The organism is Acinetobacter sp. S40, from assembly GCF_016624705.1.
In the GTDB taxonomy this organism is placed as follows: Bacteria; Pseudomonadota; Gammaproteobacteria; order Pseudomonadales; family Moraxellaceae; genus Acinetobacter.
The window spans coordinates 115344-166213 of the sequence record NZ_JACVTU010000007.1 but is presented as its reverse complement, the minus strand read 5'-3'; the positions used below and the strand labels follow the sequence as shown (position 1 = coordinate 166213).

Here is a 50870-nt window from a genome sequence, read left to right as displayed (position 1 = left end):
TCAAAAGAATTTTTTTGCTAATCGAAATGTGGACTACGCCAAAGCCACTGTTGTTGTCACAGAACGAAGTAGTGGAGCTAAACAGAAGATCAGCAATATCCGCTATGAAAATATCGGTGTTCCCAACCATATCCAGTTTAACTTTGACGATTTGAAATTGAACGTGATCTACGATGTCAAACTCAGCAATGTTCTGGTGAATGGTCAGCCTAAAGAATATTCCTACTGGTTTAAAGTCGATAACAAATAAAGGATAAGAATCAGATGAAAAAATTAATACTTCACCTTGTTGTAGCCATTGGTATTGTCGGGATCAGTTCAACGGTATGTGCTGAAACTAAGAAAGTGAACTTGTCGGTAGGACTGAACTATATACTGTCAGAAGTCACAACCAAAGGAGATAATAATCAAAGTAACCATAATATGGGGATGCTTTACTACTTAGGAAAGAAGGGGGTACCTGTAGATCATAAAAAAGCGGCTGAATGGTTTTCTAAGGCAGCAGCGAATGATTTTGCTCCTTCACAGTACGCATTAGCAGTCATGTATCTTAATGGGGATGGTGTACCACAGGATGCAGAAAAAGGTATAGCCTTATTGCAAAGTGCCGCACGGCAGGGACAACCTGAAGCGATCAAGTTATACAATACATTGCAGGCTAAAGCACAGCAGCTCAACGCTATTCAAACGCCATCAGTACAAACAGCCACAACAGCCATTAAATACTATGATACATCCACACTTGAACCTAAGAACTTTAAGCAAGTTGTACTCCCTAACCTAAGTACAGATACCGTTGCTCGAAGTTTTTATAAAGTGACATCATCCAGAGAAAGAGAAAAAGATGATTACTGGGGAGGTGGTAAATACTACTATGTTAATAAGCCTAGCAACTTGGACGATCTCACAGACGCTGTGATCAGTATCGCCCCTATTTTTACTTACCAGAATATGCAGGGGGAAGTCCGTTATTTAGTCCCTGTGGAAGTGACTTTAGCAATCAAAGGCAGGATAGAAACTTCACATGTTACACGAGGTACTTTGGAATTATATCTTTTTAAAAAATTGGACAATGGACAATTCCAAATGATTTCAAAAACAGCCCAAGGGGGGATTGAAAGTATTGAAGGATATGGTCGAACCTCATGGAACGCCCAAGAATTTAAAAAGAACTTACAAGCTTTTGGAAACAATACACTAGGAAGCTATACCATTGATGGTTATTACGGCAATGGTTATGGGGAAAGCGTATGGTCACTTCTTCTGTTAAATGAAAAAGGCTATATTGTTGAACAAATTTTTGAAGAAGGAAAAGTTTCAGAACAACCAGAGTATGGCTATTCTTCAGCAATCAAAGTTAACAAAAATGGACAACCATTTTATCCATTCCAGATTCATTATCAGGGAACGGATATGAAGGACAATAATCGGATGGTTAAAGTAAATAAAATTGTACTTTATCAGTATGATAGTAAGAGTAGGTTTTATTCGAAGCTGAAATAATACTCTTAAATTAAAGAAACTATATTGATGTCTATCCTCCTGTTTCTGGGTATTAGTAATTGGAGGATAATATGAGAATGAGGAAATATCAGTGACTATTAAACCAATTAAAAATGATGTTGATCTTACTAACGCTTTTATTCGTTTAGAAAGCATCTTTCAAGCAGATAAAGGTACGCCTGAAGCTGAGGAAATGGAAATTTTAGTCACACTCATTGAAGTTTATGAAGACAAATACTACCCAATCAAATGTAGATTCTGACGTGGTACTGACAAAAGAATTACTGAATGCTGCTGATCAGGTTGGTCTAACCGTAACAGGTACCACCAGCTTTGATGGAACCAAAGACCTGAATGTCACCGCAGGAATAGAACATAACAGCCAAAGTAGTCATAGCAAAACCAATAGCCAAAGTATGAGTTACACCTATGGCGGTGATGGAAGTGCATAGATAGGCAAACAAACTAGTGTAATGGTCAAGTAGAATCAGACACCATGATAGAGAGATTGGTGTTTTTTTGTTCAAAGTTGTGGGGCGATAAATACCCCAGTGTTGAATGCAAACGAACCTGATTATAAAACACTGTGATGTAATGGCTCACATCTTTAATGGCCTCTTCATGATTTGCATAATGATTTTGCCAAACACGTTCCATTTTCAGATTTAAGAAGAACCGCTCCATCACGGCATTATCGTAGCAAAGTCCCTTGTGGCGCATGCTACAGATAATCCCATGTAGGCTCAGCAAGTCTTGATACTGCTGTGAACAATATTGTGAACCTCTGTCCGTGTGCATCATCAACCCTTTGGGTGGCTGTCGAGTATGAATCGCGATCTGTAACGCTGTACAGACCAGATCTGCTGTCATACGACTGGATAGGCTATAGCCCACGATTTTTCGTGAATATAAGTCCATCACAGCAGCCAAATATAACCAACCGCTTGCTGTCCAAATATAGGTAATGTCTGCAACCCATACTTTGTTGGCTGCATCAATATTAAACTGTTGATCAAGCACATTATCAGCAACTTTCATTTTATGCTTTGAATCTGTAGTCCGTGTAAATGCTCGCGTCCATGTCGTTTTTAAACCTTGTTGCCGCATGATTTTACGCACCTTATATCGACCAATCATTATATTTTCAGCGTGCAAAGCACGCTGAATCCTACGACTGCCATAGTTTTGACCCCTCATTTTAAAGATGGCACAAATTCGATCAGTGGTGAACTGTGTCCGTTGACAGTTGAATAGCCACTAATTTTGTAGACACCTTTTAGTTAGATAAAATGGCTAATAAACGAGGTGCTTATGAGCAGTAGCAAACGATACCCTGAAGAATTCAAAATTGAAGCAGTAAAACAAGTGACTGAGAAAGGTCATAGTGTGGCTGAAGTTGCCTCACGTTTAGGTACAACCACGCATATCGTAAACCTAGAGTTCATGCAGGTACTCCATCTGTCATTACTGCAAATACGTTAGATCGACAGTTTAATCCAGCTCATCCCAATCGTTTATGGGTTACTGATATTACTTATATTCGTACTCATGAGGGATGGTTATATCTTGCGGTAGTGATTGATTTATTATCACGCCTTGTAGTTGGCTGGTCTATGAAATCAAGAATGACTACAGATCTAGTTTTAGATGCATTATTGATGGCTTTGTGGCGAAGAAAACCAAAGAACAAAGTCCTGATTCATTCTGATCAAGGTAGCCAATACACCAGCTATGAATGGCAGACATTTCTCGAGCATCATAATCTTGAAACCAGTATGAGCAGACGAGGAAATTGTCATGATAATGCTGTTGCCGAGAGCTTCTTTCAACTACTAAAGCGAGAGAAGATCAAGAAGAAAATTTATTCATCTAGAGCTGAAGCACGATCCGATATCTTTGAATATATTGAGATGTTCTATAATTCAAAACGAAGACATGGTTCTAATGGTCAACGTTCTCCATTAGATTATGAAAAGACTCATCAAAAGATGGCTATATGTGTCTAGAATTTTGATGGCTATTCAACCAAGGAAAGTTGTTCTAGCATTCTCTGGAAAGTTTTTAATTTTAACCATTTATTATACCTATATGTAAAAAATATTAAGTTACTGTTTCAAAAAAGTGAATTTTAGCCTGAAAAGATCATCATTTTTTAACTGAAATGAATACACTATTTTTGTGTAATTTATTATTGGCCCCGTGTTGATCATGAGCAGGGAATTGGATTGTGCAATCAATTAAAGTTTGTTCTGTAACATCATTCACACAGATTTTTAGATTCAGTGCTAGTTGGAATTGATTTTAATAGATAAATTAATTCAAGTAGTTATGGGTAAAGACCATAGGTATCTCTAAAGATACTTATGATCTTACAAGCTTTGAATTTTTTTGAAGTTCTTTGGCTAAAATCTATTCTTCATTAGGTGTGTTCGGAGTATTCAGAGTTAGTTGATAAAATGCTAAATCTAACCAACGACCAAATTTGTATCCCACTTCAGGAAGAGTCCCAACATGTTGAAATCCATGTTTTTCATGTAGTGCTATACTTCCTTTATTGGTTGCATCTATTCCACCTATCATTACATGATAATTATTACTTTGAGCAGATTTTATTAAAGACTCAAGTAATATATGTCCTAAGCCATGACCTCTATAATCTTTATGAATATATATTGAGTGTTCTACAGAATATTTGTAGGCTGGCCAGTTTCTAAATGCACCATAACTGCCAAAAGCAATTAACTCACCGTTTGATTTTTCCAAACCGATTATTGGATAGTTATTTGATTGTTTTTGTTCAAACCAATTAATCATGCTTGATAATGAGCGTTTTTTATAATCATATAGTGCTGTAGAATTTTCAATAGCATCATTTAATATTTCAAGAATGCTTTTTGCATGTTTTTCATAATTGCAATTAATAATATTATATTCCATTTTGATCTCCTTCTTTAAGGGGCTGGTTTGAAAGTGCGATTAAATATCTAGCTTGTTTGTTAGATTGGTTGGAAAAAGTTAATAGATCGTTTAACTGAACTTCAATACAATCTCCTTCCTTTAATAAAATCTTTGTCGTGTTATCTGAAATCTCCATTTCTCCAGATAAAACCCAAATTTGTTGCGTAATAAGAATATCGTTAAATAGATTTTCGAAACTGACACTCTGTTTTGGGGGAAATATTATTTCGGTCAATTTTATATTTGAGTTTGATCCTTGAGGTGTTAATTGCCTACGTGTGTAACCAGACTCAGGATCTTTCCAAAGTTTTTGTTTTTCAAATTTAGAGATCATCATACTAGAATTAGTTTCTTGAATAAAATTCTCTGAAAGCAAATCAGGTAGTGGAACTCCCAATGCATCAGCAAGTTTATTTAACACCACTGCCGTAGGGTTAGCTTCTCCTCTTTCAATCAATGAAATCATTGCCCTGCTGATTCCACTTCTATCAGCTAAAGTATCTAATGTATATTTGTGTTCTTTACGTAAAGACTTAACTCTAGCTGCTATCAAAGAATCAATATTCATGAATCAAAACCATATTTCCAATATATTAGAAATATATTGTATAAATTCAACTTTTGTCTAGTTTTTTCTACTATTGCGGAAAATTTTAACAACTTATTATTGACGGAGATTATTTATTATATTAAAACTAATCTACCAACTAGTAGGTTGTATTTGTGATATATGGAGTTAAAAATTATGGAATTGGAATGGGTTAATAAACTGAATACTTTAATTAAAGGGGTTGGAAAGCTTGCAAAATATAACCCGAAAGTGACAGAGGCGTTTCAAAAACTTGATTTAGCGACACGAACGAATAAAGTTTTAGATGATAAAACTCATGAACTTATTGCATTAGCCGTTGCTGTAACAACACGTTGTGATGGATGTATTTCAGCTCATGTGTCAGCAGCAAAAAAAGTTGGTGCAACGAAAGAGGAAATTGCAGATGCTCTAGGAACAGCGATTGCTTTAAATGCTGGAGCTGCTTTTGTGTATTCCACAAGGGTACTAGATGCGTATGATGAGTTTTAGATTTTTATAAGGGGGGTAAATCTTATAACTCCTTATTTATTTTAAAGTATTGTTGAGCAAAATTTATGAACCAATAAGAAATTCTATCTGTCTTAAAGATTTTTGAAAGATATCTTGTTGTGGCAAAACACGTCCAACAATACTAGTTCCCTCAAACAGTTTTATAATTGTTAAAGCTAGATCATTTATATTCGCATCAGCCTTTATTTCACCATTGTCTTGAGCTGTTTGAAGAATGGTTTTTAACCAATTTATTTGTAGTTGAAAATATTCTTGTGTTCGTATCTGTATTGTGTCGGGAAGAAGAGGAAACTCAGAAGATAGGGAACAACATAATGGAATTTGAGAAAGTTCGGAATGTTGAGAGAACAAATGCATGTATTGCTCTAAACGAGACATCAAAGAAGTAAAATTTAAGCTTATTGCTTGTAATTTTTGATGAGTTTCTTCATATGCTGCACAAATCACTTCTTCGCCAAGGTTTTCTTTAGTTGGAAAGTGATGGTGAATACTTGCTTTGGAAATGCCTATTTTTTTGGCTAGATCAGCATAACTGAATGATGAGTATCCATTTGAGCACATCAAGGAATAAGCTTCATTTAGTAATTTCAGCCGTGTTTGATTTGCCATATCAATAATCCTTAATAATTTGATGTGGTGCCTAATTTTAACATTGATTTTTCATTTATGTTTATAGGTTTTTCTTCATCTTAAAGAGTGGTTCTTAAAAAATAACGTAAATATATTGTTTTTAAACAATGTCTTAGTTTGAAATGGAATTTATAAGAATGCTTAAATATTTAAAAGCTAACCCTATTCTGGTTGTCAGTATAGCCCAACTATTTGGTACCTCATTATGGTTCAGCGCTAACAGTGCTGCATTTGATTTAATCCGTGAATGGAAAATTAGTATTTCAGGTATTGGATTTTTAACTAATGCAGTACAAATGGGTTTTATCCTTGGAACATTTTTAATTGCTTTTATAGGCATTGCAGATAGATATAAAGCAAGTTTAATTTTTGCATGCTCTGCTGTTTTCGGAGCCATATTCAACTTATGTTTTGCTTGGCTATCCCAAAACATTTATGAGGCGCTTTTTTTTAGATTTCTTGTTGGTATAAGTTTGGCTGGGATTTATCCGATAGGGATGAAGTTAATAATTGAGTGGGCCCCACAAAAAGCTAGTCTAGCACTATCTCAGTTGGTTGCCATGCTTACACTAGGAACAGCTTTACCATATGCATTAAATGGTATCTCGACTGAGTTACCATGGAGAAATATTATTTCTATATCTTCAATACTGGCTTTTATCGCAAGTATTCTAGTTTATTTCTTAGGTGACGGAAAACAAGAAAAACGAGATCACAAACAACCAAGTAATAGATCACAATCTCATATTTCGGCATTCCAAATCCCTAATTTTAAGGCTGCTGCTGTTGGATATTTTGGACATATGTGGGAGCTGTATACCTTTTGGACTTTAGTACCATTGCTTATTGTTCAAACTAAAATAAATGATAGTTTTACATATTTTAATGTTTCTTTTCTGACATTTACTGTTATTTCCGTAGGAGCACTTGGCTGTATTTTTGGAGGAGTATTAAGTAGATATATTCAAAGCAAGACGATCGCTTTAGCTTCTTTGGCATTATCAGGTTTATGTTGCTTCCTTTTCGTACTTAGTTGGAAAATTATACCCGCTTGGGGCTTGATTATCATACTAATCATCTGGGGGGTTACAGTTATTGCTGATTCACCTCAATTTTCTGCACTGTCTGCACAAGCATGCCCACCAGAAAAACTAGGAAGTGCATTGGCTATACAAAACTCGATAGGCTATTTTTTGACGGTTATTTCTATTGGAATTACAACTTTAGCCTTCGATAAGTTTGGAGTTGATTCGATTTGGATTATCTTAATAGGACCATTTTTGGGCTTTTGGGGTTATATAAATTATTGTAAGGTTGATCATTAATAAATTTATTAGATATTAACTGATGTTGTATATATAACGTAGAAACTATAGTAATTCAATGTATTAGAAGAGGTCTATTTGACCTATATACTGATTAGCTAATCTGTTACTACTAAGTAAACAACAGAAAAACAACTATCACGGATGCTTGATGGTGATGTTAGTTATGATTAAGTGACATGTGCTGGATAAAAGAGTATTGGACATAGTAGGGTTTTGTCGTCCAATGTTTAAAAGTTGGTTTATCAGTCCTGCTATTATCTTGATTATGTCTAATGACATTAGAAAAAGGAGCAGTACTTTTGGATATGTTGCACATACGCCTGATAAGATTAAAGAAAGTATTGAAAAATTGGCAGTGCAGATTCAGATATAAACAAATAGCTTAAGGTACGAGTGAATTTAAAAAAGAACTCGCTTCCTCTTTAAGTCTTTCCTCACTTAAACCTGCTGATCTTAATACATGCCATCGATGGTTATTTTTATGTTCAAGTTGTAGTTTAATCAGTGTTCTACTAATACGCCGAATTTGATAGAAACCAATACTTTCATTATATTTTCTTAGAAATAGCTCTGTTAATGGTAATAGAGAAAGGTTTTTTTCAATACTTGAGCTATGCAAGATTTGTTTCATCCACCATTTTGCTGAACGTCTTGGACTATCCAAGTCCCAGAGTAAATCATTGTTAAGTTTAATCAACTGTTTTACGAAACCTAGATCACGGCTATGCCAATCTACTTTAGTACCTTGAGGGATATATTTCTGATGAAACGCCTGATTAGTCTCTAATAACCATTGTTTATCATTACGATATAGCCATGCATATAAAGCAGAATTTAAAAGTCGGGCAGGCTTTATGCCATTTTTGTTGATCAAGTTCAGCCATTTTTTTCGTTGTTTTATAGTGAGATCAGTAATATGGCTGTTAGGAAAATCTACATGATTATTTTGATTTATTTTACGGAAAGAGCGGACTTGGTTGAGAATTTCGGCAAAAGACCATTCTCTATTGGTTAAAGCTTCAATCGTAACGATATGCTCAAGATAACTAAAACTTTTACGATGTTTTCTGAAAATGTGGTGTAGCCAAGAGGTCTCGGAAGTTAAATCGGCTAAACAATACTGAGCTAAAAATTTCTTTGACCAACGAATCGTTATTCTTTCTAGAATACGCTCATGCAAAATTTGGTTTTGTCCCCGAATACAGTCATTCTGCCAAGCCAGTTCATAATAAAACATGGTCCATTGTTCATAGCTGGGTGATTCAGAGGGAGGCAAGGTTAATAACTCTAACAATTTAGACGTAATAAAAATATCGTCAGGATTAGCAATGGTTTGTTCTGTGTTAGGACATGATTGATGAGATGGAACCAAAAAATCATGTCGATGTAATGATCTTAAATCTAGCTCTGAGTCAATGAGTTGACCATGCTGGGGACAGCAAGCTCCCTGTATTTGCCATAAGCGAAACCAATAATATTCGCCATATTTCTCTAATTGTTGTGTTAAACATTGTGGACAATAACGTAACTTATGAATAGGTGGGATACGTGAGGCATTAATGCCTAAAGCCAGATGAATCGAACCTTGAGAAATATCAGCCATCCACTTTAAGCATTGTTGTCGTCTTTTTTCAGGGACAAAAGGTGCATAGATCGGAAACAACGTTTGCTGATAAGCGATATCCTGAACGGTAAACTGATGGTTTGGAAATTGGTAAATAATCGCGTTTAAGTGACAAGGCAAATCTACAGTTGCAATTACCTTACGGTTTTTAAAGACTTCATCCAGTAATTGTTTTGGACTATCCAAAGCCAAACGAGTCCCGGCCCGAGCCACAGTACTGTAAATCAGCTCGTGTTGGTAAGGCATGGGAAAGTTTAGCATAGCTAAGCAAATCCTTCTGAACTTCAACATCACTTCCACAAATCCCATTTCATCAAAAAAGCGCAAAACAGCCCCCGTCGTCAGCAAGTACAGTGAAGTACTTACTGATGACTAAATGGACTGTTCTGCGCTGAGTTTATGCATTTAAAAAATGTTTGCTTCTTACACATATCAAAGGGGCAATCGTCAAAAATTACCGCAGAGGAAAACAACATGATTAAAGGTTTAGCAATCACACCACCTGTATTAGGTCGTATCAGTATCGGTAAGATCGTCGAGAAAAATGGAAAACGTATTCCTGAAAAGGATGATCAATTTACTATTACGAGTCAAATCCAGAATAAAGACGGTTGGGTGAAACACCACTCGATGAACAACTCCGAGCCAAGGCACAAAACCAGAAACTCAGAACCATACCTGTACGGATGATCTTTAATGATCCTGAACTCAACTTGCGAGCTGAGTACACCTTATTTGACCGACAAACGGGCAGGCCAATCTGCACAGGAAATGGAGATACATGTCAGCGACTTGGACAGAATGGAGTTGAGCAGTATCCATGTCCATCACCTGATTTATGTCCTTTAGCTCAGAGTGGGCAGTGCAAGCCTTATGGCAGACTGTATGTCAACTTAGATGAGTCAGATGAGTTGGGTACTTTCATCTTTAGAACTACAGGCTTTAATAGTATCCGGACTTTGGCAGCACGGCTTCGTTATTACCATGCTGCATCGGGCGATTTACTGTCATGTCTGCCATTGCAACTGACCTTACGAGGAAAAAGCACTACGCAAAGTTACCGTATACCCATTTACTACGTGGACCTGACACTACGGGATGGCATTAATTTGCAAGAAGCAATTGTCTCAGCGAAACAAATTGATGAGCAAAGCAAGACAGCAGGTTTTTATCAGGAGGCTTTGGATCATGTTGCTCGGCAGGGTTATGGTAATTGCAGTTTTGAGGTTGGAGGTGAGGAAGGATTGGATATTGTTGAGGAGTTTTATACGGATGAAGCGAATTCAGAGAAGGGGCGGCAACCTAATGATTTAACTCATGTTCAGGACATTCAGAAAGGATTACAGCAGTCGGTTCAATCACTGAATTGATCGGATGAAAGCAGAAAGTTTTTTCTTACGGCGAACTCTATTATTTGAGCGAAATTGCGCTCGCATTGCTGATAGGGAGAAAAACATCATGAATGCGTTCACAGGTCAAGCTTTTCAGATGAATCAAATGATTAATATACATCAAGTTGTATTATTTGTTGGTGTTCGCCGTTCAACAATATATGAAATGATGGATGAAAAGTCAGCTTTGAGATGAACTCTGAAGAGGGCTTAGATTTAGTTAAAGAATTTTATACGGATGAGGTTACTAAAACTGAGAAGATACAATCTGATTCGAAAACTAAACTTAAATTCAATCTAAGCTGAGGCCGTGCAAAAGAGATTTAGCAGGGGTGCAATTTAGTGTCAGGGCGGTAAATTAAAAAGAGAGTTGTTTTCTCTTTTTTTTACTTTCTAGTAGAAACCCATAAAAATTAAGAACAGTACGATTCCACTTAGGAATCCTAGAGGAAATTTCTCATAAGAAAAGAGCATAAGCATTACAGCTATGCTTATTCCTAAAATTAAGTAGTGGTTTACCTTAGTATAAATTAAAAAAGCTACCAATATGCTAGCTAAACCAGTATGTCGAATGAGCATTTTCACTGTGGGTCTAATGTTAACTGCATTTCAAACCACTGTTCACTGCCGTGAGAAGATTCAGAAACTTGAGTAAATTTGAAGCCAAACTTTTCGTATAACTTGATATATTCTTCTTTACACATTAAGTATATAGAGCGTTTATTCAATGATTTAGCTCGTTCGATGAAAGTATTCATAAGCTTGGCTGCATAGCCTTGACCCTGAAATTTAGGATCAATAACAACAGACATAATCACTAAATGAGATCCTGATGATGTATGTCCAACGAGTTCTTTGAAATTATCATCAGACATTACAACATGATCGGTAGAGCCACTATTCACAAAACCAATGATTTGATTTTGGTTTTCTAAAACTATAAAACCTTCAGGATATTGTTCAGCCCGAATTCTGATTTTCTCTTTAGTCGCTGCTTCATCAGCAGGGTATGCTAGTGATTCAATTTCATAACAACGCTCAACATCTGCAAGTTGAACTTGTCTTATTTGATCATTCATTGGATTTACCTAAAGATAATTGACGAGTTATTTTAAATCAAAAATAAAATGTATATACTGCATTTTTTACAGATAAAGAATTAATTTGATGCATTTTATTCCGCATGGTTTTGATCTAAATTTACTCTTAGTATTTGATGCTTTATATCGGCATAGAAGTGTATCAAAGGCCGCGGAAGCAATTTATCTTAGCCCGTCCGCGTTTAGCCATGCATTGAATCGATTGAGAAGTGTATTTGACGACCCATTGTTTGTACGTATGGGGGGGGAAATGGTAGCAACAAAAAGAGCAGAAAATATTGCACCAGTTGTTTCAGAAAGCTTAAAGAGTTTATCACTTCACCTTTTTAAGCAACATGAATTTGACCCCTCAATGAGTGATGATGAATTGATAATCGCGACCACTGATTACACTTCTTTTTGTGTACTGCCTTCACTTATGAAAAAACTAAAGAGTAGTGCCCCCAATATCAAATTAAAGGTGATTTTTCAAAGCATGGAAACATCTATTCAAAATCTGATTCTTGGTAAAATTGATCTGATTGTGGGCTATTCAGAACAAGAAGAGATGAAATCATCATCAATTGATGTATCACCATGTTTTACAGACAAGTATATTGTTGTTGTATCAAAGGGGCTATATCGTGAAATGACGTTAACGAATTATGTTGAGGCAGATCATATAAAAATAAGTGCTTGGAACGAACATGATGGAGTCATTGATGACTCACTGAAAGCACAGGGTGTTTATCGCAAAATCACTTTGGAATTGCCTAATATGTTAATTGCACCATATATGATGCAATCTACCAACTTGATTATCACTCTTCCAAGCAGAGCTGTTGAAATTTTTAAAGACATACATGAACTCGATACTTTTGATCTTCCTATAACGGTGCCTGAATACAGTGTCAACGTCTATTCATTAGAACAGAGTAAGTTAAAGGCTCCTCAAACATGGTTAAAGGGCCAAATTCTTTCAATCTTTTAGGAAGATGAACTATTGATTATGCCTAATCAGTTTATCTCTACATTCTTATATTTTTTTTGCTGAAGCCAAATGAGAGAAAGACCTGTTAATACTAGCCACGGTATTAATATAAGGTTTAAAGTCTTCCAATCAACCAAATCCAGCAATGCACCAGCACCGAATGAACAGATTAACCCCACCATAAAAACGGTCATATCATTAATGGCTTGTGCCTTGGCTTTTTCTTCATGAGTATAAGTGCCAGTCAATAACGAAGTGCTACCAATAAACAGGAAATTCCAACCCACGCCTAATAAGATTAGGGAAATTGCAAACGAATGAAATTGCAGGCCTGATAAGGCAAAAGCGATATAACAGATAAATAGTACAAGCCCTGCAAACATGATTTTTAACACGCCAAAACGGGCAATTAAATTACCTGTAAAGAATGAGGGCAGGAACATACCCAATACATGCAATTGAATCACAGTGGTGATTGCACCTAATTCATGATGGGCATGACGCATAGCGATTGGGGTTGCGGTCATACCTAAAATCATGATGCCATAGCCCGTTGCTGCTCCTAGTAATGCAACAAAATAAGTGGGTTGAAATACAATTTGATACCATTGTCGTCCAGCACTAAAACAGGTTTTGGCTTCTACCTGATCAGGAATATGGAGTCTAGATAGAATTCCGATTGCAATCAGGGAAACGATGGTAATAATCAGGAAAGAACCCACATATTCCAGATGATTGAACAATGGTCCACCAAATCGAGCCAAAGCAGGTCCGATCAATGCGGCAACTACACCACCAGCCATGACAAAGGAAATGGCACGAGAACGAAAGGCATCATCTGCCACTTCGCTAGCAGCAAAACGATAAAACTGGGCAAAGGATTGATAAGCACCGACACAGAATGTTCCTAATGCCAGTAAGTAAAGCGAGCTATATACAATCCCAATCGCTGCAATAATACCGCCCAGAATCCCCAATAAAGCGCCATATAAGAAGCCATTACGTCTCCCCACCTTTGCCATCCACATGGATGCAGGGAACATCATCATGGCAGTACCTAGGAACATGGAGGCAATTGGTAATGTGGCAAGGGTTGGTGTATTTGCAATATTTGCACCAGCTAAACCACCAATGGTCATGACCATCACTGAAACGGTTTGGAATAAAGATTGTGAACTCGCCAGAATGAAAACCTGACGGCGCATGGCATTTTGCAGCATAAGAGCGAAAACCTAAATTTTGTGAATTAAGTGACTAATGAGAATTTGGGGATACAGTCAATACAACCCGAAACTGTGCTTGACCTGACTTCATTCGTAGATAAGCCTGCTGTGCCTGTTCCAGTGGGAACGTTTCAATCATGGCTCGTACATCGGTCAATACGCTAAAGTCCAGTGTCTTTTCAATCTCGTAAGGTGTACCCGTAATTGAACCCTGAACACTTCGTTCACCACTCACCAATAAGGGGGATGGAATGACTAAAGGTTCTTTGCCCACACCAACCACCATTAACTTGCCACGAGGAGCAAGCCCTGCAAATAATGTTGATGGGACTTCACCATTGGTAATCGTGGTTAAAATGACTTGAGCTTTACCGAGCTGTTGCAGCCTCTCAATGGCATTTTCCTGCTCTGTATCAATATAAATATGTGTGCCTAACGTTTTGACCTGTTCTGTAATGTCCTGTCCACGACCTATGGCGACTACTTTAAAACCCATGCGTTTGGCATATTGAATTGCCAGATGACCTAAACCACCGATTCCCAGAATTGCAACCAAGTCGCCAGCTTGTGCCCCTGATTTTTTTAGGGCATTAAAAGTGGCAATCCCAGCACACAATAAGGGTGCAGCTTCAACTGAACTTAGTTCAACAGGAATAGCCACTAAACCTGTTTCTTTGGCAAGCATCATTTCTGCATAACCACCATCATGGTTACTTCCCATAACTGGCTGGTTATTGCAGAGATTAAATAAGCCCTGACGACATTCATCACAGTGATTACAATGCCCACCTAGGCGACTGACTCCAACTCGCTGACCAATTTCCCAATAGGATAAGGAATCTGCAATAGCAATAATCCGCCCAACCACTTCATGACCTGGCACACGGGGATATTGAAAATCAGGATTGCTACTTTCGACTGTGGTGGCATCTGCACCACAGATGCCACAGGCTTCCACCGCAATCAGAACCTCACCTACCTGTGGTGTGGGAATATTTCGTTCAACCATTTCCAGTTTACCAAACTGGCTTACCTGTACGGCTTTATAAGTCTTTTGCATAAATGTGCCTATCTGATTTATAAGAGTTGTTGAATACGCTGAACACCCTCTTGGGCAGCATCAATTGCCCCTGCTAAATAGCCTGAATAGTGCTGTGACCATTCGCTGGCAATCCCGATAATACGGTTATGCCAAATTCGGTCATTCGGGGTGATTGCTGGTGCTACTCCATGAGAGGTAGCAGGGTTTTTCCGGTCTTCTTCGGTGGCGGTAAAATTGTCTGCTGACCAGTCTTTGATATATTCATATTCGGGTGTTGCAGCTTCTGAACCAAACAGGCGAACCAGTTGTGCCCGACAATGTGCCATCAAGTTTGCTTCACTGACTTTTTGACGAACGCTTGCATGAATACCCAGAAAACCGAATAAGGCAGCATGACCATTGGATGTAGATGCATCATGGATTTCACCCATAGGGCCAACGTGGCTACTGGCTTGACCAGACAAGCCCTGTTTTCTCCAAAAGGCTTCTGGATAAACTGCCACATACTTGGCATGCGGAGCCATCCATGTCGCAGTGTGTTTCCACTGGTTCAATAGTGCAGTGGGCAAGGCTGGAGAGAATAAAATGTGTTGGGCAGTTAGGCGAGGTGCTAGTGCAATAAGGACATAATCTGCTTCAATAACTGTTTCATCACCTGCATAATTCTGTATGGTTAAATGAAGAGGTGCTTGTTCTTGTTGAGTAATATGAGTGACCTGTTGTTGAGTCAGAATTTTTTGTGCAGGAATTTGTTGGGCTAAGCCATGAATCAGGCTGCTCATCCCACCATCAAGGCGAATCGAGGGTGTCGATGCCCAAGGACTTGATAACTGTACAGGGGGTATTCCTCTTTGCTTTTCAAAGATCAACTTTCCTTTTTCAAACTGTTCGGAAAACGGCAATCCCAGTTGATGTACCAGTTGCATCAGATCAGGATTGAGTTCAGGCCAGATCCATGTTGCGCCCAAATCAAATCCTTGCTCTGAATAGACACGGCCACCTAAACGATCTCTTGCTTCAAGCACAACATAGTCTGTGATTTTGGCTTGTTCCAGTAAATAGGCAGCATATAAACCACTTAAACCTGCACCAATAATGGCAATCTTGGCCTGTTTCATGACTGTTGTTCCATAAATTTTTGGGCAGAGGAAAGATGGCCTGTTTTTACATACAGCGTTGCACCTGCTGCACTCGCATAAAAGTTATGACTACTTTGAATCGGTAAACGAATCCATGCACCTGCGGGATAACTTTCTTCATCCGCAATCAATTCACCCTGTACAATCAAAAGCTCCATCCCATTTAAACTGTGTTCATCAAAGCTTTGATGGGGGTTAAGTTTTTCGAGATAGGTATGTTCATCAGGCGAGAGGTATAAGGGGCAGATAAGACGTTGATCAAGTGTTTGCCAGTTTTCAGGATCATGAGTATTAATACGCACAGTCTCAGTATTAGTCTTGGACATTTGCATGAGTTTGACAAAAATCAGTGTGCCATCTTCACTGGATGGGATATGTTCTGAACCATCTGGATTGCGTAAATACCAGCCTGCTGGATAATGCTGATCACCATTTTCAGTGAAAATTCCCGAAAGCACTAAAATTTCTTCACCCAATGGATGCTGATGCTCTGGAAAAATGGTGTGTGGTGCATAACGAACCAGACTTGTGGCACGGGCAGTTTCGTCTCCAACCCGATCCAGCATAATTCGTTCAACTTCACCACGAGGGGACTTGACCCATTGATAATCGTTAGGTTTGACCACAGCCATTTGGGAAAAATCAGCGTTAATCAACATGCTTTGTCTCATCCATTCAAAAAGGCAAATATCCTATTGACCTGATGCAGATCAATAAGAGGAAGAATTTAAAAATATTATTGCTGGCTTACGCTATCTACTGCTTCTAAAACACAGGCTGAATAAGTCAGGGCAGCACCAGCATTTAATGCAATTGCCACAGATAGAGCTTCTGCAATTTCCTCACGGCTAACGCCTAGTTCAATCGCTTTTTTAGAATGAACGGCAATACATCCATCACAGCGTGTTGTCACAGCAACTGCCAGAGCAATCAATTCATGGGTTTTGGCATCCAGTTTGCCAATTTTGCTCGTACCAGCTTCCATTGAGGAGAGGCCACGCATGGTGTCTGGTGCTAATTTTGCATAATCAGCCACATGTTTAAGCAGAGAATCACGGTCGTTATTCCAGTCTTGCATATTAAAATCTCTTTTTTGCTTAATGAAGTTAAACAATTGTGCTACCCCTTAATAAGTTCATGCTGGTAGCACTTGTTTTAGCCGTGTTGGAGAGACACCTTAATGTCCTGCCATGACTCCACCATCAACAGGTAGAATTGTTCCTGTAATCCATGCTGCATTGGTTGAGGCAAGGAATAAAATCGCTTCTGCAACATCGGCAGGCTGACCGTTACGACCTAATGGATGGAACGAGTTAAAAGATGGAAGTGCTTCTTTCACTTGATCATCTGTCATAAAGGTGTTGTACACAGGTGTTTCAACTACAGCAGGAGCAACGGTATTAATACGGATATTCGCCTCTGCAAGTTCAATTGCTAAGTTATGAGTTAATGCATGTACACCAGCATTCGCAGCAGAATAGGCAGAAGATGGAGTTGCTTTAACTGCCTGTAATGCCCATAAAGAACCTGTTTGAACAATTGCACCGCCACCACGTAATTGCATGGCTTTTGCGGCAGCCTGAGCCATGAAAAACTTGCCTTTTAATATGATGTCCAGAAACCCGTCATATTCAGATTCGGTGACTTCCAAAAATGGTTTAGGCGCAAAAATGCCAGCATTATTAATCAGGATATCAACCCCACCAAATTCTGCTGTGGTGAAATCAACAAGTTGCTGTGAAGTTGCTGGGGATGCAATGTCCGCAGCAAAATAACGGATATGCTCACCTGTGGCATCAATATCCTGAGCAGCCTGTTTTAACTTATCTTCATTACGTCCAGTAATGACAACATTTGCACCCTCTTTCACCAAGCGAGTCGCAACCTCTTTACCAATACCTGAACCACCACCTGTTACAATCGCTACTTTCAAAGAAAATCTATTCATGACTATACCATCCTCTATCAATTATGAGTTTTGCCCTGACACATCTATTCTGTATGTCATTTGCATGGATTGATTTTATGATTCATATCCTATATAAACAAATGAGATAATCTTGTGATGATTGATAGAAAATCTTTAGAATGAAAACTCCTGTATATCTCAACGCATTAAGAGCCTTTGAGGCTAGTGCCAGACATCAAAGTTTTTCGGCTGCTGCTGATGAACTCAATGTTACCCCTGCGGCCGTAGGACAACTGGTTAAAAGTCTGGAGGACTATCTGGGCATGACCTTGTTTCAGCGGAGTACAGGAGGTAAAGCTAGACTGGTGGCAACTGAAGCTGCATTGTTGGCATTACCTGATATTCGTGCAGGATTCGACAGGCTGATACTTGGATTGGAAAAATTACAGGCTCAAACCTCAACAGGAGTTTTAACTGTTGCCATCAGTCCTGCCTTTGCAGCGAAATGGCTGTTACCAAGAATTGATAGCTTTCAGCAAGCTTATCCTGAGATTGATATTCGACTGGACACCAATTTGAAGCCTGTTGATTTTGGTCGTCATGGTATTGATATTGCGGTGCGATATGGACAAGGGGAGTGGCTGGGATTGGTTGCAGAGAAGTTAATGGATGAGGAGGTTTTTCCTGTTTGTTCGCCTGCGTTTTATAAGAAATATGAGCAACAGTTACAAGACTCAAAGAGTTTATTAAATCTACCATTAATCCATGATTTAACAATGGATTCTCATTCAGGCTTTACCACTTGGGATACATGGTTACAGTACAACCAGATTAGTGATGAACCGACCCAACGAGGTTTAAAAATCAATAATTCGGCTGCGGTTTTACAGGCAGCCATAGACGGACATGGCGTGGCATTGGCCAGAAGTGTCATGGCAGCAGATGATTTAAAAACGGGGCGTTTACTTCGTTTATATCCAGAAATGAAATGCTCTTCCACTTTGGCTTATTACGTTGTCTATCGTGAAGAGTGTAAAAACTTACTTAAGTTGATTACATTTAGAAACTGGTTAATAAATGAAGCGCAGATGACCTGAACCATCTACAGGATATTCAGGCAAAAATTGGCATGAGTTTTGACTTGAAATAGAGTTAGGGATTACCCATATGAGTAATCCTTAAGTCTTTAATAATATTTTTTATTTTTCGATTACCTTATAAGGATATTGATATACAAACCTGAGAAGTTTGGCAGAGTATCAAAAATCAATATTATGATGATAGCTACTTAAGCATTAAAAAAATCAGTTAGTTTAGAAAGAGGATAAACCCCCAAATCCTGCCCATCTAGAGAACGTATGCGAACAGCAGATTTTTGCATTTCCTGTTCCCCAATAATGATGAGATAAGGGATTTTTTGCAGTGTGTTTTGCCGAATTTTATAACCGAGTTTTTCTTGGGTTAAATCCAGTGTTGCCCGTAAACCCTGCTGTTTTAGTGATTGATAAAGGTCTTGTGCATAATCATGTTGAGCATCAGTGATTGGTAAAATCACCATCTGCACAGGAGCTAACCAGAATGGAAAACGTCCCATATAATGTTCAATTAGAATCCCAATAAAGCGTTCCAGCGAACCAAACAAGGCACGATGCAACATTACTGGTCGTTGTTTCTGATTGTTTTCATCAACATATCCTAGATCAAAGCGTTCAGGTAAATTTAAATCAACCTGAATCGTGCCACACTGCCATTCCCGACCGATGGCATCTTTTAAGGGTAAACTCCAGTTTAGGACCATAAAATGCACCCTCACCAATATTTAAGCTATAGGCAATATCAAGTCGTTGTAATGCGTGTTTTAATGTGTCTTCGAGAAAATCCCACGTCTGTTCCAAACCAATGCGATTTTCAGGCGGGTGGATAATTTGATTGAAATATCATGAAAACCAAATTGCTTATAAATTTTATAAATCAGGGCAATAGTATCCACACACTCCGATAAAAGCTGTGCCTGTGTACAGAAAATATGCGCATCATCCTGAGTGAAATGACGTACACGCATTAAGCCATGTAATGCCCCAGATGGTTCATAACGATGGACTTTCCCAAATTCCGCCATGCGTAATGGTAAGTCCCGATAGCTTTTTAAACCATGAGCATAGAGGCAAACTGCACCAGGGCAGCTCATCGGTTTTAAAGCATAAATCCGACCGTCTTCGGTTTGTGTACTAAACATATTCTGGCGATAATTCTGCCAATGTCCCGAAATTTCCCACAGCTCACGATCCATGACATCGGGGGTATTGACCTCGATATAGCCTGCCTCATCTTGTTGTTGGCGTAGGTAATCAGTTAAAAGCTGAAATAATTTCCAGCCTTTGGCGTGCCAGAATACGGCCCCAGGTGCTTTATCATCAAAATGTAGTAGGTCAAGTTGTTGTGCCAGTTTACGATGATCCCGTTTAGCAGCTTCTTTCTGCTGTTTAAGGTAGTGTTTTAATTGTTTTTGTTCTGCCCAGCAGGTGAGATAAATTCGCTGTAACATCGGTTGATTGGCATCGCCTTGCCAATAAGCACCTGAGACATGGGTAATTTTAAAATGTTCCAGTAATGCAGAATTGCTAACGAGTGGATAAAAATAAATATCAGCAAAATCCTGTTGTTTCTTAAGGTACAAAGATGTGGTATCAGGGACACTCTGTAAAAATCGCAATTTAAAATCTTGTTGTTGGAAGTGTTTAATCGCTTGTTCTTTATCGATGGCTTGGGTAGTTATCTCGACATGTTGTTGTATCCACTCATTCATTTTTAGTTCGATTTGTAGGACATCTTCGGGATTAAAAGGTGGCGTATCAGCAAAATCATAATACAGCCCATGTTCATTAATCTGATATTCTACCGCCTGAGCCAATGGATATAGTTTTTGTACCGCCTGTGCCAGTAAATAGGCATAGGAATGACGTAAAATATTGAGTGAATGTCCATCATTTACATGAAGCAGTTCGATATGGCAATCATCTTGAACCAGATGATGCAAATCAACATGGTGCTGGTCAACTTTAGCTAGAAAGACTTTTTTATAGTCTTGGGGTTTATGCTGCGCTAAAATTTCGGCAATAGACAGTGGCTGTGGCAATTCAAGCTGGTGTGATGTGCCAAGTAAAGAAAGTTGAATATTCATAAAAAATCGTCTAAATCAAAATCAATCAATTAAAAAGCTAGCGGTCAATCTCTAATGCCTGTCCTCGACAATTTAGAAAAAGCTGTTGCCGATGCCATGCCAGTTGCCCAGAAATAATGGTGCTATCGATCAGATAACGGAAAGTTTTATCCTGAAAAGGTGTCCAGTTACATCGCATAAAATTCAGTTGTTCTGAAACAGCCTGTTGATTCCGATTTTCCCCAATTAAGACCAAGTCTGCCCAATAACCCTCACGGATATACCCCCGTTCTTTTATACGAAATAAATCAGCAACCTGATGTGAGGTTTTCTGTACTAGTGTTTCAATCGAAAGCTTTTGGTCTGCGACCAGTTCCATTAAGGCAGGTAAGGCATGTTGTACCAAAGGTAAGCCTGATGGGGCTTTAAAATATGATTGCTGTTTTTCCTGCCATGTGTGCGGTGCATGGTCTGTACCGATAATATCCAGGCGATTGCTATTGGCAACAGCATCAATCAACGCCTGTTTATCCTGTGTGGTTTTAATGGCAGGGTTGCATTTTATCAGGTGCCCTAAATTGGCATAATCACTATCATCAAAACTGAGATGATGAATACAAACTTCAGCGGTAATATTTTTTTTATCCAAAGGTAGATTCTTAAATAGACACAACTCCTTGGCTGTGGTGATATGTAGAACGTGTAATTGCGTGCTATATTTTTCTGCCAAGGAAACGGCTAAACGTGAACTCTCAAAACAGGCCTGTTTATCCCGAATTTTTGGATGAAAAACCGCAGGGATATCCTCACCATATTTTTGACGAAATTGTTGTTCAAGCTGTTTGATGTGTGGGGTATATTCACAATGTGTCAACAAAATGGTGGGAACATTGGCAAATAAGCGTTCCAAAATTTGTGGATCATCCACCAGCATATTGCCTGTTGAGGCTCCCATAAAAACCTTTACCCCACTGACTAATTTAGGGTCGAGCTGCTCAATAATCGCTAAATTATCGGCTCTTACTCCAAAGTGGAAAGCATAGTTGGTCATGCTATGTCTGGTGGCAATTTCTTTTTTCTGCTGTAGAGTGTTTAGATCAAGTGTAGGTGGATTGGTATTTGGCATATCCATTATACTGGTAATGCCTCCTACAGCCGCTGCCATAGATTCTGAAGCAAAACTCCCCTTATGTGGTGAACCTGGATCACGAAAATGCACCTGGTCGTCAATCATGCCGGGGATAAGCCATGCACCATTTGCCTCTATAGATTTGGTATTGTGGATTCCTGTAATGCTAGGCTGGATTTTACTGATCCGTCCTTGCTGAATAAGAACGTCTCGAATCTGGCAATGTCCCTCATTCACTATATTGGCATTGCGAATAATGAGATCGGGTAACTGTTTAAAATTCATTTTGCAATGCCTTATAACCCTGTACCAACTCAATATTGGTACTAACTACACTTTCCGAAAATTCACTGATGGAAATATCAATCGGTGGAAATTGGCTTAAATCAGTTTTCGCATGAATATAACTCATGGCAGGAACATAAAAATGTGCAGGTAAATCTCGGCCATCAACTACAGCATTATGACGCACAGCATTATGGTCACCGACTTTGCAATTAAACAGTACGCTGTTAAAGCCAACAAAAACATGATGACCGATTTCGCAAGGTCCATGAATAATCGAACGATGCGCAATAGATGAGTTACGTCCAATCGTGACTTTTGCCCCTGCTTTGGAATGAATTACCACACCATCTTGAATATTGGAGTTTGCCCCGATGATAATCGGTTGCATCTCACCTTGTTCATCGACTTCATCGGCACGAATCACCGCATAAGGCCCAACAAAAACATTGGCTTCAATCATGACTTTGCCACAAATAATGGCGGTGTGGTCGATATAAGCGGATTGGTCAATTACAGGAAGATTACCAGAAGGATTTTTACGAATCATAGCATCACTTGGTTGAATATAAATTAAAGCATCGGTTCAGTTAAAATGGTGACCTGTTTATTTGCTAAGCCAATATAGAAACAGGTAGGGCGATAGGTGTGACATGCAGCTCCTGTCTGTTCGACTAAAAACAAAATACTGTCGCCATCACAATCTAGTCTGGCCTCAATTAATTGCTGTCTGTGTCCAGAACTTTCACCTTTTCTCCATAAACGTTGATGAGAGCGTGACCAATAACAGACTTGTTTTGTTGTTAAGGTTTCTACTAAAGCATCACGATTGACCCATGCCAGCATCAGCACATCTTTAGTATGGATATCTTGGGCAATCGCTGTGATTAAACCATTCTGATTCCAAGGGATTGCCTCAATCACTGTGGCAAAGTCATAAGACTGTCCTAGTTTTCCCTGTTCCATTTGTAGGAAGATGGATGGACTCACCATTGCCATGAGCCTTGTGCAACCGCATCATGCGCATGCAGGCTTTCCGCATGAATGACTTTGAAATGAAAACCTGAGATATAGGGATAACCCTCAAAGGCGGAAAACAAACGACGTAAGGCATCTTCACAAAACATCAGATTTTGTCCATTCGCCAAGGCAAATGCCTGTTCATCAATACGTTTTACAGCTGTTTGCACAGGTGTGGCCAGAGCTTGTTCAGCATGGTTGATTAATGCCATAAATGGGATTGTGTCTAAGTTTTTTGGCAGCTTAAATTTTAGTTGGGCAAAACTTCTTTGGCTGTGAGGGGTGGCAACAATCGCATCAGTTTTACCAAGCCATGCGATAATGTCATCCAATTTTGTGATATCTAATTGCTGAGAATGAACAACTTTCTGAAAACTTTTTTGGATCAGGTCACGTGCCAATGCAGCAGAACACGGGCAAGTAGAAGAATAAGGAATTTCCAGTGTCAACTCTGCCTGAAAAGATTGTTGTTTTAATTCACATGACAAACTAAATGGATAGCTTTTCCATCCTGATAATTGACTAATTAAAGCGGGTCGTTCTATCTGAAGTTCACTTTGAATAACAATACGTGCGTGTTTAGAAAGCTGCTGATGACTATGCAGAAAATCTTGTAAAGCATGTTGTAACTGCTTTAAGGTCAAATCCCGTGTTGCAGCTAAATCCAGCAGGCGGGTATATAGTCGAGACATGTGAATGCCTTTGGCATTTGGATCATCTAGGCTTACATAGGCATTCACTTTACATGCGCACGGGGTATTATGTAGATATAGAGGAAGGGCAATATTTTCCATACCTACCCAATCCAAACAGTAGGGATGGGATAAGGCCGAATGTTCAGTGGAGATGTCTGGAAGCTTTGAAGTCATATTACAACAATCAAGTTAATAAGTGTTATGTTATAACATAACACTTAATTTTTAAAATAACTAGCTTGTAATACTATTATTAGGTTAAAACTATAAATTTAAATGATTGAAATTATTGTTTTAGTTAACTTTTATTTCGACAATAACCAAAAAGGATCAGAGAATGTCCTGTAAGAACGAAATCATGTTGTTCAGCAATTTCATGTATTTTTTGTTCAACGTCCTCATTTCTAAATTCAATGATTTGATTAGTACGTTGACAGACTAAATGATCATGAGAGGTTTCCTGTTTGATTTCAAATAGAGAATGAGTCGTATCAAAATTATGCCGTTGGACAATGCCTGCCATTTCAAACTGGGTTAGAACTCTATATACAGTTGCTAAACCCACATCTTCTCCTTGTTCGAGTAATTTCTTATAAATATCTTCAGCACTAAGATGATGAGGAATTGCATTTTCCAATAATTCTAAAATTTTAATACGGGGCAAGGTAACCTTAAGGCCTGCTTTTCTTAAATCTTGGTTGGTAATAGCCATTTACAATTTACTCTCTTGTACAATCTAAAATATATTATTGTTATGTTATATCATATCAATTTATAAAACTGATCATGAATTTGAAAGAGTGTGTTTCAATTATGTATTTTAGCCGATGGTTATACAGCTTCATGCTTGCTGATTTACTTAAACGTAGAGTTTTGCAAAGTCAATAACGATTTGAACACCCATTCTTATTCTAGCTGGTCACTTTTTAAGATCAATCAAAAAACTATGCTGTATATAACATGGACATCATTTTAAAATTATTCATATTTTAAACTGAAAATAATTCTGCATTTAAAAATGCACTCTTTAAGTTAGAATAATGTATTCCAAATTTAAGAGTGCTATGTAATAAACTACACAGTTAAATTTAGTGCTAAATAAGCTTTTAATGATAGATTCGTGCAACATACCATAATAATACTAAAACATAATTATCTATAACAAACAATAGATACTATTCATGTTTTACCTACCTTTGAATTATTTAAATTTTTTTGCGACCTGAAAGTCTCAGCCATTACAACTCCAATAATTGCAATCCCCCCACCAACTAATACACTTGTTGTTATTTTCTCAGACAAGAAAAATACTGCAAGAATAGCTGTAACGACAGGTACCAAATTAAAAAACAGAGAGGCTCTAGCAGCACCAATTTTTGCAATACCATGCATCCAGACCATGGGTGCCAATATTGAGGCGGCGATACCAGCAAACCCTATATAAAATGAAACTTCTAAGCTAAGATGACTTTTAGGCGTTATTAAAAATAATGGGAAAAGTATAATGGTTGCAGCAACTGATTGAATATAAACGGAATGTAGTAAAGGGATGTCTAAATTCCACTTATGCACAAAAGATCCATACAAGGCAAAAGCTAGTGTCGCTAATAACATAAGCATGTCCCCAAAGTTAATGCCATGTTCAATCAATAAGGTTAAATCTCCATGGGATACAACGACAACAACGCCCATAGCAGATACAACGACTCCTAGTATGCTACCCCAATTAGTAATGTAACCAAGAAAAGTAATTGCAAGAATGATAGCCATAATAGGCATCAGGGATTGAATAATTCCCATATTTGTGGCGGTTGTGTAATGAGCAGCGTAATATGCTAAACTTTGAAAAATCACACCTCCCAAGAATCCCAGTAATACCAATTTAGGAATTAATGGCCTTAACTTAACTACATCAGCACTAACCGTTTTAATAACAAACGGTGTTAATATGATGGTAGCAACTAACCAACGGTAAAACCCAATTTCCATAGGATTTATTACTGTTGAGCAAAGCTTTGTAACTATTGTATTGCCTCCCCATAATAAGGCAGCCAATAGCGGAAATATATAGTTCACATCATTTATCCATCACAGAATTTCATGTTATTATTAACTTAAAAGCAATGAACGAAAATCATTTTATTGAGACAATTGATCACGGTAATACGACATGATAGTGAGAAGTGATGGTATCCCAACATTTTCCATGTTTGATGGGGATATATATTTTCGTCACCAAAACTTAGAAGTAGCTGAATGGGTTGAACATGCTCACCCATGGGGACAGTTTAATTTTGTTGCCCAAGGTTTGATGCATGTAGAAGTAGCTGGAAAGAAATTTTTATCACCACCACACTACGCAGTATGGATACCCCCTCGACTACAACACAAATCTTTTAATATGGTTGAGTCTGTTTACCGTAGTATTTATCTTTCAGAAAAATTTTCTATGAAACTTCAATCATTGCCCTGTGCAATGTCTATAAGTGAATTACTCAAGGCTATTCTAAATGAGTTTGCTAGGATTAAAGTTCGCTTACCGACTACAAGACAAGAATTAGCTATGGCTCAAGTTGCACTTGATCAAATAGAAGGTGCAGAAGTTATTGATTCCTATCTTCCATACCCTAACTCAGAAATTCTTGGTGGGATTCTTAATGAGGTACAACGAAATTTAAGGGACAAACGTTCTACACAGGCAGTTGCAGAACAATTTCATATGACTGCCAAAACGCTCGAAAGAAAATGCCTTGCGGAACTAGGGATTGGCTTTGGTGAATGGCAAAAAAGAGTCAGGCACATGCGAGCATTTGAAGGGTTAAATGAAGGACTAACTGTACAACAAATTTCATGGGAATTAGGCTATTCATCCCCATCAGTCTTTATAAATATGTTTAGACGACTAACAGGAATGACACCAGATCAGTACAGGAAAAATAAATAATCAAAATTTCTATTGAAAGGTTTTAGTCATTGTAATGCTCTAATGAAATCAGACTGTGATATAGAGATATAATTTCACTGCAATCAGGATTTCAACATGATCCAAACCAAACGTACATTTGATGCAAATTACAAACTGCATATTTGTGGGTTAATTCGTTGACAAGGCTTACCATTACCCAATTTTGTACTGATAACAGTTTAAGGTTGTTTCATCAAGCCAACATGCATTAAGAGCCATAAATGACTTTGTTGCGGCAATACTGTCATGAGAGGCGATTCTTCTTAAATCTGAAAATGGAACGTGTATTGGCATTGCTGGTTTAAAAGCAAATTTTAGAACTAATTTCCGAATTATAAATATATAAATCTGGGCTCCTGTTTCCTAGAAAATCCAGGCAATAAATAAAATTCAATATCATTCAATGTATTGGAAATGTATCAGAAGAAAATCATGACATCATTGTGAGAATGACTTTTAAATATTGTTGTTATGTTATAACATAACAACAATTAAGGCGAGAGAACATTATGCCTTTATGAATGTTCTGGGCAGTGATGGGTTATGATAAAACGAGTATTTTTTTCCTGTTTGGTTTTATTTCTTTCTGCATGTAATCAGCAGAAAATAGGACAGCATACATCGCATATTTCTTTGCCCCTAATCACTAAATCCTCAGCTGCCAAAGAAAGCACAAATGTGCCACAAAAACAGGTTATTCCATCTATAAAAGTATCAGAGAAAACGATTCCAACAAATTATCTGGATTGGCTTTATCAATCTAATAACCAACAGGAGGTAAAAGCCTATAAATCATTCTTATGGCAACACCACTTAGATAATATCGCCCCAGACTTTGAGCTATTTCAAACCGCTAGAGATTGGCAAAAGTGTAATGCCCAAGAGTTTGAGATACCACCAAGAGAAGTATGGACAAACATCGTTCCAACACTACAGATTTTAAAACAGTTGGTTGATCACAAAATATTAGATGACTTTACAGTGACCTCGGTCTATCGAAATTTTAATTTAAACCGTTGTGCAGGTGGAGCGGATTCTTCCAGGCATGTCTTTAATGCAGCTCTGGATTTCCGTATTGGTTCAGCCCACCCCCTGGCAGATGAACAGGTCATTATTCAACAGACTAAAAATAAACTTTGTCAGTTTTGGCAAGAACAGGGAATGAATCTCCAGATGGGGTTAGGTGTTTATGCATCGGGTCAAATCCATATTGACAGTGCTGGCTATCGTACCTGGGGTGTTGATCATCACAGTACCTCTTCTCCCTGTCTTATAAATATGTCCACCAATATTAAATAAAGGAAAAGTGTATGACTAATATCGGACTTAGCTCTGCACAACAGACCATATTAAAGATACTACAAACTGAAAATAAGGCCATGAGTGCCTACGCCCTGTTGGATCAGGCAAAACCCTTTGGTTTTCATGCTCCAATGCAGATTTATCGTATTCTGAAAAAACTCATGGATTATGGACTGATCGTTAAAATCGATGCGCTCAATATGTATCTGGCACATGAATGCCAACATCCTCAGCCTACTTATCAGCTACTAAAGATTTGCACTGAATGTCAAAAAGTACAGTGTGTTGATTTACCTCAACTTGGACCTGTCATTGAACAATCTATTCAACCTCAACATTTTAACGTTAAACAGCAGCATTTAGAGCTGTTGGGGCAATGTGCTTTATGTTGTTCCAGACATAAAGATGAAATCAACATGAAAAAGTGAGAAAGCCAATGGATACACCTTTAGCCACTCCCGCAAAATTACCAGTGACAGTATTGTCAGGTTTCTTGGGCGCGGGAAAAACCACATTACTCAATCATATTCTCAATAACCGTGAGGGTCGACGTATTGCCGTCATCGTCAATGACATGTCGGAAGTGAATATTGATGCAGCCTTAGTAAGAGATGGTGGTGCGGAATTATCACGTACAGATGAAAAACTAGTTGAAATGAGTAATGGCTGTATCTGCTGTACTTTACGTGAAGATTTACTGGTTGAAGTTCGTCGTCTGGCTCAGGAATGTCGTTTTGATCAACTGGTCATTGAATCCACAGGTATTTCTGAACCTTTGCCTGTAGCAGAAACTTTTACTTTTGAAGATGAACAGGGTATTTCACTCAATGAGTTTGCGCGCTTAGATACCATGGTGACAGTGGTAGATGCTTTTAATTTCCTCAAAGATTATAGTTCCCGAGATTATTTACAGGAACGGGGCGAATCTTTAGGTGAACAAGATGAACGGACCGTAGTTGATCTATTGATTGAGCAAATCGAGTTTTGTGATGTCATTGTACTCAATAAAGTTGACTTGATTACTGCTATGGAAAAACAGCAACTCTTTGCTATTTTGCATAAACTCAATCCTAGAGCAAAAATTGAAGTTGCTGAATTTGGTAAAATCGATTTAGACAAGGTACTTAATACTAACCTTTTTGATTTTAATGCAGCCTCTCAGGCACCCGGCTGGTTAAAAGAGTTACGTGGTGAGCATACGCCAGAAACAGAGGAATATGGGATTCGTAGTTTTGTTTATCGGGCAAGACGACCATTTCACCCACAACGCTTTTATGACTTTGTCCATTCTGAGTGGAAAGGTGTAGTACGCTCCAAAGGTTTTTTTTGGTTGGCCTCTGATCCTACACTGGCGGGCACATGGTCTCAGGCAGGTGCTATGGCAAGACATAGTGTAGCAGGATATTGGTGGGCAGCTGTACCGCAGGAAGACTGGCCCCAAGATTCTCAAAGCATAGCAGCGATTGAAAGCAACTGGCATCCGAGTACAGGCGATGCACGACAGGAAATTGTGATGATTGGTATGGAAATGGATGAACAAGGACTTATCCAGCAATTTGAGCAATGTTTATTAACTGATGCAGAAATGGCACAGGGTCCTGAACAATGGCAAAAATTTGATAATCCTTTTCCAAATTGGGGCTAGTGTTATTCATTTGCCATATCACCTGATTCTTTAAAACTCACTAATGTTATGTTATAACATATATTTTAGGGGTTTTAAATTAATTTTATGTGTAATCGATATTGGGTATATGTTTTAGGGACATTGTGTGCTCCTGCTTTTGCTGAAGAAAATGTTCAGAAAAATACGCGACTGCATCAATTGGACACAATCATCGTCACTGCAACAGCGAATAACGAAAGCTTGCATGATGTAGCGGTCAGTGCCGATGTGGTGAACGGGCAGTTATTGCGGGAGCGTTATGTCAATGATCTGGCCGATGTGCTAGATGACCGTGTTGGTTTGCAGCAGGTTGGGGTTGGTCTAAACCGAAAAGGTATTTCGATACGGGGTATGAATACTGAACATACCCTGTTTCTGGTGGATGGTCAGCGTATTAATTCATCGGCTTCAGCGATTGCCCATTCTGATGCAGAATTGAATTGGGTGCCTGCCGAAGCGATTGAACAGATTGAAGTGGTACGTGGGCCATTGTCTTCACTGTATGGTTCAGAAGCATTGGGTGGTGTAGTCAATGTGATTACCCGCAAGCCGACCAATGCATGGACAGGTTCATTTTCAACACAGGGCATGTGGAATGAAGCTGATTTGGGCGGTGGCCAATATAAAAGTAGTGCCTATCTGGCGGGACCACTGATTCAAGATAAACTGGGCATCAATTTATGGACAGAATATCGGCATCGGGATTTACTCAAAAATGCCTTTGACCAAAATCTGGCGGATCAGGATCAACAAAAAAATATCAAGGGACATATTGGGCTGTATTGGCAACCAACCAGTCAACAGGCGATTGACCTGATTCTGGAACATGGTCGGGAAGATCGGCAAGACTTTCGTGGTACCTCAAAGGGCTATTATCAGGCCAATGATGAACTCGAACGCACTCGCTACGGCATCAAGCATCAGGGCAACTGGGACTGGGGCAAAAGTACAGTACAATTATATCGCTCTGAGTTATATCGTGAAACTGAACGCACTGATGGCGGAGAGGTGGTGACACCGATCAGGATGCTGGACGATATTGCTTCTACCCAGTTACAGTTTGATACGGGCGCACATCGATGGACGATGGGTAATGAACTTCGTCGTGAAGAATTGCATGATCCGACAGTGAATAAAAAACATAAGGCGCGGCAAAATCACTATGGTGTATATCTACAGGATCAATGGAAACTGAATGATAGAACCCAGTTTGTACTGGGGACACGGGGCGATTTTCATGATGATTTTGGCTGGGAAATGAGTCCAAAATTTAATGCCCAGTTTGAATTTAATGATTATATACGCTTACGTGGCGGTATTGCCAAAGGCTTTAAGGCCCCCTCATTAAAACAGTTGTCACCTGACTATGAATCCAATGCTGCGATGGGCGGACGTGGCATTATTTATGGCAATCCAGATTTACAACCAGAAACCAATACGGCCTATGAGCTTGGTCTGCATTTCCATTATGGTGATTTTGAAAGCTCTGTAGGCTGGTTTCAGAATGATGTAGATGACCTGATTGATACCGTGCGTCGTTCAACCTGTGGTGTTAGGGGCAAGGTCTGTCTGGATTATGTCAATATTACCAAGGCAAAAATTCAGGGTGTGGAATGGACGGGTGATTACCAGATCAACCCTGCATGGGCACTCAATGTCAATTATACCTATCTGGATGCAAAGGATGAAACGACAGGGGAAGCACTGGAGGGGCGATCACGCCATCAGTTCAATACCTCACTGGCCTGGCAGATCAATGATAAATTCAAGACCAAAATTAGACATCAATACCTGAGCAAGCAATATCAAGGCAGTGCAGTACCTGATCAACCTGCGTATAGCTTGTGGCATCTCTATGCAGATTATCAAATCAATTCAGTCTGGGCATTGAATGCAGGTATTGAAAATATTGGGGATGAGCATCTGGCTCGGGAGGAAGCTGGAAGCTATAGCTTTGCTGATGCAGGGCGTCGTTATTTTGTCGGATTTAATATGAGATTCTAGCGGTATGTTCATGCATTTTTTGAATAGGGGCAGCCTAGTTAGCCTGTTGCTACTGTGTTTTATCCAGATGGCATACGCCACACAGGTGGTGGTCTTGCATAATGATTTTGTCGAAGATCACAAGTTTGAAAAGTTGGCAGTGCTTGCAGCCAAGGAAAATGTCAGGCTGCTTGACTGGAATGTCAGCCAGAACGAACAGGGCTTGATGTCTGTACTTGAGCAAAGTGATCTGGTGTTGCTGGATGTACCTCGGCCATCTGACCGTCAGGAGGTGGAAGGCAAAGTGCTGCAGCAACTGGATACCTTTCAGAAACCCTACCTAATCACAGGTGGCGGTTCACCTAAAATTGCAGGACTGCCGCAGGATTTTGGCCATCATTTGCAACAATTGTATGGCAATGGCGGTCTCCTGAATTTCAATCATTTTTTTAAGGCAGTGCAGCTTTGGCATAGTGAACGCAAGGTCAGCCTTACCGAGGTGCAACAGTTGCCTGCTATTGCAGTCTATCATCCTCAGGCTGAACAATATTTTGCTCATGCCAGCGAATATATGGAATGGTATAACAATAACTATCGTTCTAAACAAAGGCCTATGGCACAAGCTGTTTTTATCATTTCTCCCAGTACAGTTACTGACCTGACCACTGAAAAAATAGATCAGTTGATCGCCTTTGCCGAGCAGAAACAGATTGTGCCGATGGTACTGCTATGGAAACAGTCGCAGGCCAAGATGCCATTGTCCAGTTATCTGAAAGATATTCAGGTCGATGCACTGGTCAATATGACCCATGTTCAACAAGGGCAAAAACTGGTGAATGAACTTAGCCAAATCAATGCCCCGATGATTCAGACCTTGACCTTTCAAGGTGATACCGAACAATGGCAAAAGACCCATTCGGGCATTCCAGCCCAACTGGCGGCTATTTTTCTGTCCGTGCCTGAAACATGGGGCTTTAGTGATCCTTTGGTATTGTCCAGCAAGCAAAACGGCAAGGACGTTTGGTTAAAACCACAAGTCAATCTACTACTGGATAAAATTCTAACGTTATCCAGACTGAAACATCTCAATAATGCGGACAAAAAAGTGGCACTCATGTACTGGAACTATCCAGTGGGTGCCAAAAACCTGTCTGCTTCAAATCTGAATGTGCCAGCCAGTATTCTCAATATCCAGCAAGCCATGATTCAGCAGGGCTATCAAGTCCCTGAAATGAATGAAAAGCAGATTATTCAGCAAGCACAGGCATTATTGTCGGTCTATTATGATCATCAACAACTGGACAAATTACAACAGCAACATCTGGTGGCTTATTTTCCTGTACAGGGCTATTTGGATTGGCTAAAAACTTTACCTACGGAACGGCAGAAACAGCTTCCCGATGCCAGCCAGATCAGGCAGCACTGGGCAGTAGTAAAGCAAGGCCAACAGGATTATTTTGCCATTCCATGTTTGCAGGTGGGTAATATGCAGATTTTAGCGCAGCCACCCCGAAGCAGTAAACTGGGGGAAAATTATCATTCGCAAGATGCCATCCCTGACCCGCTTTATTTGGCGACCTATTTATATCTACAAAAAAATAATGATCTTTTAATCCATTTAGGTACACATGGCACACAGGAATGGTTGCCAGGCAAGGACCGTGGTCTGGATTATGCTGATTATCCGTACTTGACCGCTGGGGCGTTGCCCATTTTCTATCCTTATGTGCAGGACAATGTGGCCGAAGCCTTACAGGCCAAGCGTCGTGGTCGTGCCGTCACGATTAGCCATCAAACTGCCCCTTTGTCACCATCAGGTTTATATGATGAGTTGCGGGATATTCACGAAGTCATTCACCAATATATTCAACTGGATGAGGGTTCAGTCAAACAACAAACCCAGCAAGAACTAATGGCAATGGTAGAAAAAAGTGGCATTGCCAAGGATTTAGGTTGGACACAGGCACGAATCAGACAGGATTTTCCTGCATTTTTTAATCAATTGCATGATCATTTACATCATCTTGCCCAGCAACATATACCTCTGGGCCTACATCATTTTGGCCAGAATGCCACCGATGAGCAACGTATTGTGATTGTGATGCAACAACTAGGGCCTAAATATCTTGAAGCCTTAAAACAGGACCCCGATGAGGTATTTAACATTGAGCAAAGTGAAATCAAGAATACGTTGGCTTATCGCTGGCTAGCGCATTATCTGCTCAATCAGCCTGATGAAGAGGCTGAAAAAATGCCCATCAATGATCAACTGAATCAATTTCTACAACAGGCTAAACGTAATTTTAACGATTTATCGGCTGATCAGGAAATGACTAGCTTACTCAATGCCATGCAGGGAGGTTTTGTATTGCCAGGAACAGGTGGTGATCCTGTGCGCCAGCCGCAAAGTGTCAGTGGGCGGAACCTGTATGCGTTTGAGGCCAATAAAGTGCCAAGTCAGTCAGCCTATGAAACTGGCCAACAGACCTTTAATCAACTGATTGCACAATATCAGCAAAAACATGTGGGGCAATATCCCAAAAAAGTGGCTTTTAGCCTGTGGTCATCGGAAACCATTCGCCATTTGGGTGTGACCGAGGCGCAGGTATTGGCTGCACTGGGACTCAAGCCCATCTGGGACAATGCAGGCCGTGTCACCCGACTGGAAATTATTCCAAGGGAACAATTAAAGCGGCCCCGTATTGATGTGGTGATACAGGCCACGAGCGTTTATCGGGATCAGTTCGACATATTTATGCGCTTGTTGGCACAAGCCATCGGGCAGCTTTCTACATTGAATGAGCCTGATAACCAATTGTATCAGCATACGCAACAGCTACAAGCACAACTGATTACAAAGGACATTTCAGCAGAGCAGGCCAGAGCTTTAGCGCAACTCAGGATATTTAGTAACAAGCCAGGTGAATATGGTTCAGGATTGACGGGACATACCCTGAAATACGATACGTGGCAGGATGATAAGGAACTGGCAAAAACATTTCTGAATAACCTGCAATATGCTTATGGTGATAAAACATGGGGCGAGGCCACCCCCAAAAACCTGTTTGCAGAAAACCTGAAAGGTGTGGATGTCGCCATTATGTCACGTTCATCCAATGTGCAGGGCGTATTATCGACTGATCATTCCTTTGAATATCTCGGTGGGTTATCACTAGCGATTCGGGCTGTACAAGGGAAATCGCCTGAACTGTTGATTACTGACCTGCGTCAGAACACCTCTGAGGTAACGGGATTAAAGGATTTCCTGTCAGATGAAATGCGTACCCGTTATTTAAATCCCCAATGGATTAAGGGCATGCAAAAAGAAGGTTATGCAGGAACGCTAGAAATTTTAAACGCCACCAATAACCTGTACGGCTGGAATGTCACTGATCCTAATGTAGTTCGGGCTGACCAGTGGCAGGACATGTATGATACCTATGTACTGGATAAGCGTGATCTGGGCATTAAAAAATGGTTTGCACAGCAAAATCCGTCAGCACAGTTGCAGCTAATGAACCGTATGGCGGAAGCCATCCGTCAGGACTATTGGCAGGCTGATGAGCAGACTCGCCAGCAACTGGCACAAACCATTAAGGAGTTGCAACAAAGCCAGCAGGTAAAACCTGAATCAAAACGTGTCCAGCAATTTGTAGAACAACAGTTATCATATGCACCGAAAGCAACGCAGGTACAGTTACAGCAAATGGTTAAGGATGTTGCATCTGCATCATCAAAACCTGCTGCAAAACAGCCACATCTACCACATACACTGGTCAAAGGGCAGGGCTTACAGCCTAAAACAGCTATAGCACCACAAATGGCAGTTCGAGCATCTGCATTGGTGCAGCCGAAAGTCCAGAAAGTACAGGGTCATACCTTAAAACAGATCCAGCCTAAAACTCAGATAAAACATGAACTGTTATGGGTCTGGCTGGGGGCATTACTGTTCTTGGTCATAGGTGCATTTGGTCAACTTATCCATTATCGAAAATCTTAAAAAAATTCAGGGAAATTTATGCAAATCTCATACATCGAGTCAGTGATCTATCAAATCTCCCATATCTTCCTATGGCCCGTCCTTATTCTGATTTTAAGCGCAGTGGTGTTTGCACTGTTATCACTGGGCAGCTTTCTGATGGAAAGCGTACTCAGAGGTAGGACTACCTATCAGTCGGCATTTGCCCGTTATCTAAGTCAACAAAAAAATCCAGTCAGCAGTGATGATCTGGAATTATGGATTGTCAAAAAACTGGAATGGCTACGCATTGTTTCACGTACCGCACCCATGCTGGGTTTGATTGCCACCATGATTCCAATGGGACCTGCCTTACTAGCATTGTCCTCAGGACAGACCGATCAGGTCGGGCAGAATATGGTGATGGCTTTTTCCTCGGTGATCCTATCATTGGTTGCTGCTTCCATTACTTTTTTTATTCTGGTGATTCGCAGACGCTGGCTACTGGAAGAATTGCGCCAGTTTGAGCGTGGTCAAAAGTATAAGGAGCAAGCTGATGCGCTTTCTTGAGCATGATGAAAGTGATGACCCGATGTTATCGGTAGTCAATCTGATTGATTTGTTTCTGGTGATTACCGTGATTTTAATGATGCTAATTGTCCAGAATCCACTGAATCCCTTTCGTAAGGATGATGTGATCGTGATTGAAAATCCAGGTAAGGCCAACATGAAAATGTCATTTAAAAGAGGTAAGGAACTCAAGCAATATCAGTCAACTGGCGAAATTGGTGAGGGTGAGGGCAGTAAGGCGGGCGTGACTTACCAGCTTGCAGATGGACGCATGATTTATGTGCCAGAATCAGAGTCTCCTACTGCGCCTTAAATCTATAATGAAAAAAGGTGTGATAGAGTACGATTGTAATACCTAGCTCTTGTAAGGTTTAACTTTGGGTGATGGCTTAGATATTGTTGAAGAGTTTTATATTGATGAAAATCAGCAATAAGAAGTATATCATGTTCAAGATATTCAGAAAGGGTTACAGCAGTCAGTTCAGGCTTTAAATTAGCAATAATTAAATTCTAGCTGAGCGTAAGATTTTTAATCTTTTGCGCTGATTTTAAAATAAATAACGCTCAGCTAGAAATCTTATCTAATCAAAATATTAGACTTTAGCTCGTGCTCATATCGATGACAAATCGATATCTCACATCCGAACGTTCTAAGCGTTCAAAAGCCTCATTAATTTGATCCATGCGAATCATTTCACAGTCAGGTAGAATATTCATACGACCACAGAAGTTCAGCATTTCTTGAGTTTCAGGAATTCCCCCAATCATTGAGCCTGCAATACGACGACGCCCCATGATGGCAGGTACGGTAAATAGTTCATCCATTTGACCTAATTGACCTACAATCACTAATGTTCCATCAATATCGAGTAAAGGAATATAGGGATTAATGTCATGTTTGACAGGTACAGTGTCAATAATTACGTCAAATGCATTTAATGCTTCTTGCATTGCTTGAGTATCGGAGGTATCTAGTAAACTATGTGCATCAAGTTCCAAAGCATCAGATTCTTTATTTTTTGAGCGACTGAGAACAGTGACATCTGCACCTAAGCCTACGGCAAGTTTAACAGCCATGTGTCCCAAACCGCCCAAGCCAATCACTCCTACACGAGTACCAGGACCAACATTCCATGTACGAAGTGGGGAATATGTTGTAATTCCTGCACAAAGTAGAGGTGCTGCACGAGCTAAGTCTAGATTATTTGGAATGTTCAATACAAAATGTTCTTTGACGACAATATGTTTTGCATAACCACCACGAGTGTTTTCTTGTGTGATGCGATCTTGTCCATTATAGGTTTCGGTCAAGATTTCACGGCACATATGTTCTTCACCTTTATGACATTGATCACAATGCATACAGCTATCAACAAATGTTCCTACAGCGACATGATCTCCAACTTTAAATTTAGTTACGTCCTTTCCGATAGAAATGACTTTACCAACAATTTCATGACCTGGCACTAATGGGTAAACGGTACGTCCCCAATCGTTTTTTGCCATATGTAAATCTGAGTGACAGACACCTGAGTATAGGATTTCGATATTCACATCATCAGCACGTAATTCACGGCGTTCAAATGTAAAAGGGACGAGAGTCGTGCCTTGTTCTACTGCAGCATAACCAGATTGTGAGCAACGCGACCTGCTCCAATGATTACTAGATGCTTACTATCGGGACGAGCGAGTAGAGTAGCCCCTAATACAGAATCAGCAGCAGTTTTCAGATCGGTAATAATGTGGCTATCAACCAAGCCGCGTAAAATGCCATTTTCAGAAGAATAAACTACGACCACTCCATGAGTATTAGGAAGCCCTATACTTGTATTTCCATTGAAGACAGACTCAGCTTTTATTCTATAGCCCAACCCTTCAATTCTTGCCATACGATTTAATAACATGCCATCTTTAGGGCCTATGAGTGAGTCGTGCAGAGTTGCTTTGGGTTTTTCATGACCTAAACCTAGTGCCTCAATAGCTTCATGCCAATTTAGAATGTCTTTAGCTTGATCGTAGTTTAAAAAATTCATTAGACCTTATATTCCCTCAATAATGGAAAACGTTCTTTCCATTGCCTTTAATGCAAGTTCCTTAGCTTTTTGGTACTTTTCGCTGTAATAGCAATCTTGAGCAATTTGGTAAGAAGGGAACTCTAAAATAAGTACTCGTGATTTTTGTGGGCCTTCTACAAAGTCAGAAGATTTAGTGCCACCAATAATTTGAGCATTAAACTCATTGGCTATTTCAGTCCAAGCATTTACATATTTTTGCATAGAGATTTGATCAGTAATTTCCTGACACTCTATAATCCAATATCCTTTAGGTGCCTGCATTTTTTAATTCCTTTTATAAAATTATTTCTATTCAGGTTTTTTCAACTCAGAGGGGAATCTCGCTTCAAACTCAGCCTTTTTATATGCTTCATATGACTCTTTACTAATAATGACAGCCGATCCTCTACCTCTACGGGTAATTTCTACAGGATGTCCGCCAATAGCTTTATCCATAAGCATAGAAAGTTGCGCTCTAGCATTAGAGTAATTCATGCTATCCATAATTATGCTCCATGATATTAAATGGTTAATTGTGACTAAATTTAATTTCGGTCATTTCGCTTTAATTAGGCAATAAATCCCTATTTAAGAACTACTTATCTCTTAGTTGACAAGAAGGTTGAATTTGTTCTTTTAAGCGAATACTTTTGCGCTGTGAAGCAGCTTTAAAACGACACTGTTTTAAGGCTGTATCTAGAACCAAATTCGGGACTACACGTGGTTTACGATCTTCATCAACAGCAATCATGGTGAAATAACAACTGTTAGTATGGCGTATAGTACGTTGCTGAATATTTTGTGATTCAACTCTAATATCTACTTCCATAGATGTTGTGCCAACATGATTAACTGTGGCCAGAAAAGTTACTAATTCACCTACATGAATTGATTCTTTAAAAATAACTTTATCGACAGATAAGGTAACAACATAACTACCTGAATAACGGCTCGCGCAAGCATAGGCCACTTGGTCTAATAGTTTAAGAATCGTTCCTCCATGAACATTGCCAGAAAAATTTGCCATATCCGGAGTCATGAGGATAGACATTGTTAATTCTGACTGGTCATCTTTATTAAGACTAAAGTGACTTACCACAGCTATTGACCCATATTAAAAAAGATTAAAGTATCAAAACATCATTCTAAAAATAGAAATATAAAAAAAAGGTCAATTTATCTCATAAAAATGATGAAGCAAAAAAACACAAATATGAAGAATATGACATAGAGGGAAAAATGAGAGGTTAGAATATATTTACTTTAATTAATTTGTTTATGTATCTGATTTTTATTTATAATTTTTTAATAAAAATACATTTTTTAATAAAACTCATTTTGTCGACTTTTAATGGAATGTCTATTTTATCCTAAAAATTGCCCATTTTGTTATATGCAAGACATCGGAATGAGGACAAAAATAATAAGAAAAGGATTTTAGGAATTTCTTATGAGAAATATCGGCTCGACACCTGCTGATGATAATGGATGCGCTTGGTTTCATTTAAGCCCATCCAGACTGGTCAAACCACAACTCAAAGAAAAAGTTGAGGCAGACTGGGTCATCGTTGGCGCTGGTTTCACAGGATTATCAGCAGCCCGACAACTTGCCCTAAATTTTCCAAATGATCATATCGTTCTGGTTGAAGCACAGGAAGTCGGTTATGGCGCTTCAGGACGTAATTCAGGTTTTATGATTGATTTACCACATGATATTGGCGCTGCGGACTATATCGGTGATATTAAAATTGCAGAAAAACATCTCAAGTTAAACTTGGCAGCACAAGGTATTATAAAAAAACTGGTTGCAGAATACAAAATTGATTGCCAGATCGAAGCTGCTGGTAAATATCAGGCTGCTGTAGAAAAACGTGGTTTGGCAGTTTTAGAAGCCTATAAAAATGGACTGGAAAAATTAGGTCAGCATTGCGAAATTATTGAAGAGCAGGATATTCCAGAACATTTTGGTACACACTTTTATAAAAAAGCACTCTACACACCAGGCACTTTATTGGTTCAACCCGCGGCTGTTGTGAAAGGATTAGCAGATCATTTACCTCAGAATGTCACGCTCTATGAAAATACGGCAATTACTCAGGTCGATTATGCAAAAAAAATTACCTTGCAATCGGCAAATGGAACCTTGATTGCAAACAAGCTTATTCTCACCAACAATGCTTTTGCCTCTCAATTCGGTTTCTTGAAAGGACGATTACTGCCAATTTTTACTTATGCCAGCATGACTCGGGTACTCACTGAAGAAGAGCAATCTGCCTTAGGTGGCAAAAAAACCTGGGGGATTATTCCTGCTGATCCATTTGGAAGTACCTTACGTAGAACACCAGATCAGCGCTTATTGGTGCGAAATAGTTTTAGTTTCAATACCGATGGCCGCAGCAAACCTCATCTTTTGCCTCGGGTTGCTCAACGCCAAAGAAAGTCTTTTGAAAATAGATTTCCAATGTTACCCAATGTCGAGTTCGAATATACCTGGGGCGGATCGATGTGCCTGTCAAGAAATCATGAATCTTTCTTTGGTCAACTGGCACCGAATGTTTATGGCGCATTATGCTGGCAAGGCCTTGGAACCACCAAAGGCACCATGGCAGGAACATTGTTGGCGGACTGGTTAGCAGGGGAAAGAAATGAACTGATCGACTTTCTTATTTCATCACCTGGCCCAAATGCCAACCCACCGCAACCGTTTTTATCACTTGGTGTAAATGTCAATTTAATGATGGGTCAATGCCGAGCAGGTCAAGAAAGTTAGATGCTAAAAAGTAAATAAAACATTGTTAGCTCATGCATTACGTGCGTCATAACAATTGTTTTCTAAAGAAAGCTGTTAAGGGATAGATAACAGTTTTATACCGTGTAGGTAAAGGAGTTTATATGCGTAATAAAATACCTTTAGAGGAAGTTCCTTTAAATAAATTTCACAAAAAACTGACCATATATTCGGCAGGTGGTCCATTTCTGGATGGCTATGTGTTAAGTATCATCGGTGTTGTCATGCTCCAGATCTCTTCTGCATTACATCTGTCTTTGTTGTGGGAAGGGTTGGTTGCTGCATCAGCGCTAGTTGGAATTTTCTTTGGCGGTTTTCTTGGTGGTTGGCTAACCGATAAAATTGGTCGTAAATTACTCTATATTTTAAATCTGGTCGTGATCGTCGGTTTGTCCGTTGCTCAGTTCTGGGTTGAAACGGCGTTAATGCTGGTAATTTTGCGTTTCTTTATTGGCGCTGCTGTTGGAGCAGATTGTCCAATTGCAACGTCATTACTGGCAGAGTTCTTACCGCGTAAAAATCGTGGACCACGACTTTCAGCATTAGTTACTGCATGGTTTTTAGGTGCGGCAGCGGCATATATTATTGGTGAGTTAATTTTACAAATTGCTGGGCCAGATGCATGGCGTTGGGTACTTGCAAGTGCCATTTTGCCAGGTGCATTGTTCTTGATAGGGCGTTTAGGTACACCTGAATCTGCACGCTGGCTCGTCAGTCAAGGGCGAATTGCTGAAGCGGATAACGTGATCAAAAAGATTTATGGTGCTGAATATTCTGTAGAAGATCTGTCTGAACAACAAACTGATGCAAAGAATAAAGTATCTGTGATGTCTTTATTCCACTCAGGCTATGGTAAGCGCACTTTATTCGTCGGTTTATTCTGGACCTGCTCAATCATTCCTTTATTTGCCATTTATGCTTTCGCACCGAAAGTCATGCTAGCGTTAAATTTAACTGGTGATATGGCAAAGTGGGGCGCCGTGGCGATTACGGTACTGTTCTGTGTCGGATGTGTTGCTGCAACCATGACAATCAATACAGTTGGCCGTAAAAGAATGTTATCGCACAGCTTCTTTTGGTCAGGTTTAATGTTGCTATTACTAGGCCTTTTCCCAAGTGCATCTCCTTTAATTATTCTGATTCTATTTGGTGCTTATGCCGTATTCATTGGCGGCGCTCAGGTCATGCAATATGTCTATCCAAATGAGTTATTTCCAACCGAAGTTCGGGCTACAGCAGTAGGTTTAGGCACGTCATTATCACGTATCGGCGCAGCGGCAGGAACTTACTTTGTGCCTCTATCATTGGCAAACTGGGGCATTGGAACGACCATGCTAATAGCCGCTGCCATCAGTTTAGTCGGGTTATGGGTAACACGGGCATGGGCACCCGATATTGATGTTGTAGATTTACATCAGGCTGCTTCATTAAATAACAATTAACTCCATTATATAAACCACTTTATCTAGATGATATAAAACAAATAGTTAGCTCCTTTTCTGGAGGAGCTATAGAGATTTTTTGTCTTAAAAAAATGGATAGAGTGCAATTTGCTTTAGAAAAGGCAGGTAGTACCAATGAAAAATAAGATTCCTTTAGAGGATATTCCTCTGAACTCATATCATAAAAAACTGACCTTTTATTCATCTGGAGGTCCTTTTTTAGATGGTTACGTGCTGAGTATTGTCGGTGTGGTCATGTTGCAAATGACAGATGCCTTAGCACTTACCACATTCTGGCAAGGCATGATCGCTGCTTCAGCATTAATCGGTGTATTTATTGGCGGATTTCTCGGTGGTTGGATTACCGATAAATACGGGAGAAAAGTTTTATATCTGATTGACCTGATCGCCATTATTGGTTTTTCTCTGGCTCAGTTCTGGGTTGAATCCGCGCTCATGCTTTTTATCTGGCGCCTGTTAATTGGTATTGCCGTGGGTGCTGACTACCCAATTGCAACAGCCTACCTCGCAGAATTCTTGCCTCGTAAAAATCGTGGTCCTCGTCTGGCGGCCATGGTCATGGTCTGGTTTCTTGGCGCTGCAGTCGCTTATGCAGTAGGAGAACTCATCTTAAGAATTGGTGGCGAACAAGCTTGGCGCTGGGCACTCGCCAGTGCAATCGTCCCTGGTGCTTTATTTTTAATGGTCCGTATGGGAGCTTCAGAGTCACCACGTTGGTTGCTGAATAAAGGGCGAATTGCAGAAGCAGATGCTGTGATTAAAAAGGTATATGGCCCAGATTATTCTCATCAGGACTTATCTGAAACAGTCGGAAATAGCTCTACCAATACCTCAGTTTGGGCACTTTTTCACTCAGGCTACGGTAAGCGCATGCTATTTGTTTCTATTTTCTGGACGTGTGCCATTTTACCTCTGTTTGCAATTTATGCCTTTGCACCGCAGGTATTAACCGCTTTAGGGCTCACAGGCGATCTGGCAGGAGTGGGTGCGGTTGCCATTACCTTCTTATTTTTTGTGGGTTGTTTTCTAGCAACGGCCCTGATCAATACCATGGGCCGTAAAAAGATGCTGTTCCATAGCTTCTTATGGTCAGGTATAGCCTTGTTTATTCTCGGTTTATATCCTGAAGCCTCACCTACAGTTGTGTTGTTGCTCTTCGGTGCCTATGCCGTATTCATTGGGGGAGCTCAAGTCATGGAATATGTTTATCCAAATGAATTATTCCCTACAGAAATTCGTGCCTCCGCCGTAGGTCTAGGGACTTCTATTTCACGTATTGGCGCAGCAATCGGCACATATTTATTGCCATTTGCTCTGGCCAGTTGGGGTGTGGGTATCACCATGATTGTGGCCGCTGCTGTTTGCCTAATCGGTGCATGGTCAGCATGGGCACTCGCGCCAGATGTAGATGCCATGGATTTAAATCAGGCAGCAAGTCTAAAGCCAGTGGAAAAATAACATTTATCAAATCTCGGTCTAAACACCATAACAGGAGAACATTATGTCAAATCAGCTCGTTGTTGTACGTCAGGCAGAATCTGCAGTACTCGGTGCACCTGCACCTGCAAAGTTGCCAGTCGGTGAATTAATTGCCCAACAAAGTACGGCTCAGGATCAAAGCTCTGAAACGATTGCCGCAAGCATTGGTGTATGGGAAAGCTCACCAGGCAAGTTTAAACGTCATATTGCCAATCGTGAATTTAGCCATATTGTCAAAGGCTGGTGCATTTTCACGCCAGAAGGGGGAGAACCTGTCGAACTGCGCGCAGGAGATGCTGTGTTATTCCCAGCCCATTGTGAAGGGGTTTGGGATATTAAAGAAGACTTCCGCAAAACTTACTGTATTTTCTAGGGTGAAATGAATGAGCGATATTCAAAGACTTCGCAGCGGTGCCCGTGCCAGTCAAGTGGTGATAAGTGGACAACGTATTGAAACAGCAGGACTTGTCGCAAAATGTACGGACAAAGGAATAACTGAACAAACCAGTTGCGTGTTAGAGCAGCTAGAACAGTTATTAGAAGAGGCAGGTGCAGATAAAAACCAGATTATACGTGTTCAAATCTGGTTAGCAAATATGCAAGATTTTGAGGCCATGAATCAGGTTTATGATGCTTGGGTGAAAGAAATTGATAAGCCTGCTCGTGCCTGCGTCGGCGCTCAATTGGCAACGCCAGATTATTTGATTGAAATCCAAGCCACAGCGGTAGTGAATTAGATTTTATGGTCTTGCTGTGCCGATCTGGGTGTACTTCAGATCGGCATTGAAGTTGAATAAAATGTTGGGGGATATATGGGACGTTTGGCTTTAAACAGTTTAGATCAAGATATTTATGATGTTGTGGTGATTGGTGCAGGTGCTGTTGGCTGTGCATCAGCACGAGAGTTAGCCGCGCGAGGTTATCGTACTTTACTGGTCGACCGGGCTGACATTGGTGAAGGCACCTCGTCGCGTTCAAGCCGTATGTTGTATTCTGGTGTGGGTTATCTGGCGCCAGATTTTCCTTTATGGCAAATTCCATTTCGATTAATTTCTTTATGGAAACGCTTTCTGTATGCCCGCAATATTATGCACTGTCGGGCCGAGTTAGTTGCGGACATACCACATCGACTGACTAAACACCGCTTTCATTATCCTTTCAGAAAAGGCGACCGTTATCCACATTGGTTAATCGATTTCGGTTTTCGAATGATGGAGACGCTCACCAGCCGTGGCGTACCTCTTGCATATCGTAAAGTATCACCAGATATCGCAAAAAAGGAGAGTGCTATGGTGGCAGCGCTGAGCAAGCCATCACCTGAAGTCGCGATATTTGAAGAATATATGTATGACTGGCCTGAACGTATTTGTGTAGATACGGCCTTAGATGCTGAACGACGTGGCGCTCAAATCCGCACTTATACCAAAGTTACTCAAATTGAAAAATGTAATGAAATATGGGAAGTGACCCTAAATGAACAAGCGCCTGAAATGGATGGACAAGTCAAGATAACAACAAAAGCGATTGTTAATGCGGCTGGGCCATGGGTGGACCGGATTATCGGTGGTGGTAAAAAAGATATAAATCGAGTGCTGGGACGTAAGGGCGTCAATGTGATGGTACGCTTGCCAGATCAATGGCGTGGGCAAGGCTTAGAAGCTTTTTCCAGCAAAGGTGAAACATTCTATGTATTTCCATGGCGTGAATATCATTTTATTGGCCCAACTGAATCGCTTGTGACAGATGACCCAGATAATATTCAGGTGTTAGATGCTGAAATTGACTATATTTTAGCTGAAGCTAATTTCTTGTTTCCCGATCTGAATTTGACACGCAAAGATGTAAAGCATTGCTGGTGCGGTGTGCGACCGATGTCGACATTAGATGGTCAGACAGTGAGCTTACCTGTACGTGCGATTCAGGATCTAGCTCTGGCTGGCTTGGTCACGATGACAGGCTCATACATTATGATGCATCGTCATGCTGGACGTTTGGCTGCACAATCTGTAGAAAAATATCTTGGCAAACGAAATGCACCTGCAAAGGGGATGATATTCAAATCTCATAATCCCAAGAATGACCAAGATATTACACAAATGATTATGGAGGAGCATGTTGTGCGTCTCTCCGATCTAGTTCGTAGACGACTTTCTGACGGTCTCGATCCAGATCTAGGATTTGCTCGTGCCGAAGCATTATCCATGATTGCTGCAAAAGCGCTGGGTTGGTCAGAACAACGCCGTCTGGCAGAACTTTCTCATTTTAAAGAAGATACTCAAAAAGTTTATCGAAAGCCTAATGAAACAAGTATTTAAAAAAACGGTAGGGAACATTCGAGCTGTTCCCACTCGTTAATTTATTTTTTCAACCACATGTCTTCTTTTTCTATATGCAAAAGGTGTTTCTCCATACTGCTTTTTAAACCATAAGATAAAATGTGAAGCATCTGAAAAACCACACTCTAAGGCAATAGTGGTGACATAAGCACTGGTATTTGCCAAGAGTTTTCGTGCATGTTCTAAACGCAGTCGACGCCAATAGTTAGCTGGAGGTTCATTGGTGTTGGCAATAAAAACCCGATGCAATTGACGTGGATTGGTTTTGGCGTGATCAGCAACTTCTTTTAGCGTTACATGTGCACTCAGGTTTTCACTCATAAAAGCAATGGCTCGAGAGACCGTAATATTCTCATAGGTATCTGGTTTTTCAATTTCAGGAACTACTTTGGTTTTTGGTGGTTTTTCTCCATTAATCAACAGATATTCTAGTCCTTTTTGTGCCCGAACATCGCCACAGTGTTGACGAATAAGATTGGCCGCCAAATCAATCGCAGTACCACCTGGACAGGTAAAAATCCCCCGATCTTCAACATAGGTTTTGTCTACCAATGCAATCGCATCAGGAAAACGCTGAACAAATTCATCCCGAATCGTGAAGTGTACTGCACACTTATGATGATTGAGAATACCTGCTTTTCCTAATACAAAACATGCAGAGCAGAGCGCAATAATTGGAATTTTTTGCTCATGGATTTCTTTAAGAGCATCCAGTAAACCTTGCTGCGGCTCTCGTGTTTCACTCAATAAACCACCCGCAAGCACAACGTAGTCATAATTCTTTTTCAGGTTTTCTAAATTGAAGTCTGTCGTCGGCTGAATAGTTAACCCACAACTGGCGCTCACAGAAATATTATTGTAAGTCATCCAATCCCATTTACAATAAATTTGCAAACTACGGAAGGATTTATCCGCCGCAAATCTTAATGATTCAACCAGACCTGTAACTGGCGCTAGCGTAAATTTATTCATCAGAATAAAAGCAACCCGCATATCTGGACTAATTGGGGTTAAGCTTTCTTCAGGATCGATAATTTCTTCATAGGCATGGGCAGTTGCATTTTTCATATTGTCACCGTCAAGTTCCATAAGAGCAGTGTTTAACAGTTAGAGACTGTCCGTTTTATTATATATTTCTTTTTTATAAAAACGAAGTAAAATTATTTTAAAATAAACACATAATATATTGTTTTTTATAAATAAAACTAGAGATTAAGCGTGATTTCTTAATCTCTAGTTAAAGCATTTCTAAGTCAGAATCAGGTCTTATTCGGCCCAGATGTCACCTACAGTAAAACCTTCTGTAAATGGATCATCAGGATCTAATACATAAGTATTTAATCCATAAATCCAACTGGTGCCTGTAATTGTTGGAACAACTGCTTTTTTATCGCCAATCATGGTTTCTTCAACTAATCGGCCTGTAAATACATTGCCAAGAATACCTTGATGACGGAAATCCTCATTGAGTTTTAATTGGCCTTTTGCATGTAAAATTGCCATTTTTGCACAAGTACCTGTACCACATGGACAACGATCGATAGCGCCTGTCCAAGTTTGCGGATCGTCCCAACTTAAATCACCAGAAGCCACAGTTACTGCATTTTTCCAGTCTGCATCGGGGCTATCTGTTGGGCCTGAAAGTTGTGAAATGGTAATTCCGACCCCTGGGTAATCTGGATGGGCGACAGGCAACTGTTCAATAGCCGCCTGACGAATCATCGCAGAAATACGGGCAATTTCAGCGCCATGTTCAGGTTTTAGCTGAATATGCGGGAACTGTCTAACATCGGCAATCACATAAAACATGCCACCCCAGCCAACATCTACAGTCACTTTACCTAAATGCGGTACATCAATTTCTGCATCCAGATAAGCTGCGAAAGCAGGAACATTTTTGAACGTGACATTCTTGACTTTGCCATCTCTACATTCAGCAGTGATCTTGATAAGACCGGCAGGTGCTTCAAGAATTAATTCGGTTACAGGTTCTTTCATGGGTAACATCCCCATTTCAAGTAATACTGTGGCGACTGAAATGGTATTTCCACCAGACATTACCGGATATTCCACTTGTTCCATAATGATATAGCCAGCATCGGCATCGGGATGACACGGCGGGACGATAACATTACAGCAGAGAGGAGGGTAACCACGTGGTTCACGTAGCATCAATTTGCGGAACTGGTCATCGTTATCACGTAACCAACACATCTTTTCGTAAACTGTATTGCCTGGAATATGGGGAACACCGCCTGTGACCACCCGCATTGGCTCGCCAGCATGGGTATCTACCGCGTGAAACGTTCTTTTAAATGCCATTTTCGTCTTCCTTTGAATTTATTCGAGATGTGTTGAATGAACATGCATCTATTTTTCACAAGCTCTGAAAGTCATAACTCCATTACTCTTCATAAGATATGCTTTTGCTGGTTTTAAGGAATAGTGGTATTCGGTCTTTTACTAGAAGATTTAGGACATTATGCTGATTCTTTAGTCTGTAATCATTTAAAATCTTTTTATGAATGATGAAAAATAAAATTCATCAAATAAATCAACTTATAAATATTCAATTGATATAATTGTTTCATCTATATGATGTTTTTATAAGTATTCCAACAAAAATAAAAAAAATAAGTCTGCCACAACGTTCTAATTATTGTCATTTTCTTCATATCGCTGAATGCAGTTCATGTCCAGAATCTTATACAGGAAAACGAATTTCAAAGAGGCAAATTATGTACCGTGGATTTTGGTATGCAGAGGCGTTAGATCGTGAAAGTGCACTTTCTCCGGCCTTACAAGGAACTGTTAAAGCCGATGTTTGTATTATTGGTGGCGGTTATTTAGGACTATGGTCGGCAATTCGACTCAAAAAAGCCAACCCAGCCATGAAAATTGTCATCGTTGAACAAGACCGCTGTGGCTCTGGCGCAAGTGGTCGTAATGGTGGTTTCGTAAATAACTGGTGGCCTAAATATTTATCTTTAGTTGAAATTTGCGGTGAAAAAGAAGCGCGTCGTATTTGTGAGGCGGCAGATTCTGCAATTGATGAAATGGGTGAGTTTTGCCGTGAACATCAGATTGATGCACAGTTTCGTAAAGATGGTTTGCTATGGACTGCCAGTAACAAACGACAAATGGATTCATGGCTCGGTTTAACCCGTGAACTTGAAAAATATAATGTAAATCCCTTTAAAGTGGTCTCTAAAGAGGAAGCCCAGCGCCGTTCAGGTTCTAAGCGCATGTTAGGAGGAGTGTTTGACTCCAATGCAGCCACAATCCAACCCGCATTTTTGGCACGTGGTTTGCGTCGTGTCGCAATCGAGCTCGGTGTCATTATCTACGAAAAAACACCAATGACACGTCTAGAACGTAGTGAAGCTCCAGTTGTTCACACTGAAAAAGGGCAAGTGCAGGCAAAAAAAGTTGTGATTGCAATGAATGCATGGGGCGCTCAATTTCCTGAACTGCGTCGCATGATCATGGTGATGTCGAGTGATATGGTCGCGACTGCACCCGCCAAACAGCGTCTGGATCAACTTGGTTTTAGTGGTGGAGAATGTGTCATGGACTCGCGCACCATTTTGAACTATTGGCGCAATACCCCACAAGGCCGCATCATTTTTGGCAAGCCATTAGGTGAATTTGCTTTTGGCGGAAAAATTGGTGATCTGTATGAAAAACCGTCACCAGCTGCGGCAGGTGTAGAAGCTGAAATGCGTTCTTTTTATCCAGAATTAGAAGATGTACCTGTTATCAGTAGCTGGACTGGCCCGCTGGATAGAGCAATGAAAGGCTTGCCTAACTTTGGTCATTTAGGTGGGCATAAAAATATTATTTTTGGTATTGGTTTCTCAGGAAATGGCGTGGGTACAACAGTATTTGCCAGCCGCATTATTAAATCCTTGGTGGAAGATGCCAATGATGAATGGGCAAATTGCGGGCTGGTGGAGCAAAAAATGAAGTTATTACCACCTGAGCCATTCTGTTATATCGGCGCACATTGGGTTCGTGATGCCTTAGTCAGAAAAGAATCACTGGAAGATCAGGATCGGGATGCTGGCCCCATCACTAACTTTTTAGTGAGTTTGGCAC

At 39.9% G+C, this 50870-nt stretch carries 48 protein-coding genes and 6 pseudogenes (1 of these 54 only partly in view); 27 read left to right on the top strand and 27 right to left on the bottom strand.

What is annotated here, in order from left to right:
- The 4 genes and pseudogenes from IAE19_RS10760 to IAE19_RS16640 all read left to right on the top strand — a co-directional run.
- A pseudogene (locus tag IAE19_RS10760) lies at positions 1 to 250 on the top strand (CAP domain-containing protein); the annotation flags it as partial.
- 14 nt (positions 251 to 264) lie between these two features.
- Positions 265 to 1503 (top strand): tetratricopeptide repeat protein, encoded by a 1239-nt coding sequence (locus IAE19_RS10755; RefSeq protein ID WP_200460928.1) that lies wholly within the window; start codon positions 265 to 267, stop codon positions 1501 to 1503.
- A 91-nt stretch (positions 1504 to 1594) separates the two neighbouring features.
- Positions 1595 to 1765 carry a hypothetical protein gene (locus IAE19_RS10750; RefSeq protein WP_200460927.1) on the top strand — a complete coding sequence of 57 codons (171 nt, stop codon included), beginning with the start codon at positions 1595 to 1597 and terminating at the stop codon, positions 1763 to 1765.
- Positions 1728 to 1955: a hypothetical protein gene (locus IAE19_RS16640; protein ID WP_227612246.1), complete on the top strand. Its 228-nt coding sequence runs from the start codon at positions 1728 to 1730 to the stop codon at positions 1953 to 1955. The genes IAE19_RS10750 and IAE19_RS16640 overlap by 38 nt, the downstream gene beginning before the upstream one ends.
- Positions 1956 to 1980: 25 nt before the next feature.
- Here the strand turns inward: IAE19_RS16640 and IAE19_RS10740 are convergent, their stop codons facing one another.
- Positions 1981 to 2718 carry an IS3 family transposase gene (locus IAE19_RS10740; protein WP_320159419.1) on the bottom strand — a complete coding sequence of 246 codons (738 nt, stop codon included), beginning with the start codon at positions 2716 to 2718 and terminating at the stop codon, positions 1981 to 1983.
- A gap of 96 nt (positions 2719 to 2814) precedes the next feature.
- On the opposite strand from IAE19_RS10740, the gene IAE19_RS16825 reads away from it, so the two are divergent.
- Entirely contained in the window at positions 2815 to 2985 is a 171-nt protein-coding gene (locus IAE19_RS16825) for a transposase (RefSeq protein ID WP_413784518.1), read from the top strand.
- A pseudogene (locus tag IAE19_RS10735) lies at positions 2931 to 3509 on the top strand (IS3 family transposase); the annotation flags it as partial. The gene IAE19_RS16825 and the pseudogene IAE19_RS10735, both read left to right, overlap by 55 nt.
- Before the next feature lie 403 nt (positions 3510 to 3912).
- Here IAE19_RS10735 and IAE19_RS10730 read toward each other — a convergent pair.
- Both IAE19_RS10730 and IAE19_RS10725 read right to left on the bottom strand, forming a co-directional pair.
- Entirely contained in the window at positions 3913 to 4440 is a 528-nt protein-coding gene (locus IAE19_RS10730) for a GNAT family N-acetyltransferase (RefSeq protein WP_200460925.1), read from the bottom strand.
- Positions 4430 to 5029, bottom strand: a complete 600-nt coding sequence (locus IAE19_RS10725) for a helix-turn-helix domain-containing protein (RefSeq protein ID WP_200460924.1) — start codon at positions 5027 to 5029, stop codon at positions 4430 to 4432. Before IAE19_RS10725 ends, IAE19_RS10730 begins: the two co-directional genes overlap by 11 nt.
- A gap of 177 nt (positions 5030 to 5206) precedes the next feature.
- Here IAE19_RS10725 and IAE19_RS10720 point away from each other — a divergent pair, with 177 nt between their 5' ends.
- Positions 5207 to 5542, top strand: coding sequence for a carboxymuconolactone decarboxylase family protein (locus IAE19_RS10720; protein WP_200460923.1), 336 nt, complete (start codon positions 5207 to 5209; stop codon positions 5540 to 5542).
- 63 nt (positions 5543 to 5605) lie between these two features.
- Here the strand turns inward: IAE19_RS10720 and IAE19_RS10715 are convergent, their stop codons facing one another.
- Complete coding sequence (locus IAE19_RS10715) at positions 5606 to 6172, bottom strand: TetR/AcrR family transcriptional regulator (RefSeq protein WP_200460922.1); 567 nt, start codon at positions 6170 to 6172, stop codon at positions 5606 to 5608.
- Between the two features lie 158 nt (positions 6173 to 6330).
- Here IAE19_RS10715 and IAE19_RS10710 point away from each other — a divergent pair, with 158 nt between their 5' ends.
- Positions 6331 to 7518, top strand: coding sequence for an MFS transporter (locus tag IAE19_RS10710; protein ID WP_227612245.1), 1188 nt, complete (start codon positions 6331 to 6333; stop codon positions 7516 to 7518).
- A 385-nt stretch (positions 7519 to 7903) separates the two neighbouring features.
- Here the strand turns inward: IAE19_RS10710 and IAE19_RS10705 are convergent, their stop codons facing one another.
- Entirely contained in the window at positions 7904 to 9406 is a 1503-nt protein-coding gene (locus IAE19_RS10705) for a TnsD family Tn7-like transposition protein (RefSeq protein ID WP_200460920.1), read from the bottom strand.
- A gap of 213 nt (positions 9407 to 9619) precedes the next feature.
- Here IAE19_RS10705 and IAE19_RS10700 point away from each other — a divergent pair.
- Together IAE19_RS10700 and IAE19_RS16635 are read left to right on the top strand one after the other, a co-directional pair.
- Positions 9620 to 10515: pseudogene (locus IAE19_RS10700) on the top strand (hydrolase or metal-binding protein).
- 4 nt (positions 10516 to 10519) lie between these two features.
- Positions 10520 to 10720 (top strand): annotated as a pseudogene (locus tag IAE19_RS16635) (hypothetical protein); the annotation flags it as partial.
- 397 nt (positions 10721 to 11117) lie between these two features.
- On the opposite strand, the gene IAE19_RS10690 reads toward IAE19_RS16635, so the two are convergent.
- Positions 11118 to 11615: a GNAT family N-acetyltransferase gene (locus IAE19_RS10690; RefSeq protein ID WP_200460918.1), complete on the bottom strand. Its 498-nt coding sequence runs from the start codon at positions 11613 to 11615 to the stop codon at positions 11118 to 11120.
- An 88-nt stretch (positions 11616 to 11703) separates the two neighbouring features.
- Between IAE19_RS10690 and IAE19_RS10685 the strand changes: the two genes are divergently transcribed.
- Positions 11704 to 12606, top strand: coding sequence for a LysR substrate-binding domain-containing protein (locus IAE19_RS10685; RefSeq protein WP_200460917.1), 903 nt, complete (start codon positions 11704 to 11706; stop codon positions 12604 to 12606).
- Positions 12607 to 12632: 26 nt separating this feature from the next.
- Here IAE19_RS10685 and IAE19_RS10680 read toward each other — a convergent pair whose 3' ends face one another.
- The 6 genes from IAE19_RS10680 to IAE19_RS10655 form a co-directional block, all read right to left on the bottom strand.
- Positions 12633 to 13826, bottom strand: coding sequence for an MFS transporter (locus IAE19_RS10680; RefSeq protein WP_200460916.1), 1194 nt, complete (start codon positions 13824 to 13826; stop codon positions 12633 to 12635).
- Positions 13827 to 13860: 34 nt separating this feature from the next.
- Positions 13861 to 14889 carry an alcohol dehydrogenase gene (locus IAE19_RS10675; RefSeq protein ID WP_200460915.1) on the bottom strand — a complete coding sequence of 343 codons (1029 nt, stop codon included), beginning with the start codon at positions 14887 to 14889 and terminating at the stop codon, positions 13861 to 13863.
- A 17-nt stretch (positions 14890 to 14906) separates the two neighbouring features.
- Positions 14907 to 15989, bottom strand: a complete 1083-nt coding sequence (locus IAE19_RS10670) for a flavin monoamine oxidase family protein (protein ID WP_200460914.1) — start codon at positions 15987 to 15989, stop codon at positions 14907 to 14909.
- Complete coding sequence (locus IAE19_RS10665; protein WP_200460913.1) at positions 15986 to 16669, bottom strand: cupin domain-containing protein; 684 nt, start codon at positions 16667 to 16669, stop codon at positions 15986 to 15988. The genes IAE19_RS10670 and IAE19_RS10665 overlap by 4 nt, the downstream gene beginning before the upstream one ends.
- A 77-nt stretch (positions 16670 to 16746) precedes the next feature.
- Positions 16747 to 17088 (bottom strand): carboxymuconolactone decarboxylase family protein, encoded by a 342-nt coding sequence (locus IAE19_RS10660; RefSeq protein ID WP_200460912.1) that lies wholly within the window; start codon positions 17086 to 17088, stop codon positions 16747 to 16749.
- A gap of 99 nt (positions 17089 to 17187) precedes the next feature.
- A complete protein-coding gene (locus IAE19_RS10655; RefSeq protein ID WP_200460911.1) occupies positions 17188 to 17958 on the bottom strand; it encodes an SDR family NAD(P)-dependent oxidoreductase in 771 nt (256 codons plus the stop codon).
- 140 nt (positions 17959 to 18098) lie between these two features.
- Between IAE19_RS10655 and gcvA the strand changes: the two genes are divergently transcribed.
- A complete protein-coding gene (gene gcvA, locus IAE19_RS10650) occupies positions 18099 to 19016 on the top strand; it encodes a transcriptional regulator GcvA (RefSeq protein WP_200460910.1) in 918 nt (305 codons plus the stop codon).
- Between the two features lie 191 nt (positions 19017 to 19207).
- On the opposite strand, the gene IAE19_RS16735 is transcribed toward gcvA, so the two are convergent.
- From IAE19_RS16735 to IAE19_RS16780, 8 genes and pseudogenes are all read right to left on the bottom strand, one after another.
- Positions 19208 to 19477 (bottom strand): His/Gly/Thr/Pro-type tRNA ligase C-terminal domain-containing protein, encoded by a 270-nt coding sequence (locus IAE19_RS16735; protein ID WP_265092546.1) that lies wholly within the window; start codon positions 19475 to 19477, stop codon positions 19208 to 19210.
- 48 nt (positions 19478 to 19525) lie between these two features.
- Positions 19526 to 20725, bottom strand: a pseudogene (gene thrS, locus IAE19_RS16820) (threonine--tRNA ligase); the annotation flags it as partial.
- Between the two features lie 412 nt (positions 20726 to 21137).
- Positions 21138 to 22493 carry a dihydroorotase gene (locus tag IAE19_RS10640; protein WP_200460909.1) on the bottom strand — a complete coding sequence of 452 codons (1356 nt, stop codon included), beginning with the start codon at positions 22491 to 22493 and terminating at the stop codon, positions 21138 to 21140.
- Entirely contained in the window at positions 22483 to 23043 is a 561-nt protein-coding gene (locus IAE19_RS10635; RefSeq protein ID WP_200460908.1) for a carbonate dehydratase, read from the bottom strand. The genes IAE19_RS10640 and IAE19_RS10635 overlap by 11 nt, the downstream gene beginning before the upstream one ends.
- Positions 23044 to 23066: 23 nt before the next feature.
- Positions 23067 to 23486, bottom strand: coding sequence for a phosphoribosyl-AMP cyclohydrolase (gene hisI, locus IAE19_RS10630; RefSeq protein WP_200460907.1), 420 nt, complete (start codon positions 23484 to 23486; stop codon positions 23067 to 23069).
- Entirely contained in the window at positions 23480 to 24382 is a 903-nt protein-coding gene (gene folE2, locus IAE19_RS10625) for a GTP cyclohydrolase FolE2 (RefSeq protein ID WP_200460906.1), read from the bottom strand. Before folE2 ends, hisI begins: the two co-directional genes overlap by 7 nt.
- A gap of 124 nt (positions 24383 to 24506) precedes the next feature.
- Positions 24507 to 24920, bottom strand: coding sequence for a ferric iron uptake transcriptional regulator (fur, locus tag IAE19_RS10620; RefSeq protein ID WP_200460905.1), 414 nt, complete (start codon positions 24918 to 24920; stop codon positions 24507 to 24509).
- Between the two features lie 467 nt (positions 24921 to 25387).
- Positions 25388 to 26284 (bottom strand): DMT family transporter, encoded by an 897-nt coding sequence (locus tag IAE19_RS16780; protein ID WP_200460904.1) that lies wholly within the window; start codon positions 26282 to 26284, stop codon positions 25388 to 25390.
- Positions 26285 to 26378: 94 nt separating this feature from the next.
- Between IAE19_RS16780 and IAE19_RS10610 the strand changes: the two genes are divergently transcribed.
- The 8 genes from IAE19_RS10610 (at position 26379) to IAE19_RS10575 (ending at position 36965) form a co-directional block, all read left to right on the top strand.
- Positions 26379 to 27152: an AraC family transcriptional regulator gene (locus IAE19_RS10610; RefSeq protein WP_200460903.1), complete on the top strand. Its 774-nt coding sequence runs from the start codon at positions 26379 to 26381 to the stop codon at positions 27150 to 27152.
- A gap of 567 nt (positions 27153 to 27719) precedes the next feature.
- Positions 27720 to 28472 (top strand): D-Ala-D-Ala carboxypeptidase family metallohydrolase, encoded by a 753-nt coding sequence (locus IAE19_RS10605; protein WP_320159418.1) that lies wholly within the window; start codon positions 27720 to 27722, stop codon positions 28470 to 28472.
- Positions 28473 to 28483: 11 nt separating this feature from the next.
- Positions 28484 to 28903, top strand: coding sequence for a Fur family transcriptional regulator (locus IAE19_RS10600; protein ID WP_227612242.1), 420 nt, complete (start codon positions 28484 to 28486; stop codon positions 28901 to 28903).
- 8 nt (positions 28904 to 28911) lie between these two features.
- The gene (gene zigA / locus IAE19_RS10595) at positions 28912 to 30120 is read left to right on the top strand and encodes a zinc metallochaperone GTPase ZigA (RefSeq protein ID WP_200460901.1); all 1209 of its coding nucleotides are present in this window, start codon (positions 28912 to 28914) and stop codon (positions 30118 to 30120) included.
- 87 nt (positions 30121 to 30207) lie between these two features.
- On the top strand, positions 30208 to 32145 hold the full coding sequence (locus IAE19_RS10590) for a TonB-dependent receptor domain-containing protein (protein WP_200460900.1): 1938 nt from the start codon (positions 30208 to 30210) through the stop codon (positions 32143 to 32145).
- A gap of 4 nt (positions 32146 to 32149) precedes the next feature.
- Positions 32150 to 36124, top strand: a complete 3975-nt coding sequence (gene cobN / locus IAE19_RS10585; protein WP_320159416.1) for a cobaltochelatase subunit CobN — start codon at positions 32150 to 32152, stop codon at positions 36122 to 36124.
- 18 nt (positions 36125 to 36142) lie between these two features.
- Positions 36143 to 36652 carry a MotA/TolQ/ExbB proton channel family protein gene (locus tag IAE19_RS10580; protein WP_227612240.1) on the top strand — a complete coding sequence of 170 codons (510 nt, stop codon included), beginning with the start codon at positions 36143 to 36145 and terminating at the stop codon, positions 36650 to 36652.
- A complete protein-coding gene (locus IAE19_RS10575) occupies positions 36639 to 36965 on the top strand; it encodes a DUF2149 domain-containing protein (protein ID WP_200460898.1) in 327 nt (108 codons plus the stop codon). The genes IAE19_RS10580 and IAE19_RS10575 overlap by 14 nt, the downstream gene beginning before the upstream one ends.
- Positions 36966 to 37252: 287 nt before the next feature.
- Here the strand turns inward: IAE19_RS10575 and IAE19_RS10570 are convergent.
- The 5 genes and pseudogenes from IAE19_RS10570 to IAE19_RS10550 all read right to left on the bottom strand — a co-directional run.
- Positions 37253 to 38281 (bottom strand): annotated as a pseudogene (locus tag IAE19_RS10570) (NAD(P)-dependent alcohol dehydrogenase); the annotation flags it as partial.
- Positions 38266 to 38541 (bottom strand): hypothetical protein, encoded by a 276-nt coding sequence (locus tag IAE19_RS16625; protein WP_227612248.1) that lies wholly within the window; start codon positions 38539 to 38541, stop codon positions 38266 to 38268. The pseudogene IAE19_RS10570 and the gene IAE19_RS16625, both read right to left, overlap by 16 nt.
- Positions 38542 to 38691: 150 nt before the next feature.
- Positions 38692 to 38988, bottom strand: coding sequence for a DUF1330 domain-containing protein (locus IAE19_RS10560; protein ID WP_200460896.1), 297 nt, complete (start codon positions 38986 to 38988; stop codon positions 38692 to 38694).
- Positions 38989 to 39015: 27 nt separating this feature from the next.
- Positions 39016 to 39210, bottom strand: coding sequence for a type II toxin-antitoxin system Phd/YefM family antitoxin (locus IAE19_RS10555; RefSeq protein ID WP_200460895.1), 195 nt, complete (start codon positions 39208 to 39210; stop codon positions 39016 to 39018).
- Between the two features lie 91 nt (positions 39211 to 39301).
- Complete coding sequence (locus IAE19_RS10550) at positions 39302 to 39757, bottom strand: acyl-CoA thioesterase (protein ID WP_200460894.1); 456 nt, start codon at positions 39755 to 39757, stop codon at positions 39302 to 39304.
- 399 nt (positions 39758 to 40156) lie between these two features.
- On the opposite strand from IAE19_RS10550, the gene IAE19_RS10545 reads away from it, so the two are divergent.
- From IAE19_RS10545 to IAE19_RS10520, 6 genes are all read left to right on the top strand, one after another.
- Positions 40157 to 41476, top strand: a complete 1320-nt coding sequence (locus tag IAE19_RS10545) for an NAD(P)/FAD-dependent oxidoreductase (protein WP_200460893.1) — start codon at positions 40157 to 40159, stop codon at positions 41474 to 41476.
- 122 nt (positions 41477 to 41598) lie between these two features.
- The gene (locus tag IAE19_RS10540; protein ID WP_200460892.1) at positions 41599 to 42936 is read left to right on the top strand and encodes an MFS transporter; all 1338 of its coding nucleotides are present in this window, start codon (positions 41599 to 41601) and stop codon (positions 42934 to 42936) included.
- A gap of 135 nt (positions 42937 to 43071) precedes the next feature.
- Positions 43072 to 44415, top strand: a complete 1344-nt coding sequence (locus tag IAE19_RS10535) for an MFS transporter (RefSeq protein WP_200460891.1) — start codon at positions 43072 to 43074, stop codon at positions 44413 to 44415.
- Between the two features lie 43 nt (positions 44416 to 44458).
- Positions 44459 to 44809: a cupin domain-containing protein gene (locus tag IAE19_RS10530; protein ID WP_005257632.1), complete on the top strand. Its 351-nt coding sequence runs from the start codon at positions 44459 to 44461 to the stop codon at positions 44807 to 44809.
- A gap of 10 nt (positions 44810 to 44819) precedes the next feature.
- Positions 44820 to 45173: a RidA family protein gene (locus IAE19_RS10525; RefSeq protein WP_200460890.1), complete on the top strand. Its 354-nt coding sequence runs from the start codon at positions 44820 to 44822 to the stop codon at positions 45171 to 45173.
- A 75-nt stretch (positions 45174 to 45248) separates the two neighbouring features.
- A complete protein-coding gene (locus IAE19_RS10520) occupies positions 45249 to 46751 on the top strand; it encodes an FAD-dependent oxidoreductase (RefSeq protein ID WP_200460889.1) in 1503 nt (500 codons plus the stop codon).
- Positions 46752 to 46787: 36 nt separating this feature from the next.
- Here IAE19_RS10520 and IAE19_RS10515 read toward each other — a convergent pair whose 3' ends face one another.
- Positions 46788 to 47840, bottom strand: a complete 1053-nt coding sequence (locus IAE19_RS10515) for a GlxA family transcriptional regulator (protein ID WP_227591677.1) — start codon at positions 47838 to 47840, stop codon at positions 46788 to 46790.
- 198 nt (positions 47841 to 48038) lie between these two features.
- Positions 48039 to 49094: a proline racemase family protein gene (locus IAE19_RS10510; RefSeq protein ID WP_005257627.1), complete on the bottom strand. Its 1056-nt coding sequence runs from the start codon at positions 49092 to 49094 to the stop codon at positions 48039 to 48041.
- A 416-nt stretch (positions 49095 to 49510) separates the two neighbouring features.
- Here IAE19_RS10510 and IAE19_RS10505 point away from each other — a divergent pair, with 416 nt between their 5' ends.
- Positions 49511 to 50870 carry the 5' portion of an NAD(P)/FAD-dependent oxidoreductase gene (locus IAE19_RS10505; protein ID WP_200460888.1) on the top strand. The gene runs 29 nt beyond the window's last position, so only the first 1360 of its 1389 coding nucleotides appear in the window; the start codon lies at positions 49511 to 49513; its stop codon lies off the right edge, out of view.

What these genes read in the sequence shown, in the direction of transcription:
- IAE19_RS10755 (WP_200460928.1), top strand. Translation starts at nt 265, where the DNA reads ATGAAAAAATTAATACTTCACCTTGTTGTAGCCATTGGTATTGTCGGG.
- IAE19_RS16640 (WP_227612246.1), top strand. Translation starts at nt 1,728, where the DNA reads ATGAAGACAAATACTACCCAATCAAATGTAGATTCTGACGTGGTACTG.
- IAE19_RS16825 (WP_413784518.1), top strand. Translation starts at nt 2,815, where the DNA reads ATGAGCAGTAGCAAACGATACCCTGAAGAATTCAAAATTGAAGCAGTA.
- IAE19_RS10730 (WP_200460925.1), bottom strand. Translation starts at nt 4,440, where the DNA reads ATGGAATATAATATTATTAATTGCAATTATGAAAAACATGCAAAAAGC.
- IAE19_RS10725 (WP_200460924.1), bottom strand. Translation starts at nt 5,029, where the DNA reads ATGAATATTGATTCTTTGATAGCAGCTAGAGTTAAGTCTTTACGTAAA.
- IAE19_RS10720 (WP_200460923.1), top strand. Translation starts at nt 5,207, where the DNA reads ATGGAATTGGAATGGGTTAATAAACTGAATACTTTAATTAAAGGGGTT.
- IAE19_RS10715 (WP_200460922.1), bottom strand. Translation starts at nt 6,172, where the DNA reads ATGGCAAATCAAACACGGCTGAAATTACTAAATGAAGCTTATTCCTTG.
- IAE19_RS10710 (WP_227612245.1), top strand. Translation starts at nt 6,331, where the DNA reads ATGCTTAAATATTTAAAAGCTAACCCTATTCTGGTTGTCAGTATAGCC.
- IAE19_RS10705 (WP_200460920.1), bottom strand. Translation starts at nt 9,406, where the DNA reads ATGCTAAACTTTCCCATGCCTTACCAACACGAGCTGATTTACAGTACT.
- IAE19_RS10690 (WP_200460918.1), bottom strand. Translation starts at nt 11,615, where the DNA reads ATGAATGATCAAATAAGACAAGTTCAACTTGCAGATGTTGAGCGTTGT.
- IAE19_RS10685 (WP_200460917.1), top strand. Translation starts at nt 11,704, where the DNA reads ATGCATTTTATTCCGCATGGTTTTGATCTAAATTTACTCTTAGTATTT.
- IAE19_RS10680 (WP_200460916.1), bottom strand. Translation starts at nt 13,826, where the DNA reads ATGCTGCAAAATGCCATGCGCCGTCAGGTTTTCATTCTGGCGAGTTCA.
- IAE19_RS10675 (WP_200460915.1), bottom strand. Translation starts at nt 14,889, where the DNA reads ATGCAAAAGACTTATAAAGCCGTACAGGTAAGCCAGTTTGGTAAACTG.
- IAE19_RS10670 (WP_200460914.1), bottom strand. Translation starts at nt 15,989, where the DNA reads ATGAAACAGGCCAAGATTGCCATTATTGGTGCAGGTTTAAGTGGTTTA.
- IAE19_RS10665 (WP_200460913.1), bottom strand. Translation starts at nt 16,669, where the DNA reads ATGTTGATTAACGCTGATTTTTCCCAAATGGCTGTGGTCAAACCTAAC.
- IAE19_RS10660 (WP_200460912.1), bottom strand. Translation starts at nt 17,088, where the DNA reads ATGCAAGACTGGAATAACGACCGTGATTCTCTGCTTAAACATGTGGCT.
- IAE19_RS10655 (WP_200460911.1), bottom strand. Translation starts at nt 17,958, where the DNA reads ATGAATAGATTTTCTTTGAAAGTAGCGATTGTAACAGGTGGTGGTTCA.
- gcvA (WP_200460910.1), top strand. Translation starts at nt 18,099, where the DNA reads ATGAAAACTCCTGTATATCTCAACGCATTAAGAGCCTTTGAGGCTAGT.
- IAE19_RS16735 (WP_265092546.1), bottom strand. Translation starts at nt 19,477, where the DNA reads ATGGTGATTTTACCAATCACTGATGCTCAACATGATTATGCACAAGAC.
- IAE19_RS10640 (WP_200460909.1), bottom strand. Translation starts at nt 22,493, where the DNA reads ATGAATTTTAAACAGTTACCCGATCTCATTATTCGCAATGCCAATATA.
- IAE19_RS10635 (WP_200460908.1), bottom strand. Translation starts at nt 23,043, where the DNA reads ATGATTCGTAAAAATCCTTCTGGTAATCTTCCTGTAATTGACCAATCC.
- hisI (WP_200460907.1), bottom strand. Translation starts at nt 23,486, where the DNA reads ATGGTGAGTCCATCCATCTTCCTACAAATGGAACAGGGAAAACTAGGA.
- folE2 (WP_200460906.1), bottom strand. Translation starts at nt 24,382, where the DNA reads ATGACTTCAAAGCTTCCAGACATCTCCACTGAACATTCGGCCTTATCC.
- fur (WP_200460905.1), bottom strand. Translation starts at nt 24,920, where the DNA reads ATGGCTATTACCAACCAAGATTTAAGAAAAGCAGGCCTTAAGGTTACC.
- IAE19_RS10610 (WP_200460903.1), top strand. Translation starts at nt 26,379, where the DNA reads ATGATAGTGAGAAGTGATGGTATCCCAACATTTTCCATGTTTGATGGG.
- IAE19_RS10600 (WP_227612242.1), top strand. Translation starts at nt 28,484, where the DNA reads ATGACTAATATCGGACTTAGCTCTGCACAACAGACCATATTAAAGATA.
- zigA (WP_200460901.1), top strand. Translation starts at nt 28,912, where the DNA reads ATGGATACACCTTTAGCCACTCCCGCAAAATTACCAGTGACAGTATTG.
- IAE19_RS10590 (WP_200460900.1), top strand. Translation starts at nt 30,208, where the DNA reads ATGTGTAATCGATATTGGGTATATGTTTTAGGGACATTGTGTGCTCCT.
- cobN (WP_320159416.1), top strand. Translation starts at nt 32,150, where the DNA reads ATGTTCATGCATTTTTTGAATAGGGGCAGCCTAGTTAGCCTGTTGCTA.
- IAE19_RS10580 (WP_227612240.1), top strand. Translation starts at nt 36,143, where the DNA reads ATGCAAATCTCATACATCGAGTCAGTGATCTATCAAATCTCCCATATC.
- IAE19_RS10575 (WP_200460898.1), top strand. Translation starts at nt 36,639, where the DNA reads ATGCGCTTTCTTGAGCATGATGAAAGTGATGACCCGATGTTATCGGTA.
- IAE19_RS16625 (WP_227612248.1), bottom strand. Translation starts at nt 38,541, where the DNA reads ATGGCAAGAATTGAAGGGTTGGGCTATAGAATAAAAGCTGAGTCTGTC.
- IAE19_RS10560 (WP_200460896.1), bottom strand. Translation starts at nt 38,988, where the DNA reads ATGCAGGCACCTAAAGGATATTGGATTATAGAGTGTCAGGAAATTACT.
- IAE19_RS10555 (WP_200460895.1), bottom strand. Translation starts at nt 39,210, where the DNA reads ATGGATAGCATGAATTACTCTAATGCTAGAGCGCAACTTTCTATGCTT.
- IAE19_RS10550 (WP_200460894.1), bottom strand. Translation starts at nt 39,757, where the DNA reads ATGTCTATCCTCATGACTCCGGATATGGCAAATTTTTCTGGCAATGTT.
- IAE19_RS10545 (WP_200460893.1), top strand. Translation starts at nt 40,157, where the DNA reads ATGAGAAATATCGGCTCGACACCTGCTGATGATAATGGATGCGCTTGG.
- IAE19_RS10540 (WP_200460892.1), top strand. Translation starts at nt 41,599, where the DNA reads ATGCGTAATAAAATACCTTTAGAGGAAGTTCCTTTAAATAAATTTCAC.
- IAE19_RS10535 (WP_200460891.1), top strand. Translation starts at nt 43,072, where the DNA reads ATGAAAAATAAGATTCCTTTAGAGGATATTCCTCTGAACTCATATCAT.
- IAE19_RS10530 (WP_005257632.1), top strand. Translation starts at nt 44,459, where the DNA reads ATGTCAAATCAGCTCGTTGTTGTACGTCAGGCAGAATCTGCAGTACTC.
- IAE19_RS10525 (WP_200460890.1), top strand. Translation starts at nt 44,820, where the DNA reads ATGAGCGATATTCAAAGACTTCGCAGCGGTGCCCGTGCCAGTCAAGTG.
- IAE19_RS10520 (WP_200460889.1), top strand. Translation starts at nt 45,249, where the DNA reads ATGGGACGTTTGGCTTTAAACAGTTTAGATCAAGATATTTATGATGTT.
- IAE19_RS10515 (WP_227591677.1), bottom strand. Translation starts at nt 47,840, where the DNA reads ATGAAAAATGCAACTGCCCATGCCTATGAAGAAATTATCGATCCTGAA.
- IAE19_RS10510 (WP_005257627.1), bottom strand. Translation starts at nt 49,094, where the DNA reads ATGGCATTTAAAAGAACGTTTCACGCGGTAGATACCCATGCTGGCGAG.